We start from the raw sequence: 55,118 nt of genomic DNA, 5'->3' as shown, positions 1-55,118 counted from the left end.
TTCCGTGGACACCACACCGCGCTCCATCGGGCACCCGCTGACCTACATGCGCCAGCTCCATGGCCTCAGCCTGGATGACCTCGCTCGGCTGGTTCACCACCGACTGGCCGCGCAGGGGTTGCGCTCAGGGATGACCCGCCAGCGAATCGCCGACTTCGAGCACGGCCGACGCCGCCCGGGCCCCGGCACCCAGCATGTATTCGCTCGCATTTTCGGCGTATCCCCAGCCCTGGTGCACCCGCCATCATGGCCATGGTGGCTGCCTGCCACCGATACTCCGATGCCGATGGGCCATCGTCGTGCGCTGGCCGCCACACAGGAGGCCATGGCCGTGGACCGCCGTACCTTCGCCGCCTACACACCCGCCGCGCTGGTCGCGCTGGCCGCCGAATGGCGCGGCGTCGAACCCAGCACGCTCGCGGCGGCAAGCGAAGGCAGGCGGATCGATGACGAGTTACTCACCTGGTTGGAGGCGACGACCGACCGGCTGACCACGCTCATCACTTCCCAGCGTCAGCACGCCGTCCGGCTTCTGGACGCCCACCTCGCCACTCTGACCGACCTGCTCGTCCACGCCAGCCACGACGCCACCACCGGCCGCGCCCTGCGCATTCAGCTGGCCCGCACGGCCATCGCCTCGGGCTGGTACCACTTCGACCAAGCTGGCCACGGCCGCGCGTCCCGGCTGTGGCACGCCGCACTTCATGCCGCCCACGAAGCCGGAGAGCACGATCTCGGTGCAGGTGCTCTGAGCGACCTCGCCTACCAGGCAACCTGGCTAGGCCACCCCGGCACAGCCACGCAGATCCTCGATCACGCTCTCACCCGCACCACCCACCCGACCTCACGCTCCCTCCTCCACCTCCGCCGCGCCCGCGCGCACGCCCTCCTGGACGATGCACGCGCCTGCACTGCCGACCTCTCTGCCGCCGAGACCCACCTGCGCACCGCCGACAATCCCCCCGCATGGTGCGCCTGGATGCAGGAAGCCGACCTCACGGTGGACACCGGCCGTGCTCTCGCCGATCTCGGCCACACCGCCGAAGCACTTCGGCACATCAGCACCGGTCTGGAGCAACTCCCGGCCGCCCGAGCCAAGACGAAGGCTGTTTTCCTTGCCTATCAGGCAGGAGCACTTCTCCAGAACCAGGAACCTGAGCAGGCTGCCGCGGCTGCGCAACAGTCCGCGATGCTTGCCAACGATCTCGGCGCTGAGCGCTGCCTGACGCTTCTGAATGGCCTGCGCCCGCGCTTCGCCCTCTACGGACACCGCGACACATCCGTCCGCGGCTCGGACTATCGCAGGTAGGTGCGCTGCCAGTCGGCGGAGGTGCCGAAGTCCCCCGCCTTGACGCACGCCACGAACGCGGCGAACTCGGCGCGGGTGTAGCGCTGCGGCGTACGCCCCGGGAACTTGGAATCCCGCACGGCAACGCCACCGTCGAGGAGCATCAGCTCCACACAGTTGTCGCCGCTCCCGTTGCTGAACGACGACTTGAACCACTTTCCGACAAGCGAAGCGCCGTGCGGTTCTTCCTTCTCGGGGCTCATCATCGGATCTCCTCCTCGATCGCCCACACAGGCTCGACGGCTTCCCGAAGTTCATGAGCGCCCGTCGCTACACCGAGGTTTTCCGCGTCCTACGTCGGGCATGCGGGCGCCTCGCTGCCCGGAAGGCAGCGAGGCTTGGCGGAGAGGGTCAGTTGTCGGTGGAGCTACCGAAGTCCCCGGCCTTGACGCACGCCACGAAGGCGGCGAACTCGGCGCGGGTGTAGCGCTGCGGCGTACGCCCCGGGAACTTGGAATCCCGCACGGCAACACCGCCGTCAAGGACCATCAGCTCCACACAGTTGTCACCGTTTCCAGCGCTGAACGACGACTTGAACCACTCTCCGCCGAGAGAGGCGCCGTACAGTTCTTCCTTCTCGGGGCTCATCATCAGATCTCTTTCTCGATCGCCTGCACAAGCTTGATGGTTCTCTCCGGGCTCAAAGCGTGCTCCGTGAGGTCGTTGAACCTTCGCCTCGCCTGCCGAACTTCCGCCGGGGCGTCGTGCAACATCTCTCCGGCCATCTTCTCCTGGGACACCACACTGCGGTTTCCGCTGCCGGGGAAGTCGATGATGGTGAACGAGGCACTGATGATGCTCGGAGCCCCGGCGGCATAGGGGATGACGCGGAATGTCACGTTGGGGCGGGCAGCCATGGCGGTGATGTGCTGGAGTTGCTGTCGCATCACGGTCGGGCCACCCACGACAGCGCGAACGGCGGACTCCAGACAGATGGCTTCCAGGACGACAGGGTTGTTCCTGGACAGAATGGCCTGTCGCCTCGTCCGTGACTCGGCGAAAACCATGCGGCGCTCGGTGCTCTCGTGCTTCTGACCGAACGCGGTGATGGCCTCGACGTACTGCTGCGTCTGAAGCAGGCCAGGAAGGTAGGTGCCCGCGTGCGTTGACAGGCGTTCCGCCGCGTCCTCGATGTAGAGGTAGCGGTACGAGTCGCCGTGGAAGAGGTCGCGGAAGCGCTGGTCCTCCCACCACGCACGCCCGTACGACCTGCCCTGGGCGATCTTCGCCTGAAGCACGGCGGTCTCGTCGGTGTCCGCGCCGTACAGCCCGAGCAGAACTTTGAGCTGCCGATCACTGGGAAAGGCCCGGCCGCGTTCGATCTTGCTGACGGTGAACCGTGACACCTTGAGCTTCGCCGCCGCGTCGTCCTGTCGCAGCCCCGCGCGGCTACGGAGACGTTGCAGTTCCTCACCCACGTCACGCATGGCGAAGATCGCATTCGTGTTGACGGTGATGGACACGGTCCTCCTCTCAACGGGGGTTTGCGGACTGGGATCAGCGTACCGCCCCAGCGTGTTCGAGGGCCTTTTTCATACACCGTCACCCATACGAAGTACCAGGTGGGCACGGGAGGTTGCGCAATCGGAGTCACGTGACTCATGCCGGGACTCGCACGCTGCGGCACGAGGTGACCCCGCTGCGTGAACGGAACCGTGCTGCCCACGTCCGCGCCTCGCGGCTGGAGGTGTCCCATGACCGTCACTGCACAACAGGCAACCGACGCCGAGGCATTCGCCTGGGAGTTACTGGCACGCGCTCCGGGGATCGAGACCTGGCGGCGGACCCTCGCGCTCGTGCTCCGGGCGTGGGGCGCGTCGGACTCCACCGTCGAGATCGCCCGGATGGGCCTTTCGGAACTGCTCGCGAACGTGGTGCGGCACGTGGACGACCCGTGCTGCCGGTTGTCCGCCGTGCTTGACGGCCGACGGGTGACGGTGCGGGTCGAGGACAGGTCGGTACGCGTGCCGGTCGTCGTGGAACCGGCCTGGGACGCCGAGTCGGGAAGGGGCCTGTGGATGCTGCGTGCGATGTGCCGGGACTTCGGCTGCGAGCCGGAAGTGGACGGCAAGGCCGTGTGGTTCGTCCTCGACCTGGACGCCACGGCCGAGGGGGCGGCGGCCTGATGTGGCGGTGTGCGGGGAGTGTGCTCGGGGTGGTGGCCGCCGTGGGTGGGGGCGTGCTGCTCGGATTGTTCCTGGTGTTCCTGCACGTCCTGCGGGTGCTCCGCGAGGCGGGTGAGAGGTGAACGCCGACGAATGGGTGGTCGGGGCCTGCTGGTTGTGGTGCGGGCACCGGGTCACGCTGGTCAGGAACGTCGGGGTGGTGTCCGTCGCCTCGCCGCCGGGAGAGGCGCCGCTGTACGCGTGCGGCAGATGCCTCGAACAACTGGAAGGCTCCGTCGCGGACTACGGCGAGATGACCGGGCCTGGCCCGCACGACGACGGGCTGTACGTCGTCCCCGGAACCGCCCCGGCGGCACCCCGCCCCCGCACGCGCCGCTGGTTCTGCGGCCCGCGCACCCTCCTCGGACGCCGCTGGCACGGCCTGGTCGAGAGCGCCGAGGAATCCCTCGTCCCCCGGCCGGAGCGGGTCGGCCCCTAGTCGTCGCCCCCGTGGCGGGCGAAGCCCCCGCTGCCGGACGAGATCGACCTCGCCTTCCGCATCCTCACCGACCCCGACCCCGACCCCCACGCCGACGCCTGATCCGGCCGCTCAGGCCGCTCAGGCGTCCGCGGGGACCTCCAGGGCGAAGAGCAGGAAGCACATCTTGGTCGAGAGGCTCCGGAAGTCGTCCGGGTACAGCTCGCGGGCGGCCGGGTCGGGCCGGGGTTCGCTGAGGACGGTCAGGCGGAATCCGGCCGCCGTGAAGGCATCGGTCATCGTGTGCAGCGGTCGGCGCCAGAACACCATCGGGGCCGACCGCCCGACGAGTTCGTGCCACTCGTCGGTGAAGCTGGTGGTGGCGAAGTAGTCGGGCCGGGGGTCCTGCGTCGCGTAGTCCACGAACGGATGCTGCACCGAGGCGATCAGCCGACCGCCGGGCCGCAGCGCACGGCGTATCTCGGCCAGCGTCGGCCCCCAGTCCTCCAGGTAGTGGAGCACGAGCGACGCCGTCACGTCGTCGAACGCGCCGTCGGCGAACGGCAGCGGATCGGTCAGGTCGGCCACGCGCACGTCGGCGTCGGCACCCAGCCGCCGCCGCGCCAGCTCCACCATCCCGGCGCTGGAGTCGATGCCGGTGACAACGGCGCCGCGCTCGCGCAGGGCGGCCGACAGCGGTCCTGCGCCGCAGCCCGCGTCGAGAATCCGGCGGCCCGCGACATCCCCGGCGAGCGACAGCATCGCGGGGCGCTCGTAGTAGGCGTTCAGGAGACTGGTCTCGTTGAGCGCCGCGTACGCCTCGGCGAAGTTGTCGTAGTCGTTCACCTGGATCGCGGGCGCGGGCTGGGTGGGATTCTCGGCGGTGGTCACGTCGTGGTCTCCGGCTCGTCGTCTCGGCACGTCGGACGGGTGTCCTGAAGTGCCTGACGCCGGGTCACCGCGCGGGAGTTCCCGCGCGGCGAACCGGTCGGGGCGGAGCTACCGCCGCCGGGGCGGTGCCAGGTCGCCGAGGCGCTGGCCGAGTGGCCCGTGGCCCGTGGCGCGCGGTCCGGGGAGTTGAGCGTCCCGGGGGTCGCGCGGGTCGCGGGCGTCCCGCAGGTCGCGGCGTGGCCCGTCCAGCGGGGGTTTGACGCCCGGCTGCCCGCCCGCCCCGGCGAGCGAGACGCGTACGCCCTGGTCGGCCAGCGCGTCGATCTCCACGCCCGCCTTGGCGGCCTCGGGCGGCGGCTGGTCCGTCACCAGATGCGTGATGTGCTCGGTCGGGACGGTCTGGAACGCCGTGTCGGCGCCCAGCTTGGTGTGGTCGGCCAGCACGACGACCTCGGCGGCGGCCCGCACCAGGGCGCGGTCCACGCTGGCGGCCAGCATGTTGGACGTGGACAGCCCCCGGTCGGCGGTCAGCCCCGAGCCGGACAGGAAGGCCCGGCTGACACGGAGCCCGAGCAGCGACTGCTCGGCGCCGCTGCCGACGAGGGCGTAGTTCGACCCCCGCAGGGTGCCGCCGGTCATGACGACCTCGACGCGGTTGGCATGGGCCAACGCCTGGGCGACCAGCAGGGAGTTGGTCACGACGGTGAGCCCCGGGACCCGGGCCAGTCTGCGGGCCAGTTCCTGGGTCGTGGTGCCTGCGCCGACGACGATCGCCTCGCCTTCGCGCACCAGACCCGCCGCGTACTCGGCGATGGCGGTCTTCTCAGCGGTGGCGGCCATCGCCCGCTGGGGAAACCCCGATTCCCGGGTGAAGCCACCCGGCAGGACCGCACCACCGTGCCTGCGGTCCAGCAGTCCTTCTGCCTCCAGGGCACGGACATCGCGCCGCACCGTCACTTCCGAGGTCTGGACAACGCGGGCGAGCTCCCGGAGCGACACTGCCCCGTTGGCCCGCACCATTTCGAGAATCATCTGACGACGTTCAGCAGCGAACACGGAACTGACAGTAACCCCAACGTCCATCTTGTTTCAGCAGGTTGCGGGGAATTACCGAAGTTGTCTATACGTGCGCCCCAGGCGTGCTATATGCCGCGGGCGCTTGCCCGCGATCCACGCGCTGACCAGTGCCTACTGTTCCTCGGCGTACTTCCGTGTATGCAGTTGACGGGCCGCCTCGGCGATCGAGCCGGACAGAGACGGGTACACAGTGAACGCTTTTGCGATCTGTTCCACCGTCAGGGAGTTGTCCACCGCGATCGAAATCGGATGGATCAGCTCACTGGCGCGCGGCGCCACGACCACGCCCCCGACCACGATCCCCGTGCCGGGACGGCAGAAGAGCTTCACGAAGCCGTCCCGCACGCCCTGCATCTTGGCCCGCGGGTTCCGCAGCAGCGGCAGCTTCACCACCCGTGCGTCGATGCGCCCCTCGTCCATGTCGGCCTGCGTCCAGCCGACGGTGGCGATCTCCGGGTCGGTGAAGATGTTGCCCGAGACGGTGCGCAGGTCGAGCGGCGCGACCGCGTCGCCGAGGAAGTGGTACATCGCGATACGGCCCTGCATCGCGGCCACCGACGCCAGCGCGAGGACGCCCGTGCAGTCGCCCGCCGCGTAGACGCCGGGCGCCGAGGTGCGCGAGACCTTGTCCGTCTTGATGTGGCCCGAGTCCTTGAGCCGCACCCCGGCCTCGGCCAGGCCCATGCCGGACGTGTTCGGGACGGCGCCGACGGCCATCAGGCAGTGCGTGCCGGAGATGACGCGGCCGTCCTGGAGCGTCACCTCGACGCGGTCGCCCACGCGGCGGGCGGCGGAGGCGCGGGAGCGGGAGAGGACGTTCATGCCGCGGCGGCGGAAGACGTCCTCCAGCACGGCCGCCGCGTCCGGGTCCTCGCCCGGCAGGACGCGGTCGCGCGAGGAGACGAGCGTCACACGCGAGCCGAGCGCCTGGTACGCCCCGGCGAACTCGGCGCCGGTCACGCCCGAGCCGACCACGATCAGCTCCTCGGGCAGCTCCTTCAGGTCGTAGACCTGCGTCCACGTGAGGATGCGCTCGCCGTCGGGGCGCGCGTCCGGCAGCTCGCGGGGCTGCCCGCCGGTGGCGATCAGCACACCGTCCGCGACCAGCTCGCGCTCCGTGCCGTCCGGCTCGGTGAGGGTGACGCGGCGGGAGCCGTCCGGCGCCTGGTTCGGCTCCAGGCGGCCCGAGCCGCGCAGCAGCTGGACGCCCGCGCGGGTCACCGAGGCGGTGATGTCGTGCGACTGGGCGAGCGCGAGGCGCTTGACGCGCCGGTTCACCTTGCCGAGATCGACTCCTATGCCGCGCACCTCGTCGCCCACGCCGTCGCCGTCGTGGTCGATCTCGATGCCCAGCTCCTCGTGCGAGGAGTCGAAGCCGGTCATCACCTCGGCGGTGGCGATGAGGGTCTTGGAGGGGACGCAGTCGGTGAGCACGGAGGCCCCGCCGAGGCCGTCCCGGTCCACGACCGTCACCTCCGCGCCGAGCTGCGCGGCCACCAGCGCCGCCTCGTAGCCGCCAGGTCCGCCACCGATGATCACGATCCGAGTCACCCCCCCAGTGTCGCGCACGCCCCCGCGGAGCCCGGCACGGCCCCGGGGCGAACCTCGCGGGGTCACCCGCGCCTCTCCCGTACGCTCAGGGTCATGTCGCTCTACGCCGCATACGCCGGAAACCTCGATCCCCGGCTGATGTCCCGCCGCGCACCGTACTCGCCGCTGCGCAGCACCGGCTGGCTGACCGGATGGCGGCTCACCTTCGGCGGGGAGGAGATGGGGTGGGAGGGCGCGCTCGCCACGCTCGTGGAGTCGCCCGCCTCCGACGTCTTCGTCGCGCTCTACGACCTCGCGCCCGCCGACGAGGAGGCGATGGACCGCTGGGAGGGGGTGGGGCTCGGCATCTACCGCCGCACGCGTGTGCGAGTGCACACGTTGGACGGCGACGAGACGGCGTGGGCGTACGTCCTCAACGCGTACGAGGGCGGCCTGCCGTCCGCCCGTTACCTCGGCGAGCTGGCGGACGCCGCCGAGTCGGCGGGCGCGCCGCACGACTACGTGATGGAACTGCGCAAGCGCCCCTGCTGACCGCACACCGCCTTCACGGCCGGTCCCGGGCGCACGCACCCACCGTGGCCGAGACCGAACCGTGCCCAACCTTTTCTCTACGCGCGTAGGAGATGAACGGTTAGGCTCAGCGCGTGAACGCTTCTGAGATTGAGCGGACGGCCGACGCCGCCGCCGCCCGGCTGCGTGAGCTGACCGGTGTGGCCAGCCACGACGTCGCGCTCGTCATGGGCTCCGGGTGGGTCCCGGCCGCCGCAGCACTGGGTGAACCCGCGTACGAGTGCGACATCACCGCGTTGCCCGGCTTCCCGCCGCCCACCGTCGAAGGGCACGCGGGCAAGCTCCGCTCGTACCGGGTGGGGGACAGGCGCGCGCTCGTCTTTCTCGGTCGCACACACGCGTACGAGGGCCACGGCGTCGCCGCCGTCGCCCACGGCGTCCGCACCGCCATCGCCGCGGGCTGCAAGACCGTCGTCCTCACCAACGGCTGCGGCGGCCTGCGCGAGGGGATGCGCGTCGGCCAGCCCGTGCTGATCTCCGACCACATCAACCTCACGGGAACCTCACCCGTCGTCGGCGCCAGGTTCGTCGATCTGACCGACCTCTACTCGCCCCGGCTGCGCGCCCTGTGCCGCGAGATCGACCCGAGCCTGGAGGAGGGCGTCTACGTCCAGTTCCCCGGGCCGCACTACGAGACGCCCGCCGAGATCCGCATGGTCCGCGCCATCGGCGGCGACCTGGTCGGCATGTCCACGGTGCTGGAGGCCATCGCCGCGCGCGAGGCGGGCGCCGAGGTGCTGGGCATCTCGCTGGTCACGAACCTCGCCGCGGGCATCACGGGCGAGCCGCTGAACCACGAGGAGGTCCTGCGCGCCGGACGCGACTCCGCCGCCCGTATGGGGGCCCTGCTCGCCAAGGTCCTGGGCCGTATCTGACCATGAACGCATGACCGATCACGACACCGACCACGAGACCCTTGCCGCGCGGGCCCGCGCCTGGCTCGCCGAGGACCCCGACCCGGACACGCGCGCCGAGCTGTCCGCGCTGCTCGCGGGCGGGGACCTGGCGGCGCTGGCCGAACGGTTCGCGGGCACGCTCCAGTTCGGCACGGCCGGGCTGCGCGGCGAGATGGGCGCGGGCCCCATGCGGATGAACCGCGCCGTGGTGATCCGCGCGGCGGCGGGCCTGTCCGCGTACCTGCGCGGGACGGGCGCGGACGGCGGCCTGGTCGTCATCGGCTACGACGCGCGGCACAACAGCGCCGCGTTCGCCCGCGACACCGCCGCCGTCGTGACGGGCGCCGGGCTGCGGGCCGCGCTCCTGGCGCGCGCGCTGCCGACGCCCGTGCTCGCCTTCGCCATCCGTCATCTCGGGGCCGTCGCGGGCGTGATGGTCACCGCGAGCCACAACCCGCCGCGTGACAACGGCTACAAGGTGTACCTGGGCGACGGCAGCCAGATCGTGCCGCCCGCCGACGCGGACATCGCCGCCCGGATCGCGGCGGTCGGGGCACTGGCGGACGTGCCGCGCCCCGGCGCCGGCTGGGAGACGCTCGGCGAGGACGTGGTGGACGCCTACCTGGCGCGGAGCGGTGCGGCGCTGACGGGCGGCTCGCCCCGTTCCGTCTCGGTGGTCTACACGCCGATGCACGGCGTGGGACGGCCGGTACTGACGGCGGCGTTCGCCCGCGCGGGCTTCCCCCCGCCGGTGGACGTGCCGGAACAGGCCGACGCCGACCCGGACTTCCCCACCGTCGCGTTCCCCAATCCTGAGGAGCCGGGCGCGATGGACCTCGCCCTGGCGGCGGCCCGCGCCTCCTCCCCCGACCTGGTGCTCGCCAACGACCCGGACGCCGACCGGTGCGCCGCCGGCGTCCCCGACCCGGCGGCCGAGGGCGGCTGGCGCATGCTGCGCGGCGACGAGGTGGGGGCGCTGCTGGCCACGCACCTGGTGCGCCGCGGGCGGCGCGGGACGTTCGCCGCGTCGATCGTCTCCTCCTCCCTCGTCGGGCGGATCGCGGCGGCGGCCGGGCTGCCGTACGAGGAGACGCTGACGGGCTTCAAGTGGCTCGGCCGCGTGCCGGATCTGGCCTTCGGGTACGAGGAGGCGCTCGGCTACTGCGTCGATCCGGAGGGCGTGCGCGACAAGGACGGCATCACGGCGGCGCTGCTGCTGGCGGAGCTGGCGGCCGAGGAGAAGGAGCGCGGCGGGCGCACGCTGGGCGACCTGCTGGACGACGTCGCCGTGACGCACGGGCTGCACGCCACCGACCAGTTGTCCGTGCGCGTCGCCGACCTGGCGGTCATCGCGGACGCGATGGCGCGGCTGCGCTCCGCCCCGCCGCGCGCGCTGGGCGGCCTGGCGGTCGCGTCGGCCGAGGACCTGGCCGCGGGCGACGGCGGGCTGCCGCCCACGGACGGCCTGCGCTACCGGCTGACGGGCGGCGGCGCGGTCGAGGCGGCGCGGGTGATCGTCCGGCCGAGCGGCACCGAGCCGAAGCTCAAGTGCTACCTGGAGGCCGTCGTGCCGGTGGCGACGCACGAGGCGCTGCCGCAGGCGCGCGCGACGGCGGCGTCCGCGCTGGCCGCGATCAGGCGCGACCTGGCGGACGCGGCCGGTCTGACGGCGTGACGCGACCGGCGAGGACGGCCTCGGTGAACGCGGGCGGCGGCAGGTAGGCGTGGTGGGTCACGTAGTGGTGGACCATCGTCGGCGCGCACAGCCAGACGCCTTCCGCGGTCGTCACGCGGACCTCGGCCGTGCCGAGGAGCACGGACGTGCCCCCGAGGACGGCGTTCACCGGGAAGCCGGGTGAGCCGTCGGCGTGCGGCCGGTCGCAGGCGTGCATGCCCCGCGTCTGCGCCCGCTGCTCGTCCCGGCACAGGAGGCCGAGCCGTTCGGTGAACCCGGCGGGGGGCGCGCCCGTGAGGTGGTCGTGCGGGGCGGCGAGCCAGCCGACGTTCAGCGCGGTGAAGCCGGGCGGCACCGTCCCTGGCAGGTAGGTGTACGGGGTGAGGTCGGCGAAGTAGGTCATGTGGCGGTGCTTCCCCTTCGGGGTCGGGGGCGGTGGTCAGAGGAGCGAGCGGCACGCGGCCCAGTGCACGGTTCCCATGTTCGGCCCGATGAGCGCGGACAGGCGCGTCGGTTCCGTCACCGTACGCGGGGCGCCCACCAGGCTGAGGCCGTTCGGTGGGAAGAGGAGGTAGTCGGGGACGCGGGTGCCAGGACCCCAGACCCGGACCGGCGTCGGATTGGCCATCTCGATGCGGTTGCCGAGGAAGTTCTCGAGCGACTCCCCGTGCCGTGAGTAGAAGTGCAGCCACGTCCCCTCGGGCACGGTGACGAGGGACATGTCGCCCGTGTAGATGCCGCCGTGGCCGCTCAGGACGATCTGGCCGTCAGGCCGCCCCCAGTTGATCTCGATCGGGGTGCAGGGCGCCAGGCCCAGGGGGTCGGCGTGGGTCTGGGGGTTGTCCACGTACGCGACCGGGTTGCGCACGGGGCCGAGGCCGAGCGGGTCGGGGGTGGTGTAGCGGGCGGTGGCGGGGTCGTAGTGGCGGTGCAGGTTGTAGTGCCAGCCCGTCTCGTCGTCCGCGTACTGCCCGGGGAAGCGCAGGGGGGTGTCCGTGGTGGCGCCGGGGGCCGCCGTGGTGACGCCCCAGACCGTGGCGCGTGCCTGCCAGGCGATCCGGCCGGTGTCGTCCACGAGTTCGGTGGGCGCGCCGGTGAGGCCGGTGACGATGGCGTGGAAGCGGGCGTCGATCTCGCTGTCGGACGCGGTGGCGAGGTCGGTGGGCGGGGTGGTCGGCGGGGCGGTGGGCGAGGCGGTGGGCGGGGCGGCGCGGCGTTCGGTCTGGGCGACCGGCCGCAGCTCGTGGTGGTCCCAGGTCAGTGTGGTGCCCGCGGAGTCTCCCGCGCCGGTGGTGGTCTGCTCGATCAGGGTGGAGCCCGACCAGGCGTAGGTGACCTGCTCGGCGACCGTGCCGTCCGGGGCGAGCCGCTGTTTGGCCGTGCGCCGGTCGAAGGGGTCGTAGAGGTAGCGCCAGCGGGTGCCGTCCGGCGTGGTGACCTCGGTGAGACGGTCCTCCGCGTCCCACGCGTAGCGCCAGGTCTCGGGCTTGCGGGAGAGGCGTTTGCGCCGCCGCAGGACCGTCCGGCCCGCCGCGTCGTACTCGTGGTGGACCGCGCCCGCGGTGAGGACGCGGGTCCCGGCGTACGCGCGTGGCCCGGCGGCGCCGGTGTCCTCGTCGGGCCACCGGGCGGCGGCCTGGTTGCCGAGCGGGTCGTAGGCGTACGCCTCGGTGCCGCCGGGCCCTGCGGCCTCGGTGATGCGGTTCAGCGCGTCGAGCGTGAAGTCCGTCCTGCCGCCGGGCAGTTCGGCGACCGACGCGGGGGCGCGGTCGGGCCGGTGGGTCCAGCTGCGGCTGTGCAGCGTCCGGCCGCCCGCGGTGAGGGTCTGGCCGGTGAGGAGGCCGCGGTCGTCCCACGTCTGGTGCACGGCGAGGTCGTGGCCGAGGGTGCGGGCGGTCTCGCGGCCCGCGTGGTCGCGGTCGAAGCGCAGGACGCGTGCGCCGGTGCGGAGTTCGGCGGGCCGTCCGGCGGCGTCGTAGCGGGTGACGCTGTGGTGCCCGGTCGGCGTGGTGCGGCCGACGGGGCGGCCGAGCGGGTCGTACGCGTGCCGGACCGTCCGGTCCCCGACCGTCTCGGCGAGGACGCGCCCGAGCACGTCGCGCTCGAACGTGATCCGCGCGTCGGGCCCGGTCGCGGCGACGGGACGGCCCGCCGCGTCGTACACGTAGTCGGTGCGCCTGCCGTCCGCGTCCCTGGCGGTCATCGCGCCGACCGCGTCGTAGGTGTAACTGACGGTCTGGCCCAGGGCGTTGGTGCGGCTGAGCAGCGCCCCTGCGGGGTCGTAGGTGTACGTGAGGGCGCGGCCGTCGTAGTCGGACTGCGCGACGAGGCGTCCCGCCGCGTCGTAGGTGTGCGACCAGGCGAGGCCGCCCGGGGCGGTGACCCGGCGGATGCGCAGCTCGGTGTCGCGGACGAAGTCGTGGCGCGTGCCGTCCGGGAGCACCTGGGAGACGGGCAGGTCGAACGGGCCGTACGTCCAGCGCGTCGTCCGGCCGCTCTCGTCGGTGTACGCCACGGGGTTGCCCCCGGCGTCGCGGGTCCAGCGGCGTTCGGCGCCGGTGGGGTCGGTGACGGTCAGGGGGTGGCCCTCGACGCTCCACGTCGTCGTGACCGTGGCCCCGGTGGGGTCGGTGACGGCGACGGGGCGGCCGAAGGCGTCGCGCGTGACCGTGCCGGTGGCGCCGGTGGGATCGGTGACGGCGACGGTGAGCCCGGCCGCGTCGTTGCGGATGCGGGTGGTGTGGCCGAGGGGGTCGGTGGTGGAGGCGTGGCCGCCCCGGTCGTCGTACGTGTAGGTGGTGCAGGCCCCGGACGGGTCGGTGACGGCCACGAGGTTGCCGCGCGCGTCGTGTTCCTGGCGCCAGCGGGCGCCGTCCTCGCGCACCACCTCGGTCGGCAGGCCGGACGCGTCGCGGGTGACGGTGACGCGTGCGCCGTCCGGGCGGGTGGCGGTGAGCAGGGCGCCGTGCTCGTCGTACGTGTGGGTGGTGGTGCGCCCGAGGGGGTCCGTGACGGTGAGGAGGCGGTCGTAGCGGTCCCAGGTGCGGTGGGTGTGGTGGCCGAGGGGGTCGGTCTCGGTGAGGAGGTGGTAGGCGTCGTCGAACTGGTAGACCGTCGTTTCGCCCAGGGAGTCGGTGAAGAGGGTGCGGTGGGTGGCGGGGTCGTGGACGATGCGGCTGGCGAGGGCGCCGCCGGTGCCGTCGGTGGCGGTGCAGCGGCCGTGTTCGTCGTAGGTGTACGCGTGCCACGTGCCGTTGGGGTCCTCCCAGCGGGTCAGGCGGCGTCTGGCGTCGTAGGAGAAGGTGAGCGGGCGGCCGGAGGAGTTGGTGACGGACGCCAGGTTGCCCGCCGCGTCGTAGCCGTAGCGCAGGAGGACGGGCCGCTCGGGGTCGCTGAGCAGCCGGAGTTGGGTGATGCGGCGCCGGTGTGTGGTGATGCCGACGTGGTACCCGGCGCTGTGGACAACGTCCGTGGGCGTGCCGTCGGCGGCGTAGGCGACGTCGATGCGGTTGCCGTTGCGGTCGGTCATGGCGGTGAGCGGCAGTTCGCCGCCTCTGCGGCCGGGGACCGCGGCGAAGTGCAGGGAACGTCCGGTGTCCCGCTGGTGGACGACGAGCGGGTCCTCCGGCCTGCCCGACCACGCGAGCGCCCAGCGGGGGCCCTCGACGGGGAACACCGGCTCGTCGGGCAGCGGGCGGGGGTAGTACAACGTCATGCCGTCGTCGGCGCACAGCCGCACGCCGTCGGCGTCGGCGTCGAGGGCGAGCCGCTGGTCGAGGGTGGAGGCCCAGGAGCGGCCGAACCAGGTGCCGGAGCGGACCGAGGTGCGGTGGTGACGTTCGAGTATCAGGGGCAGCACGCCGGGGAGTTCGACGTCGGCCGCGGAGAGCACCACCTCGCCGGTCGCCATGTCGATCGGGTCGCCGCGGGAGAAGAGGCTCCGTATGCCGCGGCCCATGCCGCGTACCTGCTGGCCGAGGCCGCGGGTCCCGAGCGCCATGCCGCGCAGGCCGCCGGAGGCGAGTCCTCGCATGCCGCGGGCGAGGCCGCCGAGGGTGGTGAGGCCCTTCATGCCCGGGATGCAGTCGAGGGCGGAGAACGCGACGTCCCAGAGGGATGCTTCGCCGCGCGAGTACTTGATGAGCGTGTCGGCGAGGACGACGAGGGCCGCCGCCAGGACGATCAGCGCGAGGGGGCCACCGATGATCATCACCACGATGCCGAGGACGGCGACGATCACCTTGCAGACGTCAACTATCGTGTCCCAGTTCTCCGTCACCCAGTGGACGGCCTTCTGCCACCACTTACGGTTCTGGATGCCCGCGTCGGACGCTTCGTCGATGTCCCTGGCCGCCTCGCGTGCGGCCTCCTCACGCATCTCCCGCGCCTGACGCGCCAGTTCACGCGCCGCATCGAGGCTGTCCTGCGCCGTGTCCACGCGGGACTGCGCCGCGTCACGGGCGGAGTCGGCCGCCTGACGGTCACGGGTCGCCGCCCGCACCTCCGCCTCGTCCGGCGGTGGGGCATTGTCACGCTCACCCTCACGCTGCAACCGGTCCGACTCGTCACCGGCACGCGACACCCAGCTCTGCGCATCCCCCAACGACGCCTGCGCCGACGTCAGATCGGCCTGCGCCGCTATCGCACGGTCCAGGGCACGATCCGCCTGGCCCTGCGCGGTCTGGAGCTTGGGCCAGTAGGTCTGGAGCGCCTGCGCGCACAGGTCGTACGAGTCACGCAGCTTGGTCAGATTCCCCGGCACGCCGTCGAACTCGCTGCGGAACGCCTCGGCCGAGAGACCCGCCCAGTCCTGCACCGCACGATCCGACGCCAACCCCCGCACCCGCCCCAGGGCTTCGCTCACATCGTCCGCGAACGTCTGCAAAGCATCGGCCAACTCCCGGACCTCGTCCGGATCACCCGGCGTCGGGTCCGACTCCATCCCCACCGGAGACCAATCAGCTGGCCGCGCCATTTACCTACCCCCTAGGAACGATGGCGTTCCCTCCTCTTCCAGGCGAGGTACACGTCACCCCTCCACAGGCATGGAACGATCCGCAATCGTACAAGTTTGCAATCCTTCGAACGCGTTCCGCCCGGGCTCCCGCACGGTCGGTACCGGTCAGTCGCCCCGGACGTGGGCGTGCAGGTGCATGTCGTGGTGGCCGTCCGCATGGAGTGCGGCCGAGCGCAGCGTGCCCTCCAGGGCGAAGGCGGCCTTCTCGGCGACGCGGCAGGACGCCGTGTTGGCCGTCGAGTGCAGGAGCGTCAGGCGGTGGAAGCCCGCTTCGTCCAGCGCCCAGGCCGTCAACGTCCGCACGGCGCGCGGGCAGACGCCACGGCCGCGGGCCGCCGGGGTCATCCAGTAGGCGACCTCGGCGGTGCCGTCGATCAGGTCGAGGTCTTTCAGCGACAGCCGCCCGAGGAGCGTGCCGCCCTCGGCGATCGCCCAGTGGAGGCCGCGTTCGGCGGCCCAGTCCGCCTGCCAGCCCGCGACCCACCCGGCGGCCTCCGCGACGGAGTCGGCCCGGCGGGCGTGCCAGCGCTGGATCAACGGGTCCTCGTGGGCGGCTGCCACCGCCTCGGCGTCGTCCGGCAACCAGGGCCGCAGGACGGGGCCGTCCCCGAGGGGGAGCGTCGGCTGGTCCTGGGCGCCGATCGAGTCGGCGGCGATCACGGGCGTCACGAGCAGCGGCATACGCGTAGCGTCTCAGGCGCGTCAGTGGACGGAGAAGCCACCGTCCACGAACAGCGATTGGCCCGTGACGTAGGCGGACGCGGCGCTCGCCAGGAAGACGGCGGCGCCCGCGAAGTCGGCGGGCAGGCCGTTACGGCCGACGAGGGTGCGGGCGGCGAGCGCGGCGACGCGCTCCGGGTCGGACGCCAGGCGGGTGTTGAGCGGCGTCGGCACGAAGCCGGGCACCAGCGTGTTGCTGGTGACGCCGCGCGGCGACCACGCCTCGGCCTGCGAGCGGGCCAGCGATTCGAGCGCGCCCTTGGAGACGCCGTACGCGCCGCTCTGCGCGAACGCGCGGTGCGCCTGCTGGGAGCTGACATGGATGATCCGGCCGAAGCCGCGTGCCGCCATGCCGGGGCCGAAGCGCTGGGAGAGGAGGTGCGGCGCCTCCAGGTTGAGGGCCATGGTGGCGTCCCAGGCGGCGTCGTCCAGCGCGTCCATCGGCGGACGCAGGTTGATCCCGGCGGAGTTGACGAGGATGTCGGGCTCGCCGAAGACGGCCGCCGCCTCGTCGGCCGCCGCGCGCACGCCGTCGCGGCTGGCCAGGTCGGCGGAGACGCGGGCGACGCGGCAGCCCGCCCGCGTCAACGCGTCCACGGCCGCGTCCAGTTCGGCGGGGCGGCGGGCCACGAGCACGACGCTCGCGCCCGCCCGTGCCAGCGCCTCGGCGATGCCGCGGCCGATGCCGGAACTTCCCCCGGTCACGACGGCGACGCGCCCGTCCAGCGAGAACAGTTCGGCGAGGTAGGCGGCGCTCATAACGGACATCCTAGGCGGCGGCCGTCACCAGGCCGCGGCGGGCGGCGTCCCGTACGACGCGCCGCGCCGTCTCCTCGGGCGTGAGCGTGGAGGTGTCCAACCACCAGCCGTGATCGGCCAGTTCGGCGCGCATCTGCGCGTCGAGAGCGACAGGGTCGTAGGGCACGCGCTCGCGGGGGTCCCGTGCGGCGTTCCGCGCCGCGCAGACCGCGGGGCCCGGCGCGAGGACGACGAGGTGCACGGGCCGTGGTGCGAGACGGGCGAGGAAGAAGTCGAGCTGCGCGCGGGTCGGGACGATCGAGTCGATGACCGGGGCGAACCCGGCGTCGGCGAAGTTGCGGGCGAGCGCGGCCAGGTTCAGGTCGCACAGGGCGACTTGGCGGGCCGCCTCGTCGGCAGGTTCGCCGAGCGCCCAGACCCGGCCGCTGACGATCATGCCGTTCAGCGCGTCCCCGTCGAGCCGCGCGGCCCGGGGCAACAGCGACGCGACCCGCCGTGACACCGTGGACTTCCCCGCCCCCGGCATACCGGTCACGATCAGCACGCCGGGTGGTTCGATGGTCGTCATGCCTGCGATCGTGCCGCCACGCCCCCCGTCCCCCGCAACCCGATAAAGAGGAGAGCCGACGGTCCGCCCATGAGCACAGCGACCCTGAGGATCACCGTGCACCGCGTCCGGCTCGGACGGGACGAGTTCCGGGTCATCCGCGCGGCCGACCCGCTCGTCCGCGCGCGGCTGGTCGGCCCTGAGCCCGCGTGGGGCGATCTCCAGATGAACGTGGACGCGGGCGCCGCCCGGTCCATCGGCATGCTGTGGTCGCTGGCCGCGCGGTCACGGCGTTCGCTGGTCTACCTGCCGCTCCGCGACGGCGCGCTTCCGGCGGGCGGCCCCCGGCGCGCGGAGCCGCCGCTCGATCTGGTGCTGCTGCACCACTCGTTGCAGTTCAAGCCGCACCACTGGAAACGGGTGCGCGGACGCCTCGGGGCGGGCCTGCGCGGCACGGCGCGGCTCTCCCCGGCGGACCTGCGCGGCGACGGCGAGATCGACCACGCCGCGCACCACCACCGCGAGTACCGGGACACGTTCCACCAACACGTCCACGCCCACTCGCTGTTCATGGTCGGCAGCGCGAGGGTGTTCCGAGAGACGGCGGGCATGTTTTTCGACCTCGTCAGGCAGGCCCCGGACCACGGCGCCGACTCCCACCACTGCGAGGAACTGGGCCACCCGCTCGTCGGCAACGGCCGGGACATCCACATCGAATACACCCGCCGCTGGACCGACCATCAGCCACAATCGCCCGGTCATGCTACGGGTGATACCTCCAGCTGAGTTCGTGTACGTGCTCATCGAGCGTCCGCCAGAAGTCCGCGGGGTGTGGATTCCCATCCAACTCCGGCCGTCCGAGCGAGGTGCCAGAACCGGGCGACGTACTGTGGGCCGAGTTCGATGCGGGCCGGACAACCTGGCCGAACTCCGAGACTCACACGGCCTGTTCACCCTGGCTACCCTGAGACCCACGTTTCCCCTGGGAGCAGGAAGCCGCCGCCCGGGGACGGTCATGGTTTCCCGTCATCGCGCAGGAGATCCTTGTCATGATGTCTTTTTTCGCCAAGCTGGTCAGCAGTACCGAGGAATCACACCTCTACCGTGTCTTTCTTGACGACGGTGGCCGGGTCGCGCACCTCGTCCTCGACACAGAAGCTCGCGTCATCACCTCTGCGGACGCCGAGGGAAACCAGACCCGCACCATGCAACTCTCCGTCGAGAGCGGAAACATGGAACCATCGACCGACCCGGAGATCCGGACGGACTTCGAACGCGACGACGATGGACGCGGAATCAGCCGTGAAGAGTTCCGCCGCGTATCCGCCAACATCGCCGGACAGTACCTCAAGTCGGGGACTGCTCCCGAGGGAGTGGCGAAGTTCTACGGCTGATCCACCTACCTCAGCCGGGGGTCGTCCGGCGAGACAAGCGGAAACGCCGCATCGTGCCGTGCCCCCGGCCGTCGGGTGGGTCACGCCGAGCCGCCGTTGATCGGCTGCCCCTGGGCCGACAGGGCCGGGACGACTTACAGGCGTGGCCCCGAACAGGCCGCGCTTCGAGGCCAGGCCAGCACGAGGCGCGGTCCGGAGCGCTCCGACATCCGCCTCACGCACGTCGCTTCGTCGTCAGACGCCGCGCCGATGTACAGCACCGGGCCCGGTCCGCCCCGGTGATCGCGGTCCCACGCCCGCAGTTGCTCGGCAACCGCCTCAGCCACCCCGGCATCGGAGCCGTGCCAGGCGACGCCGTACTCGAACCGGGTGGCGTCCCCGTGCACCGGACGCATGACCAGGTAGGCGAGTGTGTCCGGCCCCCAGGTGGCCGGGGTGCCGCCGGGCAGCACCTGCGGCACGGCGGAGGAGGACGTGTGCAGGCGGCCGAAGGCGTCGAGTGTGGTCGCCAGCCACAGGTCCAGCACCGCCCGGCTCCCCTCGGTGGCAGTGACGGTCACCCCGCTCCACACCTCGCGTCCCTCGGCGCGGAAGGCCGTCGCGAGCCGGACCGGGTCAGGTGCCGCCCCGCCGTCCCACCGCAACCGCACCCCGTCGGCCAGGACGGCGGTGGCCACCGGGTCACGGGCCCCGGGCCCCTGCATCGCGACGAACCCGCACTGCTCCCAACCATCACCACGCCACAGACCGGCCCGTTCACGGGTGAACGTCAGCAACCGCCCCAGCCCGCGGAGCCGCATCGGCACGACCATGCGCCCGTCACCGGTCAGCTGATCCAGCCACGCCGAAGCGATCTCGGTCGCCTGCACGGTCACCACCAGCCGGTCGTACGGGAACCCGTCGGGCACTCCCGTGGTGCCGTCGCCCGTCACCAGCCGGACATCGGAGAACCCGGCCTGCTTGAGGCACACCTCGGCGCGGCCGGTCACGTCGGGATCGATGTCCATACTGGTCACCGATCCGGTGGAGCCGACCACGTGCCGCAACAGCGCCGCGTTGTATCCGCCGGACCCCACTTCCAGCACCCGGTCCCCCGCGCGTGGCGCAAGGCGTTCCAGCATGGTGGCGACCAGCCAGGGCGCGGAGACCGAACTCAGCGGCCTGCCGTCCGCAGCGCGCTTGGTGAACACAGCGTCGTCGCGGTAGGCGTCCTCCAGCCCGGTCCCCGGCAGGAAAACATGCCGGGGAACGGCGGCGAACGCCTCGGTCACCTGCGGGCTGGTGATCCGCCGGGCCTCTCGCAGCGCCCGCACCAGAGCGGCGCGCAGCTCAGCGGCACTGGCCGCCGATGTCTCGGACACCCCGATGCTCCTTCCGCCTCAAAGCTGCCCGGTGCTAACGGGTCAGCCGCAGGTTCCAGCCAGTGCCGTCCGGCCCGTCAGCGGGGACGAGGAGGGGTGTGTAGTCGTCGCGAGCGAGGCGCCCGGCGGCGTTCCAGCCGTCGATCCAACCGCGGACGACGGCCAGGGAGGGCGAGTCGGGGGCGTCCGCGATGAGCCGACCGTCCTTGGTGAGGGCAGCGGCGGAGGCGGCGGTGGAGTGCCCGAACACCATGCCGCCGTCGAAGCGGGCGAGGGTCAGACCCTCGTCCGCCGTGGCGGCGGCCCAGTACTGGAGCGGCTTCCACGACACCTCAGCCGGGGCGGGCTCGGTGTGGGCGGGATCAGCGAGCCGTTCCAGGGCGGCGCGGGCACCGGCGTGGTGCCAGTCGTCCCGGCCACGCCAGGCGATGGAGATCCAGCAGTGGTCAGGCGTCCGGGTCTCCCAGTCGATCCAACGGCCGGGCAGGTCGAGATCGACCTTCGGGGAGGGGGTGGTGTCGATGTAATTGCCGCCGGTGACGGCCTCGATCTCCGGCCGACCACCGGTGACGCGGAGGACGGCGAGGACGGTCAGGTCCGGGACGGGGGCGACGGGGAGGGTGGAGACGATCCGGCCGCCCTCGGTGCTCTGGTCCACCCACGCCTTCGGCAGCAGCGGCGGCGCGCACCAAGCGCCGATCCGGTCGTACGGCCCGGCATCCGGGTAACCGCCGGTGCCGTCGGCGGTGTGACAGCGGATCTGGGTGAGGCCGCGCCGGTGGTGGATGAGGTTGGCCCAACGGGTGAGGTAGCCGTCGATGTCCACACTGGTCACCGACCCGGCCGGGCCGGTGAGGTGGGCGAGAAGAGCGCCGGAGTAGCCCGAGCCGGTGCCGATCTCCAGCACGTTCATGCCGTCGGCGACGGCGAGGTGGGAGATGTCGCGGTGGACGAAGACGGGGTTGGTGCGGTGCACGGTGGGACCGCGCCCGTCGTGGTGGGTGTAGTGCTTCTCCGGCACGGTCTCGGCGGCCTGGGTGACCTCGGGTGCCACGGGGACATCGACGGCGGGTGCGCTCAACACTCTTCACTCCTCGGAGGAATGGGGAACTCGTGTGCTCAACTGACCCGGCCGGGTGAAGGACACGTCCGGCCGTTGCCCTGATCAGATCTGGAGGGCGGTGTGGTGGTGCCACCCACCGGTCGTGTACTCACCCACCGGTCCGTGGACCGGGATCTCCGCCCAGGCGTGGTACTCCACCGGCGGCGGGGTGAATCGCGCCCCGAGGCACCAGGTGAGACGACGGCGAAGGATCGCTGCGGCCAGCACGGCGCCGAGACTCGACTCCATGCAGGCGATCCGCACGGGCCAGCGGCGGCCGACGTACCGCACCGCCGATACCAGTTCCTCGGCGCGGCCCCGGGCCAGCGGCCGGCGGCCGGCGCATCGGGCGAGCCGCACGACGCGAACGGTGTACCGGAACGGCAACCTCAGCAGCACCAGGGCGGCGGCCAGTCCCAGCCGGGCCGCGCACCGTTCGGTGAAGGTCCCGGCCCGGTGGGCCGTGTACGCCTGGATGGTGGTCACCGCCACCACCCCCGGCGGAACCGGCTTCGCCGTGCTCCCGGTTGCGGGCAGTCCCCGACGAGCCCGGCAGCGGTGAGGGCGTCGGCCACCATGGTGACGTCGGCCGCCGCCCGGCCGGGGGTGAGCCCGTAGCGCTGGGCGTACTGCCCGGCCGCCTCCTCCACGGTGGTGGAGGCGCACAGGAGCATCACGGCCGCCGCAGCGGTCGGCGTCAGGTGGGTCCACCGGCCGGTACGTGCGTTCAGGATGGCGCCGCCGTCATCGGTCAGGACCGGATGCGCGTCCTCACTCAGCCGCCACACGGCTGGTCACCTCCTCCCACCAGGCAGCGGGGCGGACGTCGAGTTGCCGCAGCCACACCTCGGCCGCGACCGCCAGGTGCACGGAGCCCTGCGGCGCGCGCTGCCCGGCGGCGGCACGCCGGAGCACCGCCGCCACAGGTCCGAAGTCGGCCAGGCCGAGAGCGGCGAGGCGGGAATCGGGGCCGAGCAGGGCACGGATGGTGGGCGCGTGCTCGCGCAAGCCCGCGTAGGAGACGCCGTTGAACCCGCCCTTCGTCACCCGCTGGAGCACGAAGGCCGGTACGGGTCCGTTCGGGAAGGCGGCGGCCAGCAGCGGCTTGAACGTTCCGGGGGCGCCGCGTTCAGCGGGCGGGACGGCCAGACAGATGCGGATCACCTCGTTGTCCAGGTAGGGGGAGGCCAGCTCGGTACCGAACTCGCCCTCGGCGAGCGCCCGCCACCCGTTCATGTCCGCGCCCAGGTGGAGCAGGTCCTGCCGGTCGGTCCACGAGGCCAGCCACTCCGGCGCCGCCGTGGTGCCGTCGGCGGCGTGGTCGAGGACGTCGGCAAGCAGGTCGCGGCCGTACGGAGTCATCCATGCGGCGGTGGCCAGCAACGGCGTGAAGGTCTGCGGAGGCCGGTGGTTCGGATCCCAGGGACGGGCCGGACGGCGCAACTCGGCGGCGGCGAGCCGGAGAGAGCCCGGGAAGGTGGTTCGGGATGCCGGGTGGGCCCGCCGCAGCACGGCCCATACCGAGGTTCGGCCGATGCGGGCGCGGGCCTGCGCGTGGGCGAATGCTGTTCGGTAGGAGCGGGCGCGGAGCAGGTCCGGCAGGTAACCGGTCGCGGAGAGCACGGTGTCGCCGCCGGTACCGGTGAAGTGCAGTCCCGGTCCCCGGTGGGTGGCGGCGGCCAGCACGGCGCGCTTGATCGCCGCGGTGACCGTGTACGGGTTCGGGGCGTCGGTGGACGGCAGGTGGGAGAGGTCGTCCAGGCCGCTGTAGTAGGCGGTGCCCGCCTCCCCGGTGACGACGCGGTGCCGCAGGCCGGGCACGGTGGCGGCGATGCGGCGGGCGAAGGCCAGGTCGTCGTCGCGGATGCGCGGGTCGGTGAACGTGGTGGCCGTCACTGCCCCGTGCCCGGCCGCCAGGCAGGTCAGGGTGGTGGAGTCCATCCCGGCCAGATCGCAGCTCACCGGCCGGTGGCCGTCGAGCCGGGCGGCGACCGCGAGCCGTAGTGCCGCCCCGACCCTGGGCGCCGCCTCAGCGAGCGGGACCGGCTCGTACTCGGCGGGCTCGAACCGTTCGACTGCCAGGACGTCGGCCTCGATGCGCAGGAGGCGGCCGGGCGATACCCGGTGGATGTCGCGGAACAGCGACCGCTCGGCGAGAACATCGGGCTGGCCGATGGCCAGATGCGCCGCGAGTGTGACCTGATCGACCGGCGCGGTGTCCAGGGCGGCCAGGGCGGAGGCCGCGTTCGCCCACCACACCCCGCCGTCCTTCCGGCGCCAGTGGACCGGGTGCTGCCCGGACAGGTCGCCGATCACCACGGTCAGCGGCCCGTGTACCGCGACGACCAGGTAGGAGCCGGGCCAGCAGGTGAGATCCCGCCAGCGGGCGGCCCGGACCAGGCGCAGACCGGCGGCGAGCTGAGCGTCATCCGCCCCGCACTCCCCGACCACGACGAGTGCGGTATCGCCCGCGCGCGCCGTCCGCACGCGGTCGGCGGGCTGCCCCACCGACCACACCGCGTCCCAGCCAGGCACCTTCCGGCCGTCCAGCGGCCGTACGCCGGGCGCCGACCGTCCCACCCACCCTGTGCACCACCTCAACGTCAACTCACTCCTTCGTCCCTCGTCCTGGAAGCAGGCGTGCGAGCCGGGCCCGGGGCATGGCTGGAGTCCCCGGACCCGGCCCTGGGCCGTATCGGCGTCAGTCGTCCTCGGACTTGACGTACTGGGTGTCGTCCGCGGTGTCGAAGTTGTTCGACCCCAACGTCACCTCGGTGACATCACCGGCGTCCAGCACGAGGGGCGGGGCGTAGACCTCGGCGGTCTGCTGCTCCATCGCGCTCACCTCCTTTCGCAAGCTCTCCCGGTGGCGGACTGTCCGTCACCGGTGTTCTGCAAGAAGTGAACCCCGTAGGGGAGTTCGCGGGTACGGTGAGAGACCGGCGGAGCGGTATATCGGGTATACGAGGCGGGCGCCGATGTCGAAGCGCACACCGAACCACCAGCTCAGGGAACTTCTGGACGAGGCGAGGCTGACGTACGAGGCCACTGCCCGGTCCGTGCGCGCCGTTGCGGCCGAGACAGGAGAGCGTCCGGCCACCAACAAGTCCGCGGTCCACCACTGGGTGTGCGGAGTAGTGCCGGAAGAGGCCACCATCCGCTACCTCGCCGAAGCGCTCTCCCGCCGGTTGGGCCGCCGCGTCACCTTCGAAGACCTCGGGCTTCCTTCCCCCCTCGGCGGTGAGGATGAAAGCATCGGCTTGGCCCTCGGCCCGGACCCGGTCGGGGTACTCGCGACGATCGGAGAGGCTGACGTGCGCCGACGCCGGTTCCTGACCGCCTCCGCCTATTCCATGGCCGCCACCGTGCGGCCCCTCGGCCACGTCAAGGAGACGGCCGAGCGCGCCGCCGCGGCCCGCGGCGGCGCCACGGTGGGAGCGGCGGAGATCACTGCCGTCCGCGACATGGTCGCCCTGTTCACCGAGATGGACGAACGCCTCGGCGGCCAGCACGGACGGGCCGCGTTCGTGCAGTACCTCATCACCGATGTCGCCCCGCTGTGCAGGGCCCGCTTCCGCACCGACGACCTGCGCCGCCAGATGCTCTCCGTCGCCTCCTCCGCCGCCCACCTCGCCGGATGGAAGGCGTACGACTCAGGCGAGCAGGGTCTCGCGCAGCGGTACTACATGCAGTCCTTCGCCCTGGCGGTGGAGTCCGGCGAGCCGGGCCAGGACGGGTTCGTCATGCGCACCATGTCCCAGCAGGGGATCAAGCTCCACCGGCCCGAGCGCTGCCTGGACCTCGCCCAGACGGGGCTGGAGCGGGCCGCCGGGCACGTTCCGGCCCGCGCCGAGGCGCTGTTCCACATCACCCATGCCCACGCCCTGGCCCAGACCGGCCGACGCCGCCAGGCCGTCGCCGAAGTCCAGGCCGCACGCGCCGCTCTGGACGTCGGCCGCGGCGAAGACGTGCCGTTCTGGGCGTTGGCCTGGGGCCCGCCGGAGGCCACCGTCGCGTCCCGCACCGCCAAGGTCCACCAGGCCCTCGGCGACCACCGGCGTGCCGGACAGCACTACGCCCGGGCCGCCGCCTCCCGCCCGGCCGGTACCTACGCCCGCATCGTCGCCCTCGACCTGGTCGCCGCCGCCGAGTCCCAGCTCAAGCAGGGCGGCGTCGAAGAGGCGTGCGCGACGTGGTCGCGGGCCATGGACCACATGGACGGCGTCGCCTCCGCCCGCACCCGAAAAGCCGTCCGGAACCTGCGCCGCGATCTCTCCCCCTACCGCATCCGCGGACTGCGCTACGCGGTCGAACTCGATGAACGAGCCGTCGGCTTCCTCGGCTCCGCCTGACCTGCCTGCGGCTTCACCGACTTCTCGTCCGCTGACCCGCCGTGGGGACCGGACGGTCCGCTCTCCCGCGGGCTACCCTCCATCCGGTGGTAGCCCGGAATCACCGGCCGCCGCCTTCCGGGCCGGAAGCCCGCCGGAGTCCTCGACAACTCTCCGCCTCAGCCGGGCTACGGTCCCCGCCTCACCAGGCACAGCCTCGACGCCTTGATGCGAACCGGTACGCGACCTCAGTTCTTGACCAGGCCGACGAACGCGCGCCAAGAGGCGGTGGGCATGGTCAGGACGTGGTCGGGCGCCTTCGAGTCACGGACCGGCACGACGAGGGCGAAGCCGTCGGCGACCTCTACACAGTTGTCGGCTCCCCCGTTGCTGTAGCTGGACTTGCGCCAGCGCGCGGCGCTCATGTCGGCTCCGGGAGTGAGCATGTCGTCAGCCGTCCTTCATCAGTTTGCGGATGAACTCCAAGGAGTCCAGGGGAGGTAGCGCGCGGGCGCTGACTTCATCGTAGGAGAGACGGAGCTGTTCCACCTCGCCCGGTTCCTCGATCACTTCGCCCGACTTGTTGCCCTCCTGATAGGCAGCGGAGCTCCCGTCCGGGAGCCACATGATGGTCAGCGAGCCGCCCAGTAGATCGTGAAGGCCTGCGGTCAACGGAAGAACCTGGATCGTGACGTTCGGGAGCTGGGCGTCGTCGAGCAGGCGTTGGAGCTGCCGGTTCCACGCTTCTTTGTCCCTCAGCGGACGTGCGAATGCCACCTCGTCCAACACAATGCGCAGGTGAGCTGGGGAGGTGTCCCTGCGCAGAATCTGCTGGCGCCCCAGGCGAAGGGAAAGCTGGTCTTCCAGAGCTTCCTCTTCATCGGGGCGGTGAGGCACGGACCATAGAAGCTCGCGAGCGTACTCCTCGGTCTGGAGTAGCCCCGGAATCGTCTGCGGCACGTATCGCTGAATGATCCGGGCCGTGTCCTCAAGCTCCATGTAGCGCTGGTAGCGGCCGAGGTAGGCGTCGTCCTTGGCCAGCCACCACAGGTTCTGGAGACCGCGCCCCGTCCCGTACACCTCGTCCAGGCGCCGGGCCGTCTCCAGGTCGCCCAAGCGCTCGCCGCGCTCCAGGCGGTTGAGGTAGGAGCGGTCGTACCGGACCCGGTCGGACAGTTCCCCGAGCGACATTCCGCTCTCTTCCCGCAGCTTGGCCAGCTCGGTCATGAACCTCCAGCGTGCCGGTGCCATCGGCTTCACTTCTGACTTGCGCGCACCCATCAACGATCCCCTGAGAGCAGTCGATTGTTGTCCCGTCAAGAGGCATCGGGAAACCCCTGGTCAGCGTAGCTCTCCGGCCGCGAGGCTTGTAGCCGTCTCGTCACGGACGGCGAAGGAAGCCCCTCATGCCCCTACCAAGCCATGTGCTCGATCTCTGCTCCAGCGGTGCCGCGTTCACCTGGGACTTACACCTCGATGCCCGGCACATCGAGACGTGGCGGCGCACGGTGTGCCTGGTGCTGTGCTCGTGGGGGGCCTCGGACGGTGCGGTGGACGTCGCGCGGTTGGGTGTCTCCGAGTTGCTGGGCAATGTGCAGCGGCACGTCGGTGACTCGTACTGCCGTCTGTCGGTGGTGTTGGCCGGTGGGCGGGTGACGGTGCGGGTGGCGGACCGTTCGCCGTGTGTGCCGGTCGTCTCGGAACCTGCCTGGGACGCCGAGTCGGGCCGTGGGTTGTGGATGCTGCGGGCGATGTGCCGGGACTTCGGCTGTGACCCCGAAGCGGGCGGCAAGAGCGTGTGGTTCGTGCTCGACCTCACCTCCTCGGACGAGAAGGCGGCGGTCTGATGGGCGCGTTGCGGTGCGCGGGCAGCGTCCTCGGCGTCGTGGCCGTGGTGGGCGGGGGCGCGCTGCTGGGGTTGGTCGTCGCGTTCCTGTGTGTACTGCGGGTGCTCGGCAAGGCGCAGGAGGAGCAGCGGTGAACACCGAGGAATGGCTCGTGGGCGCCTGCTGGTTGTGGTGCGGGCACCGGGTCACGCTGGTGCGATGCGTCGGCGCCGTGTCGGTCGCGTCCCCGCCGGGAGAGGCGCCGCTGTACGCGTGCGGGCGGTGCCTGGAACAACTCGAAGGCTCCGTCGCCGACTACGGCGAGGTCGCGGGCCCCGGCGTGCAGGACGACGGCCTGTACGTGACACCGGGACAACCGTCGCCGCCCCCACGCCCCCGCACTCGGCGCTGGTTCCGAGGGGCGCGCACCGTGCTGGGACGCCGCTGGCGCGGCCTGGTCGAGAGCGGCGAGGAACCGTCGCACATATCCCCGCCGGAACGCGTCGGCCCGTGGTCGTCGCCCCCATGGCGGCCGAAGCCCCCGCTGCCCGACGAGGTCGAACTCGCCTTCCGCATCCTCACCGACCCCGACGACTGAGCGGCGGCGGCGTTCTCCCCGCCCGGCGGCCGATGGGTCAGGCCACGCCGCCGTCGCTGTGCAGCAGTTGGCCGTTGATCCACTGGCCCTGCGGCGACAGCAGGAAGTCCACGAGGTGCGCCGCGTCCTGCGGGGTGCCGAGGCGGCCGAGCGGGGTGGCCGCGCGGACCTCGTCGCGCAGCTCGTCCGTCATCCAACCGGTGTCCACAGGACCCGGGTTGACGACGTTCGCCGTCACGCCGAGGGACGCGAACTCGTGCGCCGCCGCGAGGGTGATGCGGTCGAGGGCGCCCTTGCTGGCGCCGTACGGCAGGTTGCCCACGGTGTGGTCGCTGGTGAGGGCGACGATGCGGCCGGTGCCGTGGGGGCCGGTGAAGCGGCGGCCGTACTCGCGGATCAGCAGCCAGCTCGCCCGCGCGTTGACCGCGAAGTGCCGGTCGAAGCTGTCCACGGTGGTGTCGAGCAGCCCGGAATCGACCGACTCGCAGTGGCTGAGCACCAGGGCCGTGACCATGCCGAGGCGGCCCTCCACCTCGTCCAGCACGCGCGCCGGGGCGGCCGGGTCCGCGAGGTCGGCCTCCACGGCCGCCGTGGCGGCGCCCCGCGCGGCGAGGTCGGCCGCGATGCTCTCGGGCGCGCCCTCCTCGGCGCCCCAGGCCATGCGCCGGTCGTAGGGCGTCCAGTAGGTGAAGGCGACGTCCCAGCCGGACGAGGCGAGGCTACGGGCGATGCCCGCGCCGATCCCGGCGCCGCGGCCGACACCGGTGATCAGGGCGAGGGGGCGGGCGGCCTCGGCGGGGCGGGGGTTCGTCATGGGAGGCGATCATGCGCGAGCGACGGCCGGGTGGCAAACCCGGCGCCGCGCGCCCCCGAAGGGCAGGTCAGCGCGTCAGCCACAGCACGAGCAGCGCGACGGCGCCCGCCGCCAGCGGGATCAGCGTCTCCAGGCTCCAGCGGATCTCGACGTCCCCCTGCGCGCCGGGCTTCTCGCGGTGGCGCTCGGCCAGGTCGCGCAGCTCGGCGATGGCCGCGTCGCCCGCCGCCAGGCCGGGCGGTTCGGCGGCGGCGCGGTCGTCGGCGGGCGTGCCATAGGTGCCGAAGCGCCCGCTGCGCGGCATGCGGCCGGATTCCGCCTGCTCACGGCGGCGGTTGGCGCGGTTGCGGCCCCGCAACGAGACGGGGATCGACCAGATCTGGTACGTGCGCCCGTCCGCGACGACCTCGGACGAGTAGCGCGCCCGCACGGTCTCGACGCGGCTCCACGGCAGCGTGACGGTGCGGAACGGGTTCCGCACGCGCAGCCGCTCGTCGGAGGCGAAGGCCGCCGGGCGGACGGAGAACGCCACGATCAGCGGGACGGCGAACACCAGTCCCGACAGGGCCACCAGCGGCGTCCTGCCGTCGCCGCGCAGGATCGCGTCGGTGCCGAGCCAGGCGGCGAGGGCGAGCAGCAGCACGCCGCCCACGATGGCGGAACCGGAACGGTAGGCGCGGTCGGCGTACTTCTGGGGCTCACTCATGCGTCCGATTCTGCCGGACCCGGGCGCCGGGGCGGCGGCGCGGCCCCCGGCCGTCCGGCGCCCGCCGGTGTCGGCGCGCGGGGGCGATTTCCGGCCGCCCCACCACGCGGGCCCGCGGGCCTCGCCCTCCCGGTTCGGCAGCGCTCGGTCACACCCCGTAAAGTCGTTTGCTGCAAGCGGAGTTGACGTTTGCCGCCCCGCCGCAGGGCGGCGCTCGGGCTCCCCCTCGGCCAGACGGAAGCGACAGCGATGACCACAGCAGTTCAGACGGACGACACGGACCTGCTCCGGGCCCTGCTCTCCGCCGCCCACACGCGGGACCTGCCCGCCCTGCGGGCCGCCCTCGCGGCCGGTGCCGACGTGGACGGCGCCGACGAGCGCGGCTGGACGGCGGTCCTGGTGGCGACGCTCCAGGCGTTCCGCGAGGGTGTCGAGGTCCTGCTGGCGTCGGGCGCCGACCCGGGGAGCACGCTGGTGGAGGGCCGCTTCGGCGCGCTCCACCACGTGATCCAGTACACGAAGGACCGCCCGCTGGACTACAAGGTCACCGTGGTCCGCGACGGCCGGGAGGTCGTCCTCACCGGGCGCGACGAGATCCGCGCGGAGATCGGCTCGCACCCGGACGACACGTACGACGACTGCGTCGCCATCGCCGCGATGCTGATCGACGCGGGGATCGACGTCGATCAGGCGACGTCGCACGGCCAGACGCCGCTGTCGCACGCCGCGTCGCGCGGGACGGCCGAGATCACGCGGCTGCTCCTGGCCACGGGGCGCGTCGCCCTCGACTCGCACGACCAGGACGGCCTCACGCCGCTGCACTACGCCAGCCGTCACGGTTTCGTGGAGCCGGTCGAGCTGCTGCTCGCGGCCGGGGCCGACCCGGGGAGCCGGGAGAACTTCGGGTTCACGCCGCTGCACGAGGCCGCCGAGAACGGCCACGCCGAGGTGGCGCGCGCGCTGCTCGCGGCGGGGGCGGACCCGCGGGCCGGGCTGACGAAGGCGTTCGGCGACGTCCCGGCGGGCACCACGGCGCACGGGCTCGCGACCGTGCAGGGGCACGCGGCGGTGGCGGCGTTGCTGGAGCGCACGGTCTGACGGCGCGGACGCGTCCGGCGGCGGGCGGCCGGGGCCAGGTCGCTTTCCGCCGACCGCGTGACAGGCCACTACGCGCGTAGATATGCTGACCTGGTGACCATGCTCTCCCGGCCCCCCAGCCCCAGCCCCGCCGCCGCCCCCGGCCTGGCGGACGTCACGGCGTCCGATGCCGCGCTGCGCCGCTTCCTGCACGGCCTGCCCGGCGTGGACGCGGTCGGACTCGACGCCCGCGCCGCCACGCTCAGGACACGTTCGATCAAGACCACCTCCAAGGCGTTCGCGATCGATCTGGCGATCCGGATGATCGACCTGACGACGCTGGAGGGCGCGGACACCCCCGGCAAGGTCCGCTCGCTGTGCGCCAAGGGCGCGGCGCCCGACCCGACCGACCGCGACACCCCCGCCGTGGCCGCGATCTGCGTCTACCCCGACCTCGTCACCACCGCCGTCCAGGCGCTGCGCGGCACCGGCATCAAGGTCGCGTCGGTCGCCACCGCCTTCCCCGCCGGGCGGGCGGCGCGGGACGTGAAGCTGGCGGACACGCGCCAGGCGGTCGCCGACGGCGCGGACGAGATCGACATGGTGATCGACCGGGGCGCGTTCCTCTCCGGGCGCTACCTGGCCGTGTTCGAGGAGATCGCCGCCGTCCGCGAGGCGTGCGGCGGCGCGCACCTGAAGGTGATCCTGGAGAACGGCGAGCTGGCCACGTACGACGCCATCCGTCGCGCCTCCTGGCTGGCGATGCTGGCGGGCGCCGACTTCATCAAGACGTCCACCGGCAAGGTCGGCGTGAACGCGACGCCCCCCAACACGCTGCTGATGCTGGAGGCGGTCCGCGACTTCCGCGCCGCGACCGGCAGGCAGGTCGGCGTGAAGGCGGCGGGCGGCATCCGCACCACGAAGGACGCGCTGGCGTACCTGGTGCTGGTCAACGAGACGGCGGGTCCCGACTGGCTCAGCCCCGACTGGTTCAGGCTGGGCGCCTCCAGCCTGCTCAACGATCTGCTGATGCAGCGTCAGAAACTGCGCACCGGCAGCTACTCCGGCCCCGACTACGTGACGGTGGACTGACACACCATGAGCACTTTCGAGTACGCGCCCGCGCCCGAGTCACGGGCGGTCGTGGACATCGCGCCCTCGCACGGCCTGTTCATCGGCGGCGAGTTCAGGCCCGCGGCGGACGGGAAGGTCTTCAAGACCGTCTCGCCCGCGAGCGAGGAGGTGCTGTCCGAGGTCGCCTGGGCGGGCGAGGCGGACGTGGACGCGGCGGTCGCGGCGGCGCGCGCGGCGTTCCCCGCCTGGTCGGCGCTGCCGGGCGCCGAGCGCGGCAAGTACCTCTTCCGCATCGCCCGGCTGCTCCAGGAGCACTCCCGCGAGCTGGCCGTGCTGGAGACGCTGGACAACGGCAAGCCGATCCGCGAGTCGCGCGACGTCGATCTGCCGCTGGTCGCCGCGCACTTCTTCTACTACGCGGGCTGGGCCGACAAGCTGCGGTACGCGGGCTTCGGCGACGCGCCGCGCCCCCTCGGCGTCGCCGCGCAGGTCATCCCCTGGAACTTCCCGCTGCTGATGCTCGCGTGGAAGATCGCGCCCGCCCTCGCGACGGGCAACACCGTCGTCCTGAAGCCCGCCGAGACGACGCCGCTGACCGCGCTGCGCTTCGCCGAGATCTGCGTGCAGGCGGGGCTGCCCGCCGGGGTCGTCAACATCGTGACGGGCGACGGGGCGACGGGCGCGGCGCTCGTCGGCCACGAGGGCGTGGACAAGGTCGCGTTCACCGGCTCGACGGAGGTCGGCCGCGCCATCGCGCGCACCGTCGCCGGGACGCGGAAGAAGCTGACGCTCGAACTCGGCGGCAAGGCCGCGAACATCGTCTTCGACGACGCCCCGCTCGACCAGGCGGTCGAGGGCGTCGTCAACGGGATCTTCTTCAACCAGGGCCACGTGTGCTGCGCCGGGTCGCGGCTGCTGGTGCAGGAGTCGGTGGCCGACGAACTGCTCGACGCGCTGAAGCGCCGCATGGCGACGCTGCGCGTGGGCGATCCGCTGGACAAGAACACCGACGTCGGCGCGATCAACTCGGCGGCGCAGCTGGCGAGGATCGAGGAGCTGACGGCGGCGGGCGAGGCCGAGGGCGCGGAGCGCTGGTCGCCGCCGTGCGAACTGCCGTCCACCGGCTACTGGTTCGCGCCGACGCTGTTCACCGGCGTCACGCAGGCGCACCGCGTCGCGCGCGAGGAGATCTTCGGCCCGGTGCTGTCCGTCCTCACCTTCCGCACGCCGGACGAGGCCGTCGCCAAGGCCAACAACACGCCCTACGGGCTGTCCGCCGGGATCTGGACGGAGAAGGGTTCGCGCATCCTGTGGATGGCGAACCGGCTGCGGGCGGGCGTGATCTGGTCCAACACGTTCAACAAGTTCGACCCCACCTCCCCGTTCGGCGGCTACCGGGAGTCCGGTTACGGCCGCGAGGGCGGGCGGCACGGTCTGGAGGCGTACCTCGATGCCTGAGCGGTCCGGCAAGCAGTCGGAGAAGCAGTCCGGCAAGCAGTCCGAGAAGCAGTCGGAGCAGCGGCGGCTCGCCGTGCTGAAGACCTACAAGCTGTATGTCGGCGGCGCGTTCCCGCGCTCCGAGAGCGGACGGGTGTACGAGGTGACCGACGCGTCGGGGCGGTGGCTGGCCAACGCCCCGCTGGCCTCGCGGAAGGACGCGCGCAACGCCGTCGTCGCCGCGCGCAAGGCGTTCCCCCGCTGGTCGGGCGCGACCGCCTACAACCGCGGCCAGGTCCTCTACCGGGTCGCGGAGATGCTGGAGGGGCGGCGCGAGCAGTTCCGCGCCGAGGTCGCGGACGCGGAGGGCCTGAGCGCGCCGAAGGCGCGGGCGGCCGTGGACGCGGCGATCGACCGGTGGGTCTGGTACGCGGGCTGGACGGACAAGGTCGCGCAGGTCGCGGGCGCCGCGAACCCGGTGGCCGGGCCGTACTTCAACCTGTCCACGCCCGAACCGACCGGCGTCGTCGTAGTGTTCGCGCCGCAGGAGTCGTCGCTGCTGGGCCTGGTGTCGGTGCTGGCGCCGGTGCTGGCGACCGGGTGCACGGCCGTCGTCGTCGCCGCGGAGCGCGCGCCGCTGCCCGCGCTGTCGCTGGCGGAGGTGCTGGCCACCTCGGACGTGCCGGGCGGCGTGGTGAACGTACTGTCGGGGCGCGTCGCGGAGTTGGGCCCGCCGCTGGCCGCCCACGGCGACGTGGACGCGCTGGACCTCACCGGCGCAGGGCCTGAGGCCACCGCGCTGGAGGCGGAGGCCGCCGGGACGCTCAAGCGCGTACGGCGCCCGCGCCCCGACGAGGACTGGACGGCCGACCCGGGCACGGGGCGGCTGCTGTGGCCGCTGGAGACGAAGACGGTCTGGCACCCGATGGGTGTCTGAACTTCCCTGCGGACAGGGGGCGTTCACCCGTTACGGTGAACGCTTCCCGTTCTCTCCCGACGCCGTGCCGCGCGCCCCCCATAGTTCGAGGGGTCGGGCCGACCCCGGCCCGGGAGAAGGCGGTACGAGATGACCACGGAGACGAACAGCGCGGCGGTCAGCCGGGCCGGACTGGTCTTCACCCTCTTCGACGCGAACGGCAACGGCGTCATCGAGGCGGACGACTTCGAGCTGCTGGGACAGCGCGTGCTCGCGGTGTCCGAGGGCGCGGACGAGGCCGCCAAGGACGCGCTGCTCGACTCCCTCCGCGGCTGGTGGACCACCCTCGTCACCGAGCTGGACACCGACGGCGACGGGCAGGTGGACCCCGAGGAGTTCAACGCGATCGTCCTGGCGCCCGAGCGCTTCGGCGACGCGCTGGACGCCTTCGCCGTGGCGCTGCCCGCGCTCGGCGACCCGGACGGCGACGGGCTGGTCGAACGGCCCCTGTTCGTCGCCCTGATGACGGCCATCGGCTTCGCGGTGCCCAACATCCAGGCGCTGTTCGACGCGTTCGGGCCGGACGCCGAGGACCGCGTCACGACGGACGTGTGGGCGCAGGGCATCCGGGACTACTACGCGCCGGACAAGGTGGGCATCGCCGGGGACGCGCTGGTCGGCGGCGCGGCGGCCTGACCGGGGCCGTCCGACCGGGGCCGCGTGCCCCGAGGTGACGGGCGGCGCGTCCGGCCGCCCGTCACCACCCCTTCGCGGGACACGACGCCCGCGCGGCTCAGCCCGGCCGCCGCCCCCAGGCCGTGAGGACGGCGAGCGACAGGTCGTGGAAGCCGGGCGAGACCAACTCGGCGCAGGCCGCGTCGATCTCCGCGTCCGTGGCGAGCCCCGCGGCGACCATCCCGGCCCGCGCCTGCTCCAGGTTCAGCACCCACCACCGCGCCTCGGCGTCCCCGCCCTTGACCGGCTGGATGCGCGCGTGGTGCCCGATCCCGGTGAGCCCGGCGCGCTCCAGCGGCACCGGCAGCGAGCGCGCCCAGGACGTGTCGCTTCCGACCGACAGTTCCAGGTAGGCGCGGAACGCGCGCATCGCCGCGCGGTACGCCGGGTGCGGCGAGTCCTCGGTCGGGAAGGTGGCGGGCTCTTCGAGCAGCAGCACGCCGCCGGGCTTCAGCCAGTTGGCGAGCCGCGCGACGGCCACGTCCGGCTCCGGCAGGTGCATGACGACGTACCGGGTGTGGATCACGTCGAACGAGCCCGGCGGGAAGTCGTCGGTGAACAGGTCGTGCCGCAGGACCGTCACGCCCTCGTCCACCAGGCCGGTCAGGAACGTCGTGTCGAGGTCGGTGACCGTCACCCGGGCGCCCTGCCCGGCCATCCAGCGGGCCACGGACCCGGCCCCGCCGCCGACTTCGAGGACGGCGTCGCCCGGCTTCAGCCCGAGGGCCGCCAGCCGGGCGCGCGTGGCGCCGTCCAACAGGGACTCCAGCAGCCGCAGCCGTTCCAGCTCGGTCGGCACCGCGTGGCCGAACAGGCCGTCCGCGTAACGCTCCTGCTCGTGCGACGTCCGTTCCACAGGCTCTCCTCCGCCTCCGGGGCGCGCCCCCACGGCGGGGGCGCGTTCCACGGTGACAGCCGGGAGGGGCGCGGCGCGGGGTTTTCCCCGGATACGACTCAGACGGGCGGCGCCGCGTGGTAGCGCAGGTGCAGCGCGCGGACCTCCTCGTCCAGCGGCGCGACCGGGCCCTCCACGACGGCGCCCGGCACGAGATCCGTGATCGGCAGCGGGCGGACGGGCAGCGGGGGCAGGCCGAGGCCCGCGAGCCAGCCGCCGAGTTGGGCGGACGAGCTGGCGTAGACGATGCGGCCGAGGCCGACCCAGCCGTGGGCGGTGGCGCACATGGGGCAGTGCTCGGTCGAGGTGTAGACGGTGGCGGCGGCGCGCTCCTGCGGGGTGAGGTGCGCGGCGGACCAGCGGGCGAGGGCGAACTCGGGGTGCTGCGTCGCGTCGCCGCCGCCCACGTGGTTGTGGTCCTCGAACAGGACCGCGCCGTCCGGGCCCACCAGGACGGAGCCGAACGGCTCGTCCCCTGCGGCGAGCCCCTCGGCGGCCAGCTCGACGGCGCGCCGCAGATGGCGCAGGTCGGTGTCGTTCATGTGCTTCCTTGCTTCCCTGGTGCGACGTACCGGGCCCGGCGGACGCACGGCGCCGTCTGTATGGTGCCTTGCACGCAGTCTTGCAGGGGGTGGGTGAATGGGGCGGGCAGCGTCGGGCCGTACGGTGACCCGTCACTGGGCCGACGCCCTGGTCAACCGCGAAGCGCTGGACGCCTACTACACCGCCGTCCCGCCGCTGTCGGGCGCCGTGCTGCGCTCGCTGCACCTGGACCGGCACGGCCCCTCCGTCGTCCTCCGGCTCGACCTGCCCGCCTTCCCCGACCGGCCTGAGCCGGAGTGGACCGGGGCGGGCGCCGACCGGTTCGAGTGCCACGTCGCGTTCCTGGACGTGGCGGACGTGCGGCTGGCCGGTCCGCTCGCGGGCGGGCCGGTGGACGTCACGCTGGAGACGGCGCCGCCGGAGGGGCGGCGGCTCGCCGTCGCCCTCACCCGCCGGGACGGCGCGGGCACGGGGCGGTTCACCGCGAACGCGTCCCTGCGCGTCGGCCACCTCGCCGCCCACGGCGGCACGCCGGACAGCTACCGCTTCGCCGGGCGCGTCGATCGCATCCGGCTGCGCGGCGGGCTCCCCGACACCACGGACAGGGCCTTCTATGAACGCCTCTGACGGCGCGGGGCAGGGCGGCGGCGTGACGTCGCTGCTGATCGACGAGCGCGCGCGCACGGTCACCGTCCACGCCAGGCATCGCGGCCTGCCGGACGGCGCCCCGCCCGAGTGGGCGGCGCAGGGCTTCGACGCGTGGGAGGAGAGCGCCGGCCACACCGCGGTGGACGCGCTCGCCGTGGACGGCTGGAGCCACGAGCCGGTGACGTCCTGGCGCAGCGCGCCGCTGCGCGACGCCCCGGGGCGCGTCGCCGTCGCCCTCGAAGGGCCTGGTACCTCGGTCACCTTCCACGCCGACGCCGCCGTACGCCGCGCCACGCGTCCGCTACGGACCGGCGCCGCCTGACGGACCCCACCTGACGAGGACGCCGGCCGCCCCTGTTCCTCCAGGCCAGGCAGGGGTTACAGTCGTCCGGCTCCACGGCCGACGCCGGACGGCGCGGGGCCCGTCCCCCCTTCCCCGGCGGACGGCGAGGCGATCCCATGACGGCGACCGGCGAGGACACGGCGCGGCGCGCCGACCGCATACGGCGAAGACTGGAGCGGCTGATCGGCGTGGCCGCCACCGAGGGCAACGCCCTCGACGTGCTGCGCAACGGCGACGAGATCTTCCCCGCGATGCTCGACGCCATCCGCTCGGCCCGGCACACCGTGGACCTGATGACGTTCGTGTACTGGAAGGGCGAGATCGCGCGGGAGTTCGCCGAGGCGCTGACCGAACGGGCGGCGGCGGGCGTGCGCGTGCGGCTGCTGCTCGACGGCTTCGGGAGCAGGCTGATCGAGAAGGACCAGCTGGCGCGGATGGAACGGGCCGGGGTGAGCGTGGCGTGGTTCCGCAAGCCGCTGTGGCTGTCGCCGCTGAAGCAGAACCACCGCTGCCACCGGAAGGTCCTCGTCGTGGACGAGGCGACGGCGTTCACCGGCGGCGTCGGCATCGCGGACGAGTGGCGCGGCGACGCACGGGACCCGGACGAGTGGCGGGACACCCACGTGCGGGTGAGCGGCCCCGCGGTGGACGGGATCGCGGCGGCGTTCGCGCAGAACTGGGCCGAGTGCCGGGACGTGCTGTTCGACGAGCGCGACCGCTTCCCCGCGCAGCGGCAGCCGGGCGGCGCGGTCGTGCAGGTGGTGCGCGGCTCGGCGAGCTTCGGCTGGCAGGACATGCAGACGCTGCTGAAGGTCGTGCTGGAGTCGGCGGAGGAGCGCGTGCGGCTGGCCACGGCCTACTTCGCGCCCGACCGGTACTTCACGGAGCTGCTGTGCGCGACGGCGGCGCGCGGCGTCACGGTGGAGATCGTCCTGCCGGGGCCGCACACCGACAAGCGCGTCGCGCAGCTCGGCGGCCAGTGGCACTACCAGGAGCTGCTGGACTGCGGCGTGCGGATCTTCCAGTACGGGCCGACGATGATGCACGCGAAGATCGCGACGGTGGACGGCGTGGCCGCGCTGATCGGCTCGACCAACCTGAACCGGCGCTCGCTCGAACACGACGAGGAGGTCATGCTCGCCGTGCTGGACGAGGAGTTCACGGCCACCCTGGACCGGCACTTCGACGAGGACGTGGCGGCGAGCGTGCGCATGGAGGCCGGACGGTGGCGGCGGCGGGCGCCCGCGCAGCGCGTGCGGGAGGCCCTGGTGCGGCCGATACGCCGCTTCCTGTGAGGCGGGGCGACCGTCGCCCGACATGACGGCGCGGGGCCCGGCCAGACCCCCCGGCCGACCGGACCCCGCGTTCCCCGTCCCCCTTTTCCCCCGCTCCCCCGTTTCCCCCCGATCCCCGGCTGCGCCGGTCGCGTCAGGCGACCAGTTCGCCGAAGGACTCCTCGCGGTCCTGACCGAAGCTGAGCACCCGGTCCTCCCGCAGGCGGCGCAGCGTCCGCCAGATGCTGCTCTTCACCGTGCCGACGCTGATGCCCAGCGTGTCGGCGATCTCGGGGTCGGTCTGCCCCTCGTAGTAGCGCAGCACCAGCATCGTCCGCTGCTGCTCCGGCAGACGCGCGAGCGCCTGCCACAGCACGGCACGCAGTTCGGTGCCGCGCATCGTGTCCTGCTCACCGGGCGACTCGGGCAGTTCCTCGGTCGGGTACTCGTTGAGCTTCCGCCGGCGCCAGGCGCTGATGTGCAGGTTGGTCATCGTCCGCCGCAGGTATCCGCTGATGGCGGCCTTGTCGGAGATACGGTCCCAGGCGCGGTACGTGGACAGCAGCGCGCTCTGGAGCAGGTCCTCGGCCTCGTACCGGTCACCGGTGAGGTGGTAGGCCGTCGCGTAGAGAGAGGCACGGCGCTCCCGGACGTAGGCGGTGAACTCCGCCTCCGCCTCCCCGTCGCGCCGTGCGTCCCCCGCGCAGCGCACCTCCCCCGTACGCCCGTCCACCGCGCTGAGGTGGGACGGACGCTGCTGCCCGGGACCGCGCCGGCCCCCCAGCCGGTTCGCGGCCACGGACTTCTCCCCGTGCCGGACGGGAACCACCCCGGCGGACATGTGCGTCCCCCTCACTGCCGAGCCGGTGTGACGCGTGACGTTCATCCCCGCTCCCCCCTTGTCCGTTCCTCGTCCGGTTCCTGCTGGCCACTACAGTGCCGGGCCAGTTTCATGACGGGGTCCCCCGTCTGTCACAGCGGTGTCACAGGGGTCCGTGCTCCGGTGCGCCGGTCCGGCGCCGGGGGTGGGTGCAAACGGACAGTCGTACTCCGCCCCGTCCATAGGACACAATGACCGGCGTGGCTTTCCTGTTGCTGATCGAGGACGACGAGGCGGTTCGAACAGCCCTGGAGATGAGCCTGACTCGCCAGGGACACCGTGTGGTGACCGCGCCGACGGGCGAGGACGGGCTGAAACTGCTGCGCGAACAGCGGCCTGATCTGATCGTCCTGGACGTGATGCTGCCCGGGATCGACGGCTTCGAGGTCTGTCGGCGTATCCGTCGCACCGATCAGCTGCCGATCATCCTGCTCACGGCGCGTAGCGACGACATCGACGTCGTGGTCGGCCTGGAGTCCGGCGCGGACGACTACGTCGTCAAGCCCGTGCAGGGCCGCGTCCTGGACGCCCGTATCCGCGCGGTGATGCGGCGCGGCGAGCGCGAGTCGAACGATTCCGCCACCTTCGGATCGATCGTGATCGACCGGGCGGCCATGACGGTCACCAAGAACGGCGTGGACCTCCAGCTCACGCCCACCGAGCTGCGGCTCCTCCTCGAACTGAGCCGCCGCCCCGGCCAGGCGCTCTCCCGCCAGCAGCTGCTGCGGCTCGTCTGGGAGCACGACTACCTCGGCGACTCGCGCCTCGTGGACGCCTGCGTCCAGCGCCTGCGCGCGAAGGTCGAGGACGTGCCGTCCTCCCCCAAGCTGATCCGCACCGTCCGCGGCGTGGGCTACCGCCTGGACGCGCCTTCGTGACGCACGAGACCGGCGTACGGGGACGGCTGCGCGCGCTGCTGCGGCTCACCAGCCTGCGGCTGCGGCTCGTCACGGTGTTCGCGCTGGTCGCCCTGGTCGCCGCCGTGTCCGTGTCCGGCATCGCGTACTGGCTCAACCGCGACGCCGTCGTCACCCGCGCGCAGAACTCGGCGCTCGGCGAGTTCCGCAAGTCGCTGGGCGACAACGCGGGGGCGCTCCCCGACGAGGCCACCTGCGACGACCTGCGCGGCATGGCCGCAGCCGTCGCCAACAACACGCTGGGCTTCGAGGTCGTCCTCGTCGAGGACCAGGACGGCCGCCCCGAGTGCGCCGCCGAGTCCGACCCGGCCGTCTTCAGCGCCGCGATGGTCCCCGACTCGCTGCGGGAGGCCGTACGGCAGCGGCGCTACGACGACGACTCGGGCGCGCCGTTCCACATGTACTGGCAGCGGATCACGCGCGAGGGCCACCCGTACCTCATCGGCGGCACCCAGGTCATGGGCGAGGGGCCGACCGGGTACATGCTCGCGTCCCTCGGCGCGGAGAGCGACGACCTGCGGTCCCTCGCCTGGTCCCTGGGCATCGCCACCGCCCTGGCCGTCATCGGCTCCGTCCTGCTCGCGCAGGCGGCGGCCCGCACCGTCCTGCGGCCCGTGCAGCGGCTCAGCGACGCGGCGCACCGGCTCGGGCAGGGCAAGCTGGACACCCGTCTCGAAGTGCGCGGCGCCGACGAACTGGCCGAGCTGACCCGCACGTTCAACGACGCCGCCGCCTCCCTCGAAGCGCGCGTGGCCGAGCTGAGCGGACGCGAGGAGGCCAGCCGCCGCTTCGTCGCCGACATGTCGCACGAACTGCGCACCCCGATGACCGCCATCACCGCGATGACCGAGGTGCTCGAAGAGGAGATCGACAGCCTCGACCCGATGATCGCCCCGGCCGTGCAGCTGGTCGTCAGCGAGACGCGGCGGCTGAACGACCTGGTCGAGAACCTGATGGAGGTCACCCGCTTCGACGCGGGCACGGCCCGGATGGTGCTGGACGCCGTGGACATCGCCGACCAGGTCACCGCCTGCATCGACGCCCGCGCCTGGCTCGACGCCGTCGAACTGGACGCGCCACGGCACGTCATCGCCAGCCTCGACCCGCGCCGCCTCGACGTCATCCTCGCCAACCTCATCGGCAACGCCCTCAAGCACGGCGGCTCCCCGGTGCGCGTCAGCCTGCGCGAGGAGACGGGGCCCGCGGGGCCCGAGGTCGTGATCCGGGTCGCCGACCACGGGCCCGGCATCCCCGCCGAGGTGCTGCCGCACGTCTTCGACCGCTTCTACAAGGCCAGCGCGTCCCGGCCGCGCTCGGACGGCAGCGGGCTCGGGCTGTCCATCGCGCTGGAGAACGCCCATCTGCACGGCGGCGACATCACGGCGCGGAACCTGCCGGGCGGCGGCGCCGAGTTCACCCTGCGGCTGCCCCACCGCACGCAGGACGAGCCGGACGACCCGTGCGAGGCGGAGGACACCCCCGTCGTCCTGCCGGGCAGCCGCGCCCCGGGCGACGTCACGGGCGCCCCCGGCCACGACAGCCCGGCGGACGGCGGTGAGCGCCGGTGATACGCCTCCCCCGCCGGTACGCGGCCGGGCTCCTCGCCGCCCTCGGCGTGACCGTCCTCCTCGCCACGGCCACCGCCTGCGGCATACGCCCGACCGACGTCCCCGTGGACGCCGGGCCGGCCCCCACCCGTGCGACCTGCGACGCGCCCCCCGGCGAGGACAGCCAGGACAGCGAGGTCTTCCTCGTCTGCGGCTCCCACGTGAACCCGGTGCGGCGCCCCCTCTCCCTCGGCGCCACCGCGCAGGACGGCGCGAAGATCGCGGGCGCCCTGCTGTCCGAACTCCAGAGCGCCCCCGGCAGGAACGAGCGGGACGCCGGATTCACGAGCGAGGTCCCCGCCGACCTGCGGGTCAGCGGCCCGGTCGGCGGCGACCCGGCGGGCACCCTGCGGCTGAGCGAACGCCCCGCCGCCCTCCCCGCGACCGCGCTCGTGCAGATCATCTGCACCTTCGCCGCCAACGAGTCGCTGGGCGACGGCTGGACCGTCATGCTCGGCGGCCCGCCGGACGGCAAGCAGGACCGCCCGAAGACCTACGCCTGCTCCACCGCGACCCGGGCCAGCCCCGAGGAGGCCCAGGACACCATCAGGCGGCGGATCAACGGACCGTAAGACGTACGTCACACACACGGCGCGGAACCATCAGCGACGGGTGCCGCGTCCTGGTGTCCGTGCAGCCTCACTCCGCGGGCTCCACCGGACCCGTCGCCGATCGGCGCGTCCGGCTGAGCGCCCTCGTCCTCGTGGCCGTCCACCTCTCCGTGGTGAGCTGGCTGGCCCTGCGTCCCCTCAGCGTCGTGTGGGTCGCCCCAGGCAACCTGGAGCCGTTCGCCACCATCGCCGTCGATCTCCGGCACGGGCCGGGAGAGGCGCTGCGCTCGGTCGGCGGCGGGATGCTCCGGCTAGCGCCGCTCGGAATCCTGCTGCCGCTCCTCAGCCGTGACCTCGGCGGCAACCGCCTCGGCTCCTTCGGGCGCACGGTCCTCACGGGCGCGATGGTGGCGCTGGCGCTGGAGTACTGCCAGTCGATGGTCCCGAGCCGCGTGGCCGACATCGACTCGGTGATCCTCGACATCGCCGGGATCGCCCTGGCGCACCAGCTGAGCTACCGGACGCTGCGCCGCCTGACGTCCCGGCGGCGCCGCCGCCCGCGTCCGGCCGTCCCGCTCGTCCGGCACGACGCCCCGCCGCCGCGGCCCACCGGCGCGCGCGAGGCGCGGCGCACGGCGGCGTCGCGGCAGCGGCCCGCCGACCACGACACGCTCGTCCTCAGCCGCCTGCACGTCTGAGGGTCCGGGCCGCGCACGCGTGAGGGCCGGTCCCGTCCTGGGTGGACGGGGCCGGCCCTCGCGCGCGGGTGGGGCCGCTCAGCGGGCGATCTGGATGCCGTCGAGCACCTGGTCGGTGGGGATGCCGAGCGATTCGGCCGGATCGACGGGCAGGCCGCCGAGCAGTTCCCCGGCCTGGCCGAGCGGGGTCGCCTGGGTGGCCGACAGGGTCTGGTGGGCGGTGGTGAGCGCGTCGGTCTTGCCGGTGAGCATCCCGGTCCCGGTCTCGACGAGTTCGCCGCTGTCACCCGGCAGGGTCTGCGCCACGTCGTGCGCGGGCAGCGTGCGGACCATGCCGCCCGCCGTCTGCGAGACGCCGTCGAGCGGCGAGACGGCCGAGGCCGACCCGGCGCCCGCGGCGGCGAAGGCGGCACCGAGGGCGACCGCGCCGAGCGTCTTCTTCGTTGACTGCTTCATCAGTGATTCGTCCTTGCGTGGGGTTTCGAGCGGCGAGGTGGACGGTAGCCAGACCGGCGCCCGTACCGCAATGAATCGAAATGCGCGCGGCGTCCCCTTGCGCACCGGCGCCCCACCGTACTCACGCGGATTCCGCATTCCCGCGCCACGCGGTATCCGCACTGGTCAGGACGGCAACGACGACCGCTGCCCAAACAGCCATTCGGAGCGGAGCGCGGCATACCCGGGCTTGATCACGTCATTGATCATGGCCAGACGTTCATCGAAAGGAATGAACGCGGATTTCATCGCATTGACCGTGAACCACTGAAGGTCGTCCAACGTGTAACGGAATGTCCGGACCAGATGGGTGAATTCGGCCGTCATGCTGGTTCCGCTCATGAGGCGGTTGTCCGTGTTGACGGTGGCGCGGAAGCGCAGCTGCCGCAGGAGGCCGATCGGGTGCTCGGCGTACGAGGCGGCGGCGCCCGTCTGGAGGTTGGAGGTGGGGCACAGCTCCAGCGGGATGCGCTTGTCGCGCACGTAGCCCGCGAGCGGGCCGAGCTTGACCGAGCCGTCCTCGGCGACCTGGATGTCGTCGATGATGCGCACGCCGTGCCCGAGCCGGTCGGCGCCGCACCACTGGAGCGCCTGCCAGATCGACGGCAGGCCGAACGCCTCGCCCGCGTGGATCGTGAAGTGGTTGTTCTCGCGCTTCAGGAACTCGAAGGCGTCCAGGTGCCTGGTGGGAGGGAACCCGGCCTCTGCACCCGCGATGTCGAAGCCGACGACGCCCAGGTCCCGGTAGCGGTTGGCCAGTTCGGCGATCTCCAGGGAACGGGCGGCGTGCCGCATCGCGGTCAGGAGCGCGCCCGCGCGGATGCGGTACCCGGCCCGCGCGGCGCGGCGCTCCCCGAGCCGCAGCCCCTCGTTGACGGCCTCCACGACCTCGTCCAGGCCGAGCCCCTGGGTGAGGTGCTGCTCGGGCGCGTAGCGGATCTCGGCGTAGACGACGCCGTCCGCGGCCAGGTCCTCGACGCACTCGGCGGCGACCCGCGCCAGGGACTCACCGGTCTGCATGACGGCGGTGGTGTGGGCGAACGTCTCCAGGTAGCGGACGAGCGAGCCGGAGTCGGCCGCCTCGCGGAACCAGCGGCCGAGCCGGTCGGGATCGGTCTCGGGGAGGGCGTCGTAGCCCTGCTCGGCGGCGAGTTCCACGATGGTGGCGGGGCGCAGGCCGCCGTCGAGGTGGTCGTGGAGCAGCACCTTGGGGGCGCGGAGGATCTGTTCGGGCGCGGGAGGTGTCAAGGACGGTGTCGTCACGCCGGAACTCTAACGCCTACGCGCGTAGAAATCCCGGTTGCGGGCGGGCCGTTCCGGCGGGACCGCGCGGCGCCGTGCTCAGTCCCGCGAGCGCTCCGGGCTCTCCTGGTCTGCGGCCAGCGCGGCTTGGAGCCGCGCGGCCTCGGCGTGTTCACCGGCCTTGTCGAGGGTGTCGGCGTGGTGCTCACGGACGGTCAGGGTGTCCGGGTGGTCGGGCCCCACGACGCGCGCCAGGTCGGCGGCCAGCTCGGCCAGCAACCCCGCCGCCTCGGCGTGCTCACCGGCCTCCCCCAGGTTGTACGCGTGGAAGAAGCGGGCGTTCAGGGTGTCCGGGTGATCGGGCCCCATGATGCGCGCCCGGTCGGCCGCGACCCCGGCCAGCAACCGCGCCGTCTCCGCGCGCTCCCCCGCCTCGCCCAGGTTGTACGCGTGGAAGTGGCGGGCGAGCAGCGTGTCGCGATGGTCGGGCCCCAGGACACGCGCCCGGTCGGCGGCCAGCTCGGCCTGGAGCCGCGCCGCCTCCGCGTGCTCCCCCAGCTTTTCGAGGTGGAACGCCTGGAGGTGGCGGGCGTTCAGGGTGTCGAGGTGATCGGGGCCCAGCACCGCGCTCTCCAGTGGCACGAGGTCGGCCAGCAGCCGCGCCGCCTCCGCGTGCTCGCCCGCGTCCCCGACGGTCACGGCGTGGTGTTCGCGGGTGCGGAGGGTGAGGGGGTGGTCAGGCCCCTTCACCCGAGTGCGGACCGCGATGACGTCGGCCAGCAGCAGCGCGGCCTCGGCGTACCGGCCCGCGCTTCTCAGGTTGAGGGCGCGCCAGTGGTTGCGGCGTGGCCCGCGCGCGGGCTTCGCGGCGGGGTCGGTCGTGGGGCCCGCGTCCGGTGGCCGCACGTCCGGCCGCGCCACGGCGCCCGGTGGGGGTGCGGTGAGCGTCGTCGCCGCGTGGAGGGAGGGCGGGACGGCGCCCGGCCCGGTGTACGGCGCGGTGGCGGGGGCGGCGCGCGTCCGGATGAGCGCGGCCACGGTCTCGGGCCACGGCGGGGCGGGGGGAAAGTCGTCGGGCGGGTCCCAGTGCGCGGCGATCCGCCCGAGGAGCTGGGCCGGGGTGGGCCTGTCCGCGGGCTGCTTGGCCAGGCAGGCGGCCACCAGGGCACGGAGCGGGCCCGTCAGCCCGTCCAGCAGCGGCTCGTCGGCGACGACGCGGCGCAGGACGGCCAGCGGCGGCCCCTGCCCGAAGGGGCCACGGCCGGTGGCGGCGAAGGCGAGGACGGCGCCGAGGGCGAAGACGTCACCGGCCGTCCCGACCTCCCCGCCCTCGGCCTGTTCCGGGGACATGAAGCTGGGGGTGCCGACGAGGGCGCCGGTGCCGGTCAGCGCGGTGGCGTCCATGGCACGGACGATCCCGAAGTCGATCACGCGCGGGCCGTCCACGGCCAGCAGCACGTTCGACGGCGTGAGGTCACGGTGGAGCAGCCCCTCGGCGTGGATGGCCTGGAGCGCCTCGACCAGCCCGGCCGCGAGCGGCCACAGCGAGCCCTCCGGCAGCGGCCCCGACGCGCCCACGGCCTCGGCCAGGGACGGCGCGGGGACGTAGAGGGTCGCGATCCACGGCCGCTCGTCCTCGGGACCGGCCGCCACCACCGGCGCGGTGAACGCGCCGCTGACGGTCTGCGCGGCCTCCACCTCCCGCCGGAAGCGCTGCCGGAACTCGGCCTGCCGCGCCAGATGGGGGTGCACGACCTTCACCGCGACCACCCGCCCGCCCGGCGACCGGCCGAGGAACACCTCCCCCATCCCCCCGGCGCCGAGCCGCCCCCGCAGTACGAAGTCCCCCAACCGCGCCGGATCCCCGGCCGCCAACGGCTCCACGCGCCCTCCTCCCCCGCCCGCGGCACGCCTCCCGCGTACACCGCCGGACACCTACCCAACCAGGCCCACTCCGACCGGTGTTCACCTCGGGCGACCACACGTCCTCGATCGAGCGAGCCGTTTCCGGCGCGGAGCCGACCGCCTGACCGACGCCGTGCTCCGTGGGCGGCTCCTCGCGCGGGGGAGGAGGAGTCGATCCGGCTTCCCCCGCGCGGCCCGTCCCGCCTGCCCCTTCAAGCACAACGCCCGCCTAGGCTGGTGCAGTTGCGGCCCTGACATGCCGCGTGTGCGTGAGGGAGGAAACGGGACATGACGCGTTACGAGGACAGGCTGGGGGCCATGCTCGCCGGTCTCCGCAGGAACGCGGCCTTCACGGTGGCCCACGCGGAGGAAGGCCCCCTTGCCACCTGGCTCGACGGGCCCGAGCACGCGCTTCAGGTGATCAGGAAGGTCACGGGCCTCGACCTCGCCCCCTCCATGACCGGCAACTTCCACCGGTACGGCGACCTGCGGTGCTACTGGCGGGGGACCGCGGACAGCACCCTCGGCGGCGAGCTGGGGCTCAACCATCTGGTGAACGCCTGCGTGGGCTGGGTTCCCGGCACGGTGCCTGAAGCGGACTGGCCGGCGTCGGAGCGCCGGGACAACGGAGAGGTCACCAACGTCTCCGAGGTCTACGGCCCACCGACCGAGAGCGAGGACGAGGAGGAGGACGAGCCGTACACCGAGCTCGTCGTCCACGGCTTCGACGGCACCGCTCACACGGGCGACGGCGCGATCGCCGGGTTCAGGGCCGAGGGCGGCGTCGTCCTCGACGCGTCGGGGAACCCCGAGATCTGGTTCTCCGTCAACACCTCGGGCACCCTGGTACGCCTCGACCTCAGCTACCCCCAGTACCTGGAGACGCTGCTGCTCACCCGCGGCCTGCACGGTTGGCAGTACCTCTTCGCCGATCCGCACGACCCCGGCTTCCCCGAGTACTTCCGCCTGGACATCGGCCGCCACATCGACCTTGTCGCGCGCGCCTTCCCCGAGGACGACTTCTCCGCGCTGCGGGCCAGGTACGAGGCTTTCACCCGGGCCCGCGAGGCGGGCCGACCGAGCTGACGCCCCGCTGCGGCCCGGTGGGAAGGACGCGCGGTCCGGGCCGGGTACGGAGCTCTCGTCGGCGGGCGACCGTCCGGGTCGGGAACGAGCGTCCGGGTCGGGAACGAGCGTCCGGCCGTCGCGGGCTCCACGCTCCCTCCCCCCTGCCCGCGGCGCGCCTCCCGCGCACACCGCCGGGCACCTACCCGACCAGCCCCGCGCCGACCGGTGATCACTCGGGCGCCGGAATGCCCGCCAGCCGCCCGCGCCGCCCCAGCAGGAACCGCTTGAACGCGGCGACCGGCGCCGTGTCCGGCCGCCCCGCGGGCCAGGCCACACCGATCTGCCGCGCCGCGCGCGGCGCGGTGACGGTCAACTCCCGCACCTCGGGGCGGGGCACGGTCGGCGGCGGCAGCAGCGCGACGCCCAGCCCGGCCGCGACGAGGCCGCGCAACGTCTCGGGCTCCTCGCCCTCGAAGGCGACGCGCGGCCTGAACCCCGCCTGCTCGCACAGCGATTCGGTGAGCCGCCGCAGCCCGAAGCCGGGCTCCAGGGTCACGAACCGCTCGTCCGCCGCCTCCGCGAGCCGCACCCGGCGGCGCCCGGCGAGCCGGTGGTCGGCCGGGACGACGAGGTGCAGCCGCTGCTCGTCCAGCCTGCGGGTGACGAGGTCGGGCGCCTCCGGCACGGGCGAGGTCAGGCACAGGTCCAGCTCGCCCGCGCGCATCCGCTCGATCATGTCCTCGCCGTAGCTCTGCACCAGGACGAAGCGGATGCGCGGGTGCTCCTTGCGGAAGTCGCGCAGCAGGCCGGGCACGGTCTCGGGGCCCATCGTGTGCAGGAAGCCGAAGGCGACCTTGCCCGCCGCCGGGTCGGCGTCCGTGCGGACGGCCTCGGCGGCGCGTTCCAGCTCGGCCAGGGCGCGTTCCACCGCCTGCGCGAAGTCGCGGCCCGCGCGGGTGAGGGAGACCGTGCGGCCGTGCCTGGCGAGGAGCGGGACGCCGAGATCCGCCTCCAGGCGCGCCATCGTGCGGCTGACGGTGGACTGCGGGACGGCCAGCTCACGGGCGGCCTGCGTGATGTGCTCGTGCCGTGCGACGGCGGCGAACTGCGCCAGCCGCGGGCTCAGCAGCGCGGCCCACGCGTCGGGTTCCAGATCCGCCAGGCCCGGTGTGACCGTTGTTACGCCGATGTCGTTCTCGTTGCCCGGTGATGACATGCCCGCCCCTCAGCTCCACTTATGCACTGGTGGATGAATACTCGCAGATCCATGCATTGGACGCATCGATACGGGAGTTCTACGTTTGCTGCATGCCCACCGCTGCAAAGGGGGTGGTCGCCACCGCGACCGCCTCCGCCACGCCGTTGACCGCCACCCCTTCACACGTGCGTACCCGCATCAGCCTCGCCCTGTTCGCGATCGGCGTCGCGACGTTCGCCATGCTCTTCTCGACCCAGGCCCTGCTCCCCGGCATCGCGGACGGCTTCGGCGTGCGCGCCGACCAGGCCAGTTGGACCGTCTCCGCGACGACGATCGGCCTCGCGGTGGCCGTGCTGCCGCTGAGCACGCTGTCCGAGCGCTTCGGGCGGCGCCAGACGATGACGGCCTCGGTCGCGGCGGCGGTCGCGCTCTCCGCGCTCATCCCCTTCGCCCCTGACCTGACGACGCTCATCGTGCTGCGTGCGCTCCAGGGCGCGGCGCTGGCGGGCATCCCGGCGTCGGCGACGGCCTACCTGGCGGAGGAGCTGCCCGCGCGGGAGACCGTCGGGGCGATCGGTCTGTTCATCGCGGGCAACAGCGTGGGCGGCATGACCGGGCGTGTCATGACGGGCTGGGTCGCCGAGGGCTACGGTTGGCGAGCGGCGCTCGGGGCGATAGCAGTGCTCGGCCTGGTGTCGGCGGTCGTCTTCCGACTGCTGCTCCCTCCGGCGCGGAACTTCTCCCCTGCCCCGCTGCGGCCCCGGGTGGCGCTGCGCACGGTCGGCGGCCACCTGGCGCGTCCGCTCCTGCTGCGCCTGTACAGCATCGGGGCGCTGCTGATGGCGGCGTTCAGCGCGGTCTACACGGTGATCGGCTTCCGTCTGACCGAGGAGCCCTTCGGCCTCTCGGCGGGGCTGGCCGGTTCGGTCTTCGTGATCTACCTGGTCGGCACGGTCTCGTCCGGCTCGACCGGCCCGCTGCTGGGGCGCCTCGGGCGGCGCGGCGCGCTGTACGCGGCGATCGTGACGGTCTCGGCCGGGCTGCTCCTGAGCCTGTCGGACAGCCTGGCGCTCGTCCTGACCGGCCTCGTCCTGATCACCGGCGGCTTCTTCTTCGGCCACGCGGTCGCCTCGGGATCGGTCAGCCGGACGGTGACGCACGGCAGGGCGCAGGCGTCGGCGCTGTACCAGGTCGCGTACTACCTGGGCGCGAGCGTCGGCGGCACGGCGGGCGCCGTGATCTACCACGCGGGCGGCTGGACGAGCCTGGTGGTCTTCGCGCTGGCCGCGCTCACGGCGACGGCGGGCATCACCCTGTACGCGACGCACCGGGCGCGCGGCGAGCGCCGGGCGCTGGCGACGGCGGCCTGACCCGCGCCACGGCGACGTCCGCGCGAACGTCCGCACGCCCATGGCGACGTCCACGGCGACATTCACCGAGGGGCCCGCACGACGCGGGCCCCTCCGCCGTGTTCCGGCACCGACCCGGCACCGCGTGCCGGTTGTGGGCGTGCGGCGGATGCGGGATGGTCATGGGGTGGAGATGCCGCAGACGCTCGATACGCCCCTCGCCGACACCCGCCCGTCCCTGCGGCAGCGGGCCGTCGGGCCGTGGCCCGGGCTGCTGCACTCGCTCGGCGTGACGGCCCTGGTGGTGACCGAGTGGTTGCAGCACCACCTGCGGACCAGCGACCCCGGCTCGCTCGCGATCGACCCGTACGTGCGCGATGTGGCGGGCGCCACCGAGGACTTGCGGGAGTACGGCGCCTTCCGCTGGGCGACCGACGTGTTCGACGCGACGTCCCTCGGCGAGCCGCGCGCCGCGCTGTGGACGGCCGTCTACGTGGCGCTGCTGGTGCGGCTCAACCGGCGCGGCCCGGCGCGGGCGCAGCACACGCTGTCGATGCTGGCCGGAGCCTACTGCCTGCTCGGATTCCTAGCGTCGCTACCGCTCCAAGTCCCGCTCGGCGCAGGAGCCGTGATCCTGGCCGGGCTGTCCGGCGCACTGGTGTGGACGGCGACGCGCTGACCGTCCGCGCCCCGTCAACCGCCCGCCTGCGCGCCCGCGTACTCCATGGTGCACACCAACGTCCGCCCGCCATCGACCACCCAGTACCAGTACTCCGTCGGATCGCCGTCCTCGCGGGCGCACAGCGGGCCCGTCATGTCGGCCGGGGTCTCCTCCACGCTGCTGATGTGCAACACGCGGTCGTAGCCGTCCGGGAGGGACGGCGCGTCGCACTCGACCACGCTGAGCAACCCGGCGCGCATGCCGTCCTCCTGGTCCGTGGTCTGGCCGAGCATGCAGTAGCCCGTCTCGAACTGCCGCGTCAGGCACAGCGCGACGGTCTGCACGCCCCAGGTGTACGACCAGAAGCTCCAGCCGGGGCCCTCGGGGCAGTCGGCGGCCTGGGCGAGGACGTCGGTGACGCGGACGTACGCCGTGTCCGCGTCGCAGGCGACGCGCTGCGGCAGTTCGCTGCTCCACGCGCCGGTGCCGGTGTCGTGGACGGCCAGACAGTCCCCGGTGCGCACCGCCTCGAACGCCTCCCCCGTCGGGTCGGGCGGCGGCTCGGGGCTGCGGCTCGGCGCGGGGGCGGGGGCCGACGGCTCCGACGGCGGCAGCGACGGCACGGCCGAGGGCAGCGCGGCGGAACCGCCCGCGCCCAGCGCGTTCGGCAGGACAAGGGCGGCGAACGCGACAAGGGCGACGACGAGCAACCACACACCACTGCGCCCCTCGTTGTTCACGCTGCCTGCTTACCCTTCACACGGCGTCCCGAAGCCCACAAACCCCGGCGCCCGTGCGGCTGGCATGTGCGCGTGGGACTCATGCGACCCGCCGCCCGTCGCGCCACACGCCCCGCACCCGCCCGGCGAGCCCGGCCGTGTCGAGCCCCTCGCCGTCGAGGAGCACCAGGTCGGCGCGCTTCCCCGCGGCGATCTCACCCCGGTCGTCGGCGAGTCCGAGGAGCCGCGCCGCCTCCAAGGTCGCCGCGCGGAACGCCCCGGCCGCCCCGAGCCCGCCGGGGCCCGCCAGGTGCGCGATCTCGGACAGCGCCTCGCCGTGCGGCCTGACCGGGCTGTCGGTGCCCATCGCGATCCGCACCCCGGCCTCGGCCGCGAGCCGGACGGACGCGCGGTGCGCCGCCGCGTGCGCCTCGACGTCGTCGCCCGCCTCGAACTCTGCGCCCGGATCGGCCTCCTGGCCCGGTGGCCGGGGCTGGGTGACCGACAGGGTGGGCACGAGCCAGGTGCCCGCCTCGGCCATCGCCGCGACGGCGGCCTCGTCCAGGAACACCCCGTGCTCGACGCTCCGCGCCCCCGCCCGCGCGGCCTCCTCGGCGGCGCGCGCGCCGTGCGCGTGCACCATCACGCCGCGCCCGCCCTGCCGTTCGGCCTCGTCCACCAGCGCGGCCATCTCGGCGGGCGTGATCCGCCGGTCGGTCACGCCGCCCCCGGCGGCCATCGAGCCGGTCGCGGCCACCTTGATCCAGTCGGCACCGGCCCGCACCATGCGCCGTACGACGGCCCGCGCGCCGTCCGCCCCGTCGAACACCGGGTCAGGCAGGGCGGGATCGCCGAAGAAATCGACCGGCCCGAGGCGCGGCGACCAGTGGTCGCCGATGCCGCCGGTCGTGGAGACCTGCCGCAGGGACACCAGGATGTCCGGCCCCTCCACCCAGCCGCGCCGCACGGCCAGCCGCGTCCCGGCGTCCGCGCCCCACGCGTCGCGCACCGTCGTGACGCCGAGCCCGAGCAGCGTGCGCAGCACGGGCACGGCCGACAGGACGCGGGCGGAGCGCGGCAGCGTGAACGGCTCGTCGCGCGAGGCGGCGAGCGTGACGTGCGTGTGGCAGTCGATGAAGCCCGGCACGACCAACTGCCCGGCGCAGTCCACCGCCTCGTCGCCGTCGAGCCCGGCGCCCACGGCGGCGACGCGGTCACCCGCCACGACGACGTCGGCGCGCGCCACGGCCCCCGACGCGACGTCGAGCACGGAACCGCCGGAGAACAGAAGCCGTTTCACGCCCCCATGGTGTCAGCCCGCCACCGGGCTCATGTGCCTGCGGGACCAGGTCGCGAAGGTCGTGAGGGGAATGCCGAGTGCGCGCGCGTACTGGGGGCGGCCCGGCTGCTCGGCCACGTTCAGCCACTCGTGGTTCGCGCCCGGCGCGGGCATTCCGGCCGCGAGGGCCTGCGCCTCGGTCATGTCGGGCGCGGGCAGGTGCCTGCCCAGGACCTCGGAGAGCACCGCGGCGATCTGCGCCATCGACAGGTGATCACTGGCCAGTTCGAGCTCGACCTCGTGGAACGCCCGGGGATCGGCGACGGCCGCCGCGGCCGTGGCGCCGATGTCGTCCACCGCGACCAGCGACAGCCGGGTGCCTGGCTTCAGGACACTGACCAGGCCGCCTTCGAGGCCGCGGGGGAACAGGAAGGCGCTTGAGGGGAGGAAGTTCTCCATGAAGAAGCCGGGTTTGAGCAGTGTCCAGTACGGGAATCCCGCGGCGCGGACCAGGTCCTGGATCGCGGCCTTGGCGCCGAGGGTGCCCTCCATCGCCGCCCAACGGCCCTCGGCCCAGCCGGGGGTCTCGGTGTGCTGCCCCGCGCCGGTCACGGAGGTGTGCACGAACTGCGGCACACCGGCGTCCCGCGCGGCCCCGACGAGGTCGGCGGCCTGCCTGACCTCACCCTCGAAGTCGAAGCCGTCCTCGGTCATGGCGGGCATCTGCACCGAGAAGACCGCACGGGCGCCCGCCGCCGCGCGGGCCAGGGACGCGCGGTCGTCCAGGTCGCCGGTCGCCAGCTCGGCTCCCAGCGCCGCGACGGCACGGGCCCTTGCCTTCCCCGGGGGGGCGCCCTCAAAAGGGGGGGGGCCCCGCCACTTCTTGCCCGGCTACGATATGGCGGGACCCGCCGTTTATCAATGGCCCCGAGGAGCCGCTGCCATGCCCGCACACCAGCGCGCCGACGCCAGGCGCAACTACCTGCACGTCCTCGCCGTGGCGGAGCAGGAGCTCGCCACGCGCGGCGCCGACGCCTCCTTCGAGCAGATCGCACGCACCGCGGGAGTCGGTTCGGCGACGGTGCGCCGGCACTTCCCCTCCCGCCGCGCGCTGCTTGAGGCGGTCTCCCGCAAGCGGGTCGAGGCCCTGCACGCCCGCGCCCTGGACCTGGCGGGCGCCGCGGGGAGCGACCCGCGCCGCGCGCTGCTGGACTGGCTGGACGAGGTCGTCGCCTACTGCGTGCGCGCGCGGGAGCTGGCCGTCGCGCTCTCCTACGACGGCTCGGCCCAGGACGACAGCTGTTCCGCGACGCTCCAGGAGGCGGCGGAACCCCTGCTGCGCGCCGCCGTGCGCCACGGCGCCGTGGCCAGGGACGTCACCGCGGCCGACCTGATCGCCCTGGCCGTCGGCGTGACGATGGCCACGGAACACCGCGCCGACCCGGCCGCCCAGGCGCAACGCCTGTTCCGGCTGGCGACCGAGGGGTTGAGCCCCGCACGCCCCGATCCCGCAGGCCGGGCCGGGGCGTGACGGCTGCTCAGATGCCCAGGATCAGTTTGGCCGTCGTGAAGTAGATGACGAGGCCCGTCGCGTCCACCAGGGTGGTCACCATCGGCGCCGACACCACGGCCGGGTCGATGCGCAGCTTCTTCGCGAGCAGTGGCATCGTCCCGCCGACGGTGGACGCCCAGGCGCAGATGACGACGAGCGTGATCGCGACGACGGCCGCGACGTCCACGTCCACGAAGAACGAGCCGACGGCGAAGCCGAGTACGGCGAGCATCGCGCCGAGCAGCAGCCCCGTGCGGCACTCGCGCCAGATGACCTTCAGCAGGTCGGA

General features: G+C 73.2%; 59 protein-coding genes and 1 pseudogene (1 of these 60 cut by a window edge). 28 read left to right on the top strand and 32 right to left on the bottom strand.

The window, feature by feature from the left end:
• The first annotated feature begins 4 nt into the window (after nt 1-4).
• Nucleotides 5-1,309, top strand: a complete 1,305-nt coding sequence (locus tag IF27_RS08650; RefSeq protein ID WP_052848805.1) for a helix-turn-helix domain-containing protein — start codon at nt 5-7, stop codon at nt 1,307-1,309.
• Here the strand turns inward: IF27_RS08650 and IF27_RS08645 are convergent.
• The 3 genes from IF27_RS08645 to IF27_RS08635 form a co-directional block, all read right to left on the bottom strand.
• Nucleotides 1,297-1,551, bottom strand: a complete 255-nt coding sequence (locus IF27_RS08645; RefSeq protein ID WP_052848862.1) for a DUF397 domain-containing protein — start codon at nt 1,549-1,551, stop codon at nt 1,297-1,299. The genes IF27_RS08650 and IF27_RS08645 overlap by 13 nt on opposite strands.
• 148 nt (nt 1,552-1,699) lie before the next feature.
• Nucleotides 1,700-1,936 (bottom strand): DUF397 domain-containing protein, encoded by a 237-nt coding sequence (locus IF27_RS08640; RefSeq protein WP_052848861.1) that lies wholly within the window; start codon nt 1,934-1,936, stop codon nt 1,700-1,702.
• 2 nt (nt 1,937-1,938) lie between these two features.
• Complete coding sequence (locus tag IF27_RS08635) at nt 1,939-2,811, bottom strand: helix-turn-helix domain-containing protein (RefSeq protein ID WP_052848804.1); 873 nt, start codon at nt 2,809-2,811, stop codon at nt 1,939-1,941.
• 231 nt (nt 2,812-3,042) lie between these two features.
• Here IF27_RS08635 and IF27_RS08630 point away from each other — a divergent pair, with 231 nt between their 5' ends.
• Nucleotides 3,043-3,474 carry an ATP-binding protein gene (locus IF27_RS08630; RefSeq protein ID WP_052848803.1) on the top strand — a complete coding sequence of 144 codons (432 nt, stop codon included), beginning with the start codon at nt 3,043-3,045 and terminating at the stop codon, nt 3,472-3,474.
• A 118-nt stretch (nt 3,475-3,592) separates the two neighbouring features.
• Nucleotides 3,593-3,952 (top strand): hypothetical protein, encoded by a 360-nt coding sequence (locus IF27_RS08625; protein WP_052848802.1) that lies wholly within the window; start codon nt 3,593-3,595, stop codon nt 3,950-3,952.
• A 120-nt stretch (nt 3,953-4,072) separates the two neighbouring features.
• Here IF27_RS08625 and IF27_RS08620 read toward each other — a convergent pair whose 3' ends face one another.
• The 3 genes from IF27_RS08620 to IF27_RS08610 all read right to left on the bottom strand — a co-directional run bounded on the left by IF27_RS08620 (nt 4,073) and on the right by IF27_RS08610 (nt 7,450).
• Nucleotides 4,073-4,822, bottom strand: a complete 750-nt coding sequence (locus IF27_RS08620; RefSeq protein ID WP_052848801.1) for a class I SAM-dependent methyltransferase — start codon at nt 4,820-4,822, stop codon at nt 4,073-4,075.
• 108 nt (nt 4,823-4,930) lie between these two features.
• Complete coding sequence (locus IF27_RS08615; protein WP_476713124.1) at nt 4,931-5,842, bottom strand: DeoR/GlpR family DNA-binding transcription regulator; 912 nt, start codon at nt 5,840-5,842, stop codon at nt 4,931-4,933.
• Between the two features lie 168 nt (nt 5,843-6,010).
• The gene (locus IF27_RS08610) at nt 6,011-7,450 is read right to left on the bottom strand and encodes an NAD(P)H-quinone dehydrogenase (RefSeq protein WP_052848800.1); all 1,440 of its coding nucleotides are present in this window, start codon (nt 7,448-7,450) and stop codon (nt 6,011-6,013) included.
• A 93-nt stretch (nt 7,451-7,543) separates the two neighbouring features.
• Here IF27_RS08610 and IF27_RS08605 point away from each other — a divergent pair, with 93 nt between their 5' ends.
• The 3 genes from IF27_RS08605 to IF27_RS08595 all read left to right on the top strand — a co-directional run bounded on the left by IF27_RS08605 (nt 7,544) and on the right by IF27_RS08595 (nt 10,591).
• Entirely contained in the window at nt 7,544-7,981 is a 438-nt protein-coding gene (locus IF27_RS08605; RefSeq protein ID WP_052848799.1) for a gamma-glutamylcyclotransferase family protein, read from the top strand.
• Nucleotides 7,982-8,094: 113 nt separating this feature from the next.
• Nucleotides 8,095-8,895, top strand: coding sequence for a purine-nucleoside phosphorylase (locus IF27_RS08600; RefSeq protein ID WP_052848798.1), 801 nt, complete (start codon nt 8,095-8,097; stop codon nt 8,893-8,895).
• 10 nt (nt 8,896-8,905) lie between these two features.
• Complete coding sequence (locus IF27_RS08595) at nt 8,906-10,591, top strand: phospho-sugar mutase (RefSeq protein WP_052848797.1); 1,686 nt, start codon at nt 8,906-8,908, stop codon at nt 10,589-10,591.
• Here the strand turns inward: IF27_RS08595 and IF27_RS08590 are convergent.
• From IF27_RS08590 to IF27_RS08570, 5 genes are all read right to left on the bottom strand, one after another.
• Nucleotides 10,551-10,994 (bottom strand): DUF7919 family protein, encoded by a 444-nt coding sequence (locus IF27_RS08590; protein WP_052848796.1) that lies wholly within the window; start codon nt 10,992-10,994, stop codon nt 10,551-10,553. The two genes, IF27_RS08595 and IF27_RS08590, sit on opposite strands and share 41 nt — an antisense overlap.
• 36 nt (nt 10,995-11,030) lie before the next feature.
• Nucleotides 11,031-15,533: a putative adhesin gene (locus IF27_RS08585; RefSeq protein ID WP_190232865.1), complete on the bottom strand. Its 4,503-nt coding sequence runs from the start codon at nt 15,531-15,533 to the stop codon at nt 11,031-11,033.
• A gap of 180 nt (nt 15,534-15,713) precedes the next feature.
• A complete protein-coding gene (locus tag IF27_RS08580; RefSeq protein WP_052848794.1) occupies nt 15,714-16,289 on the bottom strand; it encodes a GNAT family N-acetyltransferase in 576 nt (191 codons plus the stop codon).
• A 21-nt stretch (nt 16,290-16,310) separates the two neighbouring features.
• The gene (locus IF27_RS08575) at nt 16,311-17,096 is read right to left on the bottom strand and encodes an SDR family NAD(P)-dependent oxidoreductase (protein WP_052848793.1); all 786 of its coding nucleotides are present in this window, start codon (nt 17,094-17,096) and stop codon (nt 16,311-16,313) included.
• Between the two features lies 1 nt (nt 17,097).
• Nucleotides 17,098-17,655: an AAA family ATPase gene (locus tag IF27_RS08570; RefSeq protein ID WP_052848792.1), complete on the bottom strand. Its 558-nt coding sequence runs from the start codon at nt 17,653-17,655 to the stop codon at nt 17,098-17,100.
• Between the two features lie 69 nt (nt 17,656-17,724).
• On the opposite strand from IF27_RS08570, the gene IF27_RS08565 reads away from it, so the two are divergent.
• Together IF27_RS08565 and IF27_RS08560 are read left to right on the top strand one after the other, a co-directional pair.
• A complete protein-coding gene (locus IF27_RS08565; protein ID WP_052848791.1) occupies nt 17,725-18,420 on the top strand; it encodes a hypothetical protein in 696 nt (231 codons plus the stop codon).
• A 263-nt stretch (nt 18,421-18,683) separates the two neighbouring features.
• Nucleotides 18,684-19,028: a hypothetical protein gene (locus IF27_RS08560; RefSeq protein ID WP_052848790.1), complete on the top strand. Its 345-nt coding sequence runs from the start codon at nt 18,684-18,686 to the stop codon at nt 19,026-19,028.
• A 134-nt stretch (nt 19,029-19,162) separates the two neighbouring features.
• On the opposite strand, the gene fxlM is transcribed toward IF27_RS08560, so the two are convergent.
• The 6 genes from fxlM to IF27_RS30050 all read right to left on the bottom strand — a co-directional run bounded on the left by fxlM (nt 19,163) and on the right by IF27_RS30050 (nt 24,327).
• Nucleotides 19,163-20,389: a methyltransferase, FxLD system gene (gene fxlM, locus IF27_RS08555; RefSeq protein ID WP_052848789.1), complete on the bottom strand. Its 1,227-nt coding sequence runs from the start codon at nt 20,387-20,389 to the stop codon at nt 19,163-19,165.
• A gap of 34 nt (nt 20,390-20,423) precedes the next feature.
• Nucleotides 20,424-21,470 (bottom strand): protein-L-isoaspartate O-methyltransferase family protein, encoded by a 1,047-nt coding sequence (locus tag IF27_RS08550; RefSeq protein WP_052848788.1) that lies wholly within the window; start codon nt 21,468-21,470, stop codon nt 20,424-20,426.
• Between the two features lie 84 nt (nt 21,471-21,554).
• Nucleotides 21,555-21,977, bottom strand: a complete 423-nt coding sequence (locus tag IF27_RS08545; RefSeq protein ID WP_223290962.1) for a lasso peptide biosynthesis B2 protein — start codon at nt 21,975-21,977, stop codon at nt 21,555-21,557.
• Entirely contained in the window at nt 21,974-22,279 is a 306-nt protein-coding gene (locus tag IF27_RS08540) for a PqqD family protein (protein WP_052848786.1), read from the bottom strand. Before IF27_RS08540 ends, IF27_RS08545 begins: the two co-directional genes overlap by 4 nt.
• Nucleotides 22,263-24,071, bottom strand: a complete 1,809-nt coding sequence (locus IF27_RS08535) for an albusnodin/ikarugamycin family macrolactam cyclase (protein WP_052848785.1) — start codon at nt 24,069-24,071, stop codon at nt 22,263-22,265. The genes IF27_RS08540 and IF27_RS08535 overlap by 17 nt, the downstream gene beginning before the upstream one ends.
• Before the next feature lie 121 nt (nt 24,072-24,192).
• Nucleotides 24,193-24,327, bottom strand: coding sequence for a lasso RiPP family leader peptide-containing protein (locus IF27_RS30050; protein ID WP_110945680.1), 135 nt, complete (start codon nt 24,325-24,327; stop codon nt 24,193-24,195).
• 142 nt (nt 24,328-24,469) lie between these two features.
• Here IF27_RS30050 and IF27_RS08530 point away from each other — a divergent pair, with 142 nt between their 5' ends.
• Complete coding sequence (locus IF27_RS08530; protein WP_052848784.1) at nt 24,470-25,843, top strand: NsdA family TPR-like regulatory protein; 1,374 nt, start codon at nt 24,470-24,472, stop codon at nt 25,841-25,843.
• A 227-nt stretch (nt 25,844-26,070) separates the two neighbouring features.
• Here IF27_RS08530 and IF27_RS08525 read toward each other — a convergent pair whose 3' ends face one another.
• Together IF27_RS08525 and IF27_RS08520 are read right to left on the bottom strand one after the other, a co-directional pair.
• Nucleotides 26,071-26,268 (bottom strand): DUF397 domain-containing protein, encoded by a 198-nt coding sequence (locus IF27_RS08525; RefSeq protein ID WP_052848783.1) that lies wholly within the window; start codon nt 26,266-26,268, stop codon nt 26,071-26,073.
• Between the two features lie 4 nt (nt 26,269-26,272).
• Nucleotides 26,273-27,049: a helix-turn-helix domain-containing protein gene (locus tag IF27_RS08520; RefSeq protein ID WP_223290961.1), complete on the bottom strand. Its 777-nt coding sequence runs from the start codon at nt 27,047-27,049 to the stop codon at nt 26,273-26,275.
• A gap of 179 nt (nt 27,050-27,228) precedes the next feature.
• Between IF27_RS08520 and IF27_RS08515 the strand changes: the two genes are divergently transcribed.
• From IF27_RS08515 to IF27_RS08510, 3 genes are read left to right on the top strand one after another with little or no spacing between them, the layout of a single operon-like run.
• Nucleotides 27,229-27,669 carry an ATP-binding protein gene (locus tag IF27_RS08515; protein ID WP_110945679.1) on the top strand — a complete coding sequence of 147 codons (441 nt, stop codon included), beginning with the start codon at nt 27,229-27,231 and terminating at the stop codon, nt 27,667-27,669.
• Nucleotides 27,669-27,803, top strand: a complete 135-nt coding sequence (locus IF27_RS31790) for a hypothetical protein (protein WP_263053834.1) — start codon at nt 27,669-27,671, stop codon at nt 27,801-27,803. The genes IF27_RS08515 and IF27_RS31790 overlap by 1 nt, the downstream gene beginning before the upstream one ends.
• Nucleotides 27,800-28,246, top strand: coding sequence for a hypothetical protein (locus IF27_RS08510; protein ID WP_052848780.1), 447 nt, complete (start codon nt 27,800-27,802; stop codon nt 28,244-28,246). The genes IF27_RS31790 and IF27_RS08510 overlap by 4 nt, the downstream gene beginning before the upstream one ends.
• Before the next feature lie 37 nt (nt 28,247-28,283).
• Here IF27_RS08510 and IF27_RS08505 read toward each other — a convergent pair whose 3' ends face one another.
• Together IF27_RS08505 and IF27_RS08500 are read right to left on the bottom strand one after the other, a co-directional pair.
• Entirely contained in the window at nt 28,284-29,060 is a 777-nt protein-coding gene (locus tag IF27_RS08505; RefSeq protein WP_052848779.1) for an SDR family oxidoreductase, read from the bottom strand.
• Nucleotides 29,061-29,127: 67 nt separating this feature from the next.
• Nucleotides 29,128-29,766, bottom strand: coding sequence for a PH domain-containing protein (locus tag IF27_RS08500; RefSeq protein ID WP_052848778.1), 639 nt, complete (start codon nt 29,764-29,766; stop codon nt 29,128-29,130).
• A 249-nt stretch (nt 29,767-30,015) separates the two neighbouring features.
• Between IF27_RS08500 and IF27_RS08495 the strand changes: the two genes are divergently transcribed.
• The 5 genes from IF27_RS08495 (at nt 30,016) to IF27_RS08475 (ending at nt 34,966) form a co-directional block, all read left to right on the top strand.
• A complete protein-coding gene (locus tag IF27_RS08495; protein WP_052848777.1) occupies nt 30,016-30,864 on the top strand; it encodes an ankyrin repeat domain-containing protein in 849 nt (282 codons plus the stop codon).
• 99 nt (nt 30,865-30,963) lie between these two features.
• Nucleotides 30,964-31,935: a deoxyribose-phosphate aldolase gene (deoC, locus tag IF27_RS08490; RefSeq protein ID WP_052848776.1), complete on the top strand. Its 972-nt coding sequence runs from the start codon at nt 30,964-30,966 to the stop codon at nt 31,933-31,935.
• Nucleotides 31,936-31,941: 6 nt separating this feature from the next.
• A complete protein-coding gene (locus IF27_RS08485; RefSeq protein WP_052848775.1) occupies nt 31,942-33,375 on the top strand; it encodes an aldehyde dehydrogenase family protein in 1,434 nt (477 codons plus the stop codon).
• Nucleotides 33,368-34,291, top strand: a complete 924-nt coding sequence (locus IF27_RS08480) for an aldehyde dehydrogenase family protein (RefSeq protein ID WP_110945678.1) — start codon at nt 33,368-33,370, stop codon at nt 34,289-34,291. The genes IF27_RS08485 and IF27_RS08480 overlap by 8 nt, the downstream gene beginning before the upstream one ends.
• Before the next feature lie 129 nt (nt 34,292-34,420).
• A complete protein-coding gene (locus tag IF27_RS08475) occupies nt 34,421-34,966 on the top strand; it encodes an EF-hand domain-containing protein (protein ID WP_052848774.1) in 546 nt (181 codons plus the stop codon).
• Nucleotides 34,967-35,063: 97 nt separating this feature from the next.
• Here IF27_RS08475 and IF27_RS08470 read toward each other — a convergent pair whose 3' ends face one another.
• Nucleotides 35,064-35,861, bottom strand: a complete 798-nt coding sequence (locus IF27_RS08470; protein WP_052848773.1) for a class I SAM-dependent methyltransferase — start codon at nt 35,859-35,861, stop codon at nt 35,064-35,066.
• A 98-nt stretch (nt 35,862-35,959) separates the two neighbouring features.
• Nucleotides 35,960-36,442, bottom strand: a complete 483-nt coding sequence (locus IF27_RS08465; RefSeq protein ID WP_052848772.1) for a nucleoside deaminase — start codon at nt 36,440-36,442, stop codon at nt 35,960-35,962.
• A 97-nt stretch (nt 36,443-36,539) separates the two neighbouring features.
• Between IF27_RS08465 and IF27_RS08460 the strand changes: the two genes are divergently transcribed.
• The 3 genes from IF27_RS08460 (at nt 36,540) to IF27_RS08450 (ending at nt 38,729) form a co-directional block, all read left to right on the top strand.
• Entirely contained in the window at nt 36,540-37,070 is a 531-nt protein-coding gene (locus IF27_RS08460) for an Imm50 family immunity protein (protein WP_110945676.1), read from the top strand.
• Nucleotides 37,057-37,413 carry a hypothetical protein gene (locus tag IF27_RS08455; protein WP_052848770.1) on the top strand — a complete coding sequence of 119 codons (357 nt, stop codon included), beginning with the start codon at nt 37,057-37,059 and terminating at the stop codon, nt 37,411-37,413. Before IF27_RS08460 ends, IF27_RS08455 begins: the two co-directional genes overlap by 14 nt.
• Nucleotides 37,414-37,550: 137 nt before the next feature.
• Nucleotides 37,551-38,729: a phospholipase D-like domain-containing protein gene (locus IF27_RS08450; protein ID WP_052848769.1), complete on the top strand. Its 1,179-nt coding sequence runs from the start codon at nt 37,551-37,553 to the stop codon at nt 38,727-38,729.
• 133 nt (nt 38,730-38,862) lie between these two features.
• On the opposite strand, the gene IF27_RS08445 is transcribed toward IF27_RS08450, so the two are convergent.
• On the bottom strand, nt 38,863-39,594 hold the full coding sequence (locus IF27_RS08445) for a SigE family RNA polymerase sigma factor (protein ID WP_110945675.1): 732 nt from the start codon (nt 39,592-39,594) through the stop codon (nt 38,863-38,865).
• 194 nt (nt 39,595-39,788) lie between these two features.
• Here IF27_RS08445 and IF27_RS08440 point away from each other — a divergent pair, with 194 nt between their 5' ends.
• The 4 genes from IF27_RS08440 to IF27_RS08425 are packed head-to-tail and all read left to right on the top strand — an operon-like array spanning nt 39,789 to nt 43,361.
• Entirely contained in the window at nt 39,789-40,466 is a 678-nt protein-coding gene (locus tag IF27_RS08440) for a response regulator transcription factor (RefSeq protein ID WP_052848857.1), read from the top strand.
• Nucleotides 40,364-42,073: an ATP-binding protein gene (locus IF27_RS08435; RefSeq protein ID WP_110945673.1), complete on the top strand. Its 1,710-nt coding sequence runs from the start codon at nt 40,364-40,366 to the stop codon at nt 42,071-42,073. Before IF27_RS08440 ends, IF27_RS08435 begins: the two co-directional genes overlap by 103 nt.
• Entirely contained in the window at nt 42,070-42,684 is a 615-nt protein-coding gene (locus tag IF27_RS08430; protein ID WP_052848768.1) for a hypothetical protein, read from the top strand. The genes IF27_RS08435 and IF27_RS08430 overlap by 4 nt, the downstream gene beginning before the upstream one ends.
• A gap of 59 nt (nt 42,685-42,743) precedes the next feature.
• Nucleotides 42,744-43,361 carry a VanZ family protein gene (locus IF27_RS08425; RefSeq protein WP_190232864.1) on the top strand — a complete coding sequence of 206 codons (618 nt, stop codon included), beginning with the start codon at nt 42,744-42,746 and terminating at the stop codon, nt 43,359-43,361.
• A gap of 78 nt (nt 43,362-43,439) precedes the next feature.
• On the opposite strand, the gene IF27_RS08420 is transcribed toward IF27_RS08425, so the two are convergent.
• From IF27_RS08420 to IF27_RS30045, 3 genes are all read right to left on the bottom strand, one after another.
• The gene (locus tag IF27_RS08420) at nt 43,440-43,817 is read right to left on the bottom strand and encodes a hypothetical protein (protein WP_052848766.1); all 378 of its coding nucleotides are present in this window, start codon (nt 43,815-43,817) and stop codon (nt 43,440-43,442) included.
• 165 nt (nt 43,818-43,982) lie between these two features.
• Complete coding sequence (locus IF27_RS08415) at nt 43,983-45,119, bottom strand: adenosine deaminase (RefSeq protein ID WP_052848765.1); 1,137 nt, start codon at nt 45,117-45,119, stop codon at nt 43,983-43,985.
• A gap of 78 nt (nt 45,120-45,197) precedes the next feature.
• Complete coding sequence (locus tag IF27_RS30045; protein WP_110945672.1) at nt 45,198-46,982, bottom strand: serine/threonine-protein kinase; 1,785 nt, start codon at nt 46,980-46,982, stop codon at nt 45,198-45,200.
• 309 nt (nt 46,983-47,291) lie between these two features.
• Between IF27_RS30045 and IF27_RS08405 the strand changes: the two genes are divergently transcribed.
• Nucleotides 47,292-48,089, top strand: coding sequence for a hypothetical protein (locus tag IF27_RS08405; RefSeq protein ID WP_052848764.1), 798 nt, complete (start codon nt 47,292-47,294; stop codon nt 48,087-48,089).
• Between the two features lie 211 nt (nt 48,090-48,300).
• Here the strand turns inward: IF27_RS08405 and IF27_RS08400 are convergent, their stop codons facing one another.
• Entirely contained in the window at nt 48,301-49,287 is a 987-nt protein-coding gene (locus tag IF27_RS08400; protein ID WP_052848763.1) for a LysR family transcriptional regulator, read from the bottom strand.
• Nucleotides 49,288-49,379: 92 nt separating this feature from the next.
• On the opposite strand from IF27_RS08400, the gene IF27_RS08395 reads away from it, so the two are divergent.
• A complete protein-coding gene (locus tag IF27_RS08395; protein ID WP_052848762.1) occupies nt 49,380-50,639 on the top strand; it encodes an MFS transporter in 1,260 nt (419 codons plus the stop codon).
• Between the two features lie 166 nt (nt 50,640-50,805).
• A complete protein-coding gene (locus IF27_RS08390; RefSeq protein ID WP_052848761.1) occupies nt 50,806-51,297 on the top strand; it encodes a hypothetical protein in 492 nt (163 codons plus the stop codon).
• A 14-nt stretch (nt 51,298-51,311) separates the two neighbouring features.
• Here IF27_RS08390 and IF27_RS08385 read toward each other — a convergent pair whose 3' ends face one another.
• The 3 genes and pseudogenes from IF27_RS08385 to IF27_RS08375 all read right to left on the bottom strand — a co-directional run.
• Complete coding sequence (locus IF27_RS08385) at nt 51,312-52,019, bottom strand: LppU/SCO3897 family protein (protein ID WP_190232863.1); 708 nt, start codon at nt 52,017-52,019, stop codon at nt 51,312-51,314.
• A 79-nt stretch (nt 52,020-52,098) separates the two neighbouring features.
• The gene (locus tag IF27_RS08380; protein ID WP_052848759.1) at nt 52,099-53,298 is read right to left on the bottom strand and encodes an amidohydrolase family protein; all 1,200 of its coding nucleotides are present in this window, start codon (nt 53,296-53,298) and stop codon (nt 52,099-52,101) included.
• Nucleotides 53,299-53,310: 12 nt separating this feature from the next.
• Nucleotides 53,311-54,123 (bottom strand): annotated as a pseudogene (locus tag IF27_RS08375) (NmrA family NAD(P)-binding protein); the annotation flags it as partial.
• Nucleotides 54,124-54,220: 97 nt separating this feature from the next.
• On the opposite strand from IF27_RS08375, the gene IF27_RS08370 reads away from it, so the two are divergent.
• Nucleotides 54,221-54,808, top strand: coding sequence for a TetR/AcrR family transcriptional regulator (locus IF27_RS08370; protein ID WP_052848758.1), 588 nt, complete (start codon nt 54,221-54,223; stop codon nt 54,806-54,808).
• Between the two features lie 7 nt (nt 54,809-54,815).
• Here the strand turns inward: IF27_RS08370 and mgtE are convergent, their stop codons facing one another.
• Nucleotides 54,816-55,118 carry the 3' portion of a magnesium transporter gene (mgtE, locus tag IF27_RS08365; RefSeq protein WP_052848757.1) on the bottom strand. It continues 1,023 nt past the right edge of the window, so 303 of the gene's 1,326 nt are visible here — the last part of the coding sequence; the start codon falls outside the window, past its right edge; it ends in the stop codon at nt 54,816-54,818.

The sequence above is a fragment of the Streptomyces avicenniae genome (genome assembly GCF_000719135.1).
In the GTDB taxonomy this organism is placed as follows: domain Bacteria; phylum Actinomycetota; class Actinomycetes; order Streptomycetales; family Streptomycetaceae; genus Streptomyces; species Streptomyces avicenniae.
The sequence above is the reverse complement of the archived record's forward strand: the minus strand, read 5'-3'. Positions and strand labels throughout refer to the sequence as shown.

Coding starts and splice junctions, on each gene's coding strand:
- IF27_RS08395 (WP_052848762.1), top strand. CDS start 49,380: ATGCCCACCGCTGCAAAGGGGGTGGTCGCCACCGCGACCGCCTCCGCC.
- IF27_RS08505 (WP_052848779.1), bottom strand. CDS start 29,060: ATGACGAACCCCCGCCCCGCCGAGGCCGCCCGCCCCCTCGCCCTGATC.
- IF27_RS08400 (WP_052848763.1), bottom strand. CDS start 49,287: ATGTCATCACCGGGCAACGAGAACGACATCGGCGTAACAACGGTCACA.
- IF27_RS08525 (WP_052848783.1), bottom strand. CDS start 26,268: ATGCTCACTCCCGGAGCCGACATGAGCGCCGCGCGCTGGCGCAAGTCC.
- IF27_RS08460 (WP_110945676.1), top strand. CDS start 36,540: ATGGGGCGGGCAGCGTCGGGCCGTACGGTGACCCGTCACTGGGCCGAC.
- IF27_RS08370 (WP_052848758.1), top strand. CDS start 54,221: ATGCCCGCACACCAGCGCGCCGACGCCAGGCGCAACTACCTGCACGTC.
- deoC (WP_052848776.1), top strand. CDS start 30,964: ATGCTCTCCCGGCCCCCCAGCCCCAGCCCCGCCGCCGCCCCCGGCCTG.
- IF27_RS08580 (WP_052848794.1), bottom strand. CDS start 16,289: ATGCCGCTGCTCGTGACGCCCGTGATCGCCGCCGACTCGATCGGCGCC.
- IF27_RS08585 (WP_190232865.1), bottom strand. CDS start 15,533: ATGGAGTCGGACCCGACGCCGGGTGATCCGGACGAGGTCCGGGAGTTG.
- IF27_RS08495 (WP_052848777.1), top strand. CDS start 30,016: ATGACCACAGCAGTTCAGACGGACGACACGGACCTGCTCCGGGCCCTG.
- IF27_RS08575 (WP_052848793.1), bottom strand. CDS start 17,096: ATGTCCGTTATGAGCGCCGCCTACCTCGCCGAACTGTTCTCGCTGGAC.
- IF27_RS08590 (WP_052848796.1), bottom strand. CDS start 10,994: ATGACCTACTTCGCCGACCTCACCCCGTACACCTACCTGCCAGGGACG.
- IF27_RS08565 (WP_052848791.1), top strand. CDS start 17,725: ATGAGCACAGCGACCCTGAGGATCACCGTGCACCGCGTCCGGCTCGGA.
- IF27_RS08560 (WP_052848790.1), top strand. CDS start 18,684: ATGATGTCTTTTTTCGCCAAGCTGGTCAGCAGTACCGAGGAATCACAC.
- IF27_RS08515 (WP_110945679.1), top strand. CDS start 27,229: ATGCCCCTACCAAGCCATGTGCTCGATCTCTGCTCCAGCGGTGCCGCG.
- IF27_RS08570 (WP_052848792.1), bottom strand. CDS start 17,655: ATGACGACCATCGAACCACCCGGCGTGCTGATCGTGACCGGTATGCCG.
- IF27_RS08405 (WP_052848764.1), top strand. CDS start 47,292: ATGACGCGTTACGAGGACAGGCTGGGGGCCATGCTCGCCGGTCTCCGC.
- IF27_RS08605 (WP_052848799.1), top strand. CDS start 7,544: ATGTCGCTCTACGCCGCATACGCCGGAAACCTCGATCCCCGGCTGATG.
- IF27_RS08500 (WP_052848778.1), bottom strand. CDS start 29,766: ATGAGTGAGCCCCAGAAGTACGCCGACCGCGCCTACCGTTCCGGTTCC.
- IF27_RS31790 (WP_263053834.1), top strand. CDS start 27,669: ATGGGCGCGTTGCGGTGCGCGGGCAGCGTCCTCGGCGTCGTGGCCGTG.
- IF27_RS08640 (WP_052848861.1), bottom strand. CDS start 1,936: ATGAGCCCCGAGAAGGAAGAACTGTACGGCGCCTCTCTCGGCGGAGAG.
- IF27_RS30050 (WP_110945680.1), bottom strand. CDS start 24,327: ATGGAGCAGCAGACCGCCGAGGTCTACGCCCCGCCCCTCGTGCTGGAC.
- IF27_RS08645 (WP_052848862.1), bottom strand. CDS start 1,551: ATGAGCCCCGAGAAGGAAGAACCGCACGGCGCTTCGCTTGTCGGAAAG.
- IF27_RS08615 (WP_476713124.1), bottom strand. CDS start 5,842: ATGGTGCGGGCCAACGGGGCAGTGTCGCTCCGGGAGCTCGCCCGCGTT.
- IF27_RS08465 (WP_052848772.1), bottom strand. CDS start 36,442: ATGAACGACACCGACCTGCGCCATCTGCGGCGCGCCGTCGAGCTGGCC.
- IF27_RS08455 (WP_052848770.1), top strand. CDS start 37,057: ATGAACGCCTCTGACGGCGCGGGGCAGGGCGGCGGCGTGACGTCGCTG.
- IF27_RS08445 (WP_110945675.1), bottom strand. CDS start 39,594: ATGAACGTCACGCGTCACACCGGCTCGGCAGTGAGGGGGACGCACATG.
- IF27_RS08630 (WP_052848803.1), top strand. CDS start 3,043: ATGACCGTCACTGCACAACAGGCAACCGACGCCGAGGCATTCGCCTGG.
- IF27_RS08450 (WP_052848769.1), top strand. CDS start 37,551: ATGACGGCGACCGGCGAGGACACGGCGCGGCGCGCCGACCGCATACGG.
- IF27_RS08595 (WP_052848797.1), top strand. CDS start 8,906: ATGACCGATCACGACACCGACCACGAGACCCTTGCCGCGCGGGCCCGC.
- IF27_RS08480 (WP_110945678.1), top strand. CDS start 33,368: ATGCCTGAGCGGTCCGGCAAGCAGTCGGAGAAGCAGTCCGGCAAGCAG.
- IF27_RS08530 (WP_052848784.1), top strand. CDS start 24,470: ATGTCGAAGCGCACACCGAACCACCAGCTCAGGGAACTTCTGGACGAG.
- IF27_RS08475 (WP_052848774.1), top strand. CDS start 34,421: ATGACCACGGAGACGAACAGCGCGGCGGTCAGCCGGGCCGGACTGGTC.
- IF27_RS08485 (WP_052848775.1), top strand. CDS start 31,942: ATGAGCACTTTCGAGTACGCGCCCGCGCCCGAGTCACGGGCGGTCGTG.
- IF27_RS08520 (WP_223290961.1), bottom strand. CDS start 27,049: ATGACCGAGCTGGCCAAGCTGCGGGAAGAGAGCGGAATGTCGCTCGGG.
- IF27_RS08420 (WP_052848766.1), bottom strand. CDS start 43,817: ATGAAGCAGTCAACGAAGAAGACGCTCGGCGCGGTCGCCCTCGGTGCC.